Genomic DNA, 57671 nt, shown 5'->3' with positions numbered 1-57671 from the left:
GAGGACACGCACACGCGGACCGGCACGAACCCGACGGTCGGGGTACGCGCGCCGGGCACTGGTCGCGTCGTTGCGCCGACTGGATCGACGTGTGCCAACTGCACCTGGCCGACGTGCCGTTGGACTTAGTGACAGAACTGCGCACCGTGTGCGGCGAGTTCGTACGGGAGGGGCTCATCGGCGCGTACGCCTGGAGCACCGACGACCCCGAGCGCGCGGCGCTCCTCGCCGAGGGCGAGCACTGCGCGGGCCTCCAGCACGCGGGCAACGTACTGACGGACGCGCCCGAGATGCCGGCGCTGTGCGAGCGGCGCGGGCTCGCTTCCATCGTGCGCAGCCCGCTGGCCATAGGGCTGCTCACCAGCAGGCAGGGGGTCGCCGGCCGTGGCGCGGCGGGTGACATCCGGCTTCCGGAGCGTCGCCCAAGCCGAGGAGAACGCGACGGCCCTCCGCCAAGCCAGAGCACTACGTATTCCAGTTGTAATCGTGATCTTCGTGGGGTGGCCGTTGTCTGGCGTCACCAGCGGGCGACCAACGTCTCGTCTCTGCCTCGGTTGCGGTACAGCCAGGTGGTCCCGGGCGCGACATCCCCGGTCAGATAACCGACGATGGGCTCCCGCTGTGTTGCGCTGTCCAGCTCGCCGAGCAGCTTCAGGGCATCGGGCAGGGGGAAGAAAGCGGCCTGTTTGATGTCGTCGTCCTGTGGCGCGATGTCCCCCGACCACTCGTCGATCTCGAAAGCAGCGGCCAGTGCTGAAGGGTAGGGCTCGGAGTCGATGTGCATGATGAATGCGGTCCGCACCGGGTCGCCCACCAGCAGGCCGGTCTCCTCCCGTAGCTCGCGCCGGAGGGTTTCGTGCATGAGCTCGCCGTCCTTGACCCCGCCGCCGGGCAGCGACCAGAGGATCTCCCCGGCGGCGCCGAGACTCTCTCGCACGAGCAGGATCTCGTCACCTTGGCGGATGATGCCAATGACCAACTGCACCCTGGGTTTTGGGGCCTTCGAATCCTCTGCCGTCATGCCGCAGACCGTACGTGATGGCCAGCGCGCGGATAGCCCAGCCACCAACGCGATCCCCGCTGACGTCAGCGAGGCTCAGCTCCGTTCCTTTGAAGAGGTGTGAATGGAGTCAGGCAGACGAAGGACCGCCGCGGGGGCGGCGTTCGTGGGGACGCTGGGACTTTTGGTGTTGCCTGCTCCGGTAGCCCATGCGGCGGACACCGGCATCACTGTGTCGGACATCGTCATCAACAACGGCAAGCCGATCGTGGTCGGCACGTCGAAGGCGGTGGAGCCACCCCGCTCCTCCAACATCGCTCTGCCGTCCGGATACAGCACAGCCGACCCCTACCGCTACGACGCGGCGCGGGAGTACGAGACGAGGTCCCAGACCGTCCGTCTCAAGCGTGCCGCCAAGGTCACCACCGCCGACGCCACGCCGGAGCCGGTCACCAAGGGCAAGAAGACCACCGTCACGGGCAAGCTGACCCGGGCGAACTGGAGCACGAAGAAGCACAACGCCTACAGCGACCGTACGGTCAGTCTCCAGTTCCGCGCCACGGGCACCGACTCGTACAAGACGGTCAAGAAGGCCACTACCAGCAGCACCGGTGCGCTCAAAGCCCCCCGCGCTGGACGGTCATATCGGTCTGCGTCATCGCAGCCGTCCTGATCTTCGTCGGCGCTTCCGCGCACGTCACCGACCTCCTCAGCCACGGTCTGCACCCCTACGCCTGGGCACCGGGCTGGCTCAACCTCTACTGGTCGTCGCTGGCGCTCTTCGACCCGCTTGCCGCCGTGCTCCTGATCCGGGGCAACCGCCGGGGAACCGACCTCGCCTGCGTCATCATCTCGCCGCCAACTGGTACGCGGTCCACGGCATCCAGCACAGCACCCTCGCCGCCCAGCCCGGCCTTCAACGACTAGCCGTCTTCGCCGCACTCGTCCTCGGAACGGCACCGTTCACCCGGCGGCACCTCACCAATGGAGACGACGTCTCAGGTGGGTGGGGGGTGGCAATGTGGGAAGATTTTTTGGGGGAAAGGGGCTGGCCAGGGGGGTGGGGGGTTTTGATCGTTTATTTCGTTGCGGGGAGTGGTTGCGTAGCTACGGAGAACAACTTACTCTTTCGTGAAGTATTTCAAGGTCATCGATCTTGTGGGGTTGTTCCGGGCGCGCCGCGGTTGTTTTCCGGCAAGGGGAAGGGGATGCTGTGCGTTTCGCAGTCGTGGGGACGGGTTTCGGTGAGCAGCATGTCGGTTGGCTGGCGAGTGTGCCGGGTGTATCGGTGGATGTTCTGTGTTACCGGAATGATCTGTCCCGTGCGGCTCGTCTGGCGAAGCGTTTCAATATTCCGGTTGTTGATTCTGATCCGTTGTCCGTGATGCGTGGCGGGAAAATTGATGCGGTGTCGGTGGTGACGCCTCCGGAAACGCATGAGGAATTGCTGTCGGCGGGGCTGGATGCCGGGTTGACGGTGGTGTCGGACAAGCCGCTCGCGGTGGACGGGGATGCGGCGGGCCGGCTGGCGCGTGCTGCCCGTGTGGGTGGGGTGCCGGGTTTCGTGACGTTTCAGTGGCGGGCGAACCGGATGCTGCGGGAGGTGGCCAGGATGCGCCGGCAGGGGTTGTTCGGGCGTCTCCTGCAGAGTGAGCTGGTGTTCCACCATGATTTTCTGGGCCGGCCTGAAACGCCGTGGCCCTGGCGGCACAGTCGCGTGGCCGCGGGTGCCGGTACCCTCGCTGACCAGGGTGTTCATCTGTTTGATCTGTTGCGGTGGCTGGTGGGGGAGGAGTGGGGTGTGGACAGTGCCCGTTCCTCGGTGGCGTTCACGCGGCGTTCCCACCACAGCGGGAGTATCGCGGGGGAGACCGAGGACCTCGCTGATGTCCAGCTGTCCTCGGTGTCCGGGGTCCCGGCTCGTGTGTTCGTGTCGCGGGTGTCGGCGCACCGGCAGCTGCGGGTGGAACTGCACGGGACGCGGGGCAGTGTGGTGGCGGTCGCCGATCCGGGTGACGGGTCGGGCCGGCTGCAGGTCAATACGCGTGGCGCCGCGGGTCATGTCCGGGATTTCCCCGCTGATGCGATGAATGTCTACCGGCTGATTCTTTCTCCTGAGGGGCCGCCCGCGGACGCTCCGACGTTCGCCGACGGTGCCCGGGCGCAGAGCCTCCTCGACGAGGCTGTGCGGCAATTGCACAGGACCGCGCGAACGTAACGGGAAACAGCAGGACGGAGGAATGTTTTCCTCCGTTTCCCGCTCGCCGGTATGCCATCAGTACACCGTCAGTACGTCATCAGTACGCCGTCAGTGCGTCATCAGTATGTCGTCGGTATGTCATCGGGCACGTGCGTCGTCGTGGCGTGCCCCAGGGTCCTACGTGATCGGTGGTGAAGTAATGGCTGAAGACATCCGTATTGCCGTTGCCGGGGTCGGCAACAACATATCGGCGTTATTCCAGGGCGCGGAGATGTACCGGAAGCTGGGCGCCGAGGGCGTCAGCGAAAAAGATTTCCCGGGAATCAAACGTGCCCGTATCGGCGGTATCGCGGTCTGTGACCTTGCGTTTGTCGCCGCTTTTGATATCCACCCGAACAAGACAGGCCGGCCGTTCAACGAAGCGGTCCTCGCCGAACCCAACAACTACCCCCGGCTGGACGTCGACCTGCCGCAGGTCCCGGTCACCGTCCAGCCCGGGCTGCCGACCCAGGAGGACGCCGGGCCGACATCCCGAGCGTTCCGCGCCGTGGTGGACCAACTCCGTGAGAGCCGCGCCGAGGTACTCCTGTACTCCCTGCCGACCGGCCTGCAGTGGGCCGCGGACGCCTACGCCCGTGCCGCTCTGGAAGCCGGTGTCGCTTTCGTCAACTGCACACCGGAAATCGTCGCGCGTTCCCCTGAGATGATGGCCGCCTACGAGGACGCCAAGGTCCCTCTCGTCGGTGACGACCTCGCCAGCCACCTCGGTACCTCGGTCGTCCACCGCGCGCTGCTCGGTCTGCTCAGCGAACGCGGTCTGACGCTGTCCAGTTCCTACCAGCTGAACTTCGGAGGCAACGAGGACTTCCGTAACCTGCGGGAGAAGGGCGCCAGCAAGCGGCAGTCGAAGCTGAACGCGCTGGCCCAGGAAGGTGTGGACACCTCCAAGGTCGAGGTCATTCCCTCGGCCGGTTTCGTGCCGCACCTGCGTGACAACAAGGTCGCCATGCTCAACATCGAGGGTCTGGGCTGGGCCGGGACCCCGGTCTCCCTCGATCTGAAGCTGAAGGTCCAGGACTCCAGCAACGCGGCCGGAGTGATCATCGATCTGATCCGGATCGCGGCCGCCAGCTCCCGCCTGAACACCGCCGGCTTCCCGCCGGCCGCGGTCCGTGTCCTCAAGTCACCCGCCGGCGGACACACCAAATACACCGACCAGGACGTCGAGGAAGGCTTCCGCCAGCTGGACCGCCTCGCCGCGGACACTCCCGACGCGGCGCCGGAGGCATCGTCACGATGACCCGCACACCTCCTGACCCGCACACCGGCACACTGATCGCGGTGCTGGCCTACCCCGGAGTGGACGAACTCGACCTCTTCGGCGGATACGCCATCCTGGCCAAGGCCGGATCCGTCGCACACGCGGAAGGGCTCACCCCCCTCACCGCGGTGATCGCCGCCCAGGCCCCCGAGATCCGCGGCTCCGCCGGTGTGACGTTCCGGGCACAGGAGGACCTGACGGCCGTCGAACACGCCCAGGCGGTCGTCGTCCCCGGCGGCCGCGGTGCCACCGCGGCCGCCGGCGAACCACAACTGCACCAGGCCCTGCACCGGGCCGGCCAGGGCAACGCCCGCCTGTACTCGGTGTGTTCCGGCGCCCTCGTCCTCGCGGGCGCCGGACTGGCGCAGGGCCGTACCCTCGCCATCCACGCGGCGAAACACACGCAACTGACCGGACAGAGCACGGTACGGGCCGCCGGCGGACTCGTCCGCGACGGCCGCTACTGCTCGGTGGGCGGTGACCTGCGCGACTCCGTGAAATCCGTCGACCTGGCCTTCGCGCTGCTGGCGGACCTGCGGCCCGAACTCGTCGAACCGGTCTCCCGGCGCACCGAGATCACCGCCGGCCGCCGCCCCCGCCACGCCGCGGAGGCCCGCGGTGCCTGACCCCGAAGAGGACCGCCGGGTTTCTGAAGAGGACCGTCGGGTCTCTGAAGACGACGGCCGGGTTTCTGAAGGGGACCGTCGGGTTCCTGAAGACGACGGCCGGGTTTCTGAAGAGGACCGTCGGGCTCCCGAAGACGACGGCCGGGTTTCTGAAGGGGGCGGCCTGGTCTCTGAAGGGGACCGTCGGGTTCCTGAAGACGACGGCCGGGTCTCTGAAGGGGACCGCCGGGTTTCTGAAGGGGACCGCCTGGTCTCCGAAGACGACCGTCGGGTTCCTGGAGAGGACGGCCGGGTTTCTGAAGAGGACCGCCGGGTCTCCGAAGACGACCGCCGGGTTCTTGGAGAGGCGCGCCGGGTTTCTGAAGACGACGGCCGGGTTCCTGGAGAGGCGCGTCGGGTCTCAGAGGAGGACGGGCGGGTCTCTGAGGAGGGCCGCTGGGTCCTGGTCACCGGCGCCAGCCGGGGTATCGGCCGTTCCACCGCCCTGGCCCTGGCCGCGGACGGCTACCGGCCGGTGCTCTGGGCCCGCTCCGGCGACGACCTGGCCGATGCCGCACGCGAGGTACGCGCCCATGGCGTACCGGTACGCACCGCCGTCGTCGATGTCGCCGACCCGGCGGCGGTGGCACGGGCCGCCGCTGTCTCGCTGGCCGGGCTGGGCACACTGGCCGGACTCGTACTCAACGCGGGCCAGGGCGTGTGGAGCGCGCTGAGCGACCTCGAACCCGCCGTATGGGACCGTACCGTGCGCACCAACCTCGACGGCGGGTTCCACGTACTGACCGCGGTACTGCCCCGGCTCATCGCCGCTCCCGGCGCGCTCGTGGTCGGCCTGCTCTCCGACTCGGCGCTCTACCCCTTCCCGCAACGGGCGGCCTACGCGTCCTCCAAAGCCGGCCTGCGCGCTCTGCTGGAGGTCACCCGCCGTGAAGTACGGGACAAGGGGGTCCGTGTCTGCCAGGTCCTGCCCAGCCGGGTGGACACCTACTTCCACGGCGCGCACACCGACGCCGCTCCCGGCAGCCGCGAGGGCGCACTCGCGGCCGCGGACGTGGCCGCCGTCATCGCCGGGCTCTTCCGGCTTCCACCGCATGTGGAGGTCCGGGAGATCCAGATGTCCTCGCTGACCTCGACCTTCGGTCCCTTCCCGGAAAAGGCCCCCGCGTGAGCACACCGAAAACAGTCCTCGTCCCACCGTCCCACTCCAAGCCGATCGGCCGTTACTCTCCCGGCCTGTGCCTGACCCTCACCCCCGGCACACAGCTCGTCTTCTTCAGCGGCCAGGTCGCCACCGACGACCGGGGCACCGTAATGTCCCCCGGTGACGCGGGCCCCCAGGCACGGGCGGTCTTCCAGCGCATCGCACACGTACTGGCGGAGGCCGGCGGCACCCTGGCCGACCTGGTCGCCGTGACCATCCACCTCACCGACATCGCACGGGACTTCCCCGCCGTCTCGGCCGTACGCGACGAGGTCCTGGCCGTCCCCCCGCCCGCGAGCGTCCTGGTGGAGGTCTCCGCCCTGGCCGAGAAGGGCTGCGTCGTGGAGATCAGCGGCATCGCCGCGATCGGCGGCAGCACATGACCGACGCCCCACCCCCACCCGACCAGAACCATCCGGACCGCCCGGACATGGACCGCCCGAACCCGGACCGCCCGGCCAGCGGCCCGCGCCCGGCCAGCGGCCCGCGCCCGGACTGCACGGACCGCCCGCGCCCGGGCTGCTCGGACTCCCCGGACTCCCCGGACCAGGCAGGCCAGGACTTCGCGGACCGTCCGCAGTACGCGGACCCGGACTACGCGGACCCGGACCGCCCGCAGTACACGGAGCCCTCCGAGCACTCGGAGCACTGGCGTACGGCGCTGCGCCACGCCGCCGGCCGCAGCAGAGTCCTCGTCATCGGCTCACTCAACATCGACGTCATCGTGCACAGCGACCATGAACCCGAGGACGACGGTGCGGTCGTCGCACAGTCTCTGACCACCGCGCCCGGCGGTCACGCCGGGAACTGCGCGTCCGCGCTCGCCGCGCTCGGTGTACGGGTGGGGGTGGTGGCCGCGGTCGGGCGGGACGCCCAGGGCGACAGTGTCCTGGCGGACCTGCGTGCACGCCGTGTCGATGTCTCCGCCGTGCACCGTCATCCCGACGCCCCCACCGGCCAGGTGGTCATCCCGGTCTTCCGTGACAAGCACTACATGCTCATGCACCGGGGTGCCAACGATCTGCTGACCGCCGCGGCGGTACGGGAGGCGCTCGCCGCGCCCCTCGACGCGGTGGTCCTGTTCGACCCGAGCCGTGAGGCACTGCGCGAAACGGCGGCCACGCTCGCGCGCCGGCCGGTGAGGCCGCTGCTGTGCTGGTGTCCGGGCGGTGTGTACAGCGCGGACGAGATCACGGCCGAGATCGCGCCTCTGTGTGACATCCTCCTGCTCAACCGCGACGAGCACCGTCATCTCAGCCGCTCGGCCGGGGCTGGGGTTCTGCGCCGGTCCTCCTGCCAGGTGGTGACGACCCTCGGTGCTCAGGGGGCGTTGCTGCGCAGTGGCGACCGTCAGTGGCATGTGCCCGCTCAGCCGGTCCAGGTCCGGGATCCGACCGGCGCGGGTGACGCGTTCGCCGCGGCTTATCTGCTGGCGGCCCTGGCCGGTCTGCCGCCGGGCCGGCGGCTGCGCAGCGGCAATCTGGCCGGCGCGCTGGCCGTCGGTGCCGTCGGTGCCCGGGCCCGGCAGGCCACCCTGCCCGACCTGCTCGCCGCCCCGCCCCCGCCCGACAATGCTGCCGCCCCCGCGACAGCGGCCGCACCGGACGCGGCGGCGGGCGGCCCGGACGCGGCAGTTGCCGGCCCGGACGTGACCGCGGCGACGGCCACTCCCGCCACGGCGGCCACTCCCGGCACGGCGGCCACTCCCGGCACGGCGGCTACCTCTGACACGACGGCGGTCACCTCCGACACGGCGGCCATTTCCGGCACCGCGGCTACCTCTGACACGGAGGTCACTTCCGGCACGGCGGCTGCTTCCGGCACGGCGGCCGGGCCCGCGACAGCCGCACCGGATCAACGCACAAACAGGATGGAGTTCACATGAGTATGGTTCGTGACCTTTCCCTCGCCGACGCGGGAAAACTGAAGGTCGAGTTCGCCGGACGCCGTATGCCGGTACTCTCCGCGCTGACCGAACGCTTCGGCGAGTCCAAGCCTTTCGTCGGCCAGCGGATCGCGGCATGCCTCCACGTCACCACGGAGACGGCGAACATGTGCCGCGCTCTCGTCGCCGGCGGCGCCGAACTGGCCCTGTGCGCCTCCAACCCGCTCTCCACCAAGGACGACGTCGCCGCGACCATCCAACGCGACATCGGCGCCGAGGTCTTCGCCGTCTACGGATGCGACCGCGACACCTTCTACCAGCAGGTACAAGGCGTACTCGACCTGCGGCCCACCCTCGTGATCGACGACGGAGCGGACCTGACCACCACCATCCACAACGACCACCCCCACCTCCTCGACGACATCATCGGAGGCACCGAGGTCACCTCGACCGGCGTCCTGCGCATCCGCAACATGGCCGCCGACGGAGCACTGCGCTACCCGGTCCTGCCCACCAACGACGCCGCCACCAAGCACCTGTTCGACAACCGTTACGGTACGGGCCAGAACACCATCGACGGCATCCTGCGCGCGACGAACATGCTGCTCGCCGGGTCGGTGGTCGTGGTCGCCGGCTACGGCTGGTGCGGACGCGGGGTTGCGATGCGGGCACGCGGCATGGGCGCGAACGTCGTGGTGACCGAGGTCGACCCGATCCGGGCCCTGGAGGCCAAACTCGACGGCCTGAGCGTCATGGCCATGGACCGCGCGGCCCGGATCGGTGACATCTTCGTCACCGTCACCGGCAACCGGGACGCCGTCACGCTGGCCCACATGGACCAGATGAAGGACGGCGCGGTGGTATGCAACTCCGGCCACTTCGACGTGGAGATCGACGTCGCCGGCCTGCGCACACACGCCACCGCACGACGCGAACTGCGCCCCAACTGCGTCGAATACACGCTGCCCTCGGGCCGCGGTGTGATCCTGCTCGCCGAAGGCCGCCTCATCGGCCAGTCCGCCGCCGAGGCACACCCCGCCGAGGTGATGGACATGACCTTCGCCACCCAGGCCCTCGCCGTCCAGTACCTGATCGAACACAACGCACAGCTGGAGCCCGGAATCGTAGAGATCCCGCGTTCCATCGAGAACGACGTCGCAACCGCCAAACTCCGCGCCTACGGCGTCGAGATCGACCAGCTGAGCACGGGCCAGCAGCAGTACCTCACGGACTGGCGCGTGGGGACATGACAGGAACGCCGCCGGACCCGGCCGGCCCGGACAGCGCGCACCCGCCGCAGGAGACGGCCGGACACGGCACGAACCGGTGACCACCACCGCACCGGCACCGGACGCAGCCGGCCGCGTCCGGCATGAACGGCGGCCGGCCGGCACCGGACGCAAGCGGCCCCGGCCCGGCCCGCATGAACGAACAGCGGACGGCCAGTGACGGACGCCGCCCGCATGAACGAACAGCGGGCGGCCAGTGACAGGCGCCGCCGGCCTGAACGAACGACGGGCGGCCAGTGACGGACACAGGCGGCGGCTGCGGCTGACAGGAACGGCGGGCGACCAGTGACGGACACGACAGGAACGGCGGGCGACCAGTGACGGATGCGACCTCCACCAAGTCCAGTGCAGACGGCTGGCGCGGCGTCATCGGCGACACCTTCACCCCCGCCTACGCCGCGCTCGTGACCCACTGCGTCATGCGGGCCCTCGCACCCGCCCAGGCGACAGGAACCGTACTGGTGACCCACGACGGCCGCCGCGACGGCCGGCGCTGCGCCGCCGCGGTCGTGGCCGCCGCCACCGACGCCGGAGCACACCGCGTACGCCTCGTACCGCACCTGCCCACCCCGATCGCCTCGGCGGCACTGCGCCGGGGCCGGGCCGACGTGGCGTTCCTCGTCACGGCCAGCCACAACTCCGGCCGCCACAACGGCATCAAAGTGAAAGTGCCACCGGGCCGCTCCCTGCCCGCCGCACTCGAACACCACGCAGAGCAACTCCTCGCGCGCACCGGCCCCGTGCCGGTGGGACCATGCGCCGAGCCGCCCGACCACGACGCCGCGACCCGGTGGACGGGCGACCACATCACCGCCGTCCTGGACCGCCTGCCCGCTGCCGCCGGCTCCCGCCGCACCGTCGTGGTGGACGGCGTGGGCGGCATCGCGGGCCGGCCCATGGCCCGGCTGTGCGAACACCTCGGCTGGCGCGTCCACCTGCTCGGCGCCACCCCCGACCCCGACTTCGGCGGCCTGACACCCGACCCGACCCTCGCCCTCACCCGCCGGCGCGCCCAGGACGCCGTCCGCGAGACCACCGCCGACCTCGGCATCGTGCTCGACGGCGACGGCGACCGGATCTTCGTCATCGACGAACGCGGACGCACCGTCCAGCCGCACGAACTGCTCGCGCTGCTCCTGCGGGCCCGCGGCGCACTGCGGCGCGGGAACCCCGAGGGCGGCATCGCCGTGACCGTCGCCACCGGCACGGCCGTCCGCACGGTCGCCCGCCGCCAGGGGCGCGCCGTGCGCGAGACGCCGATCGGTTTCAAGTTCCTCTCCCCGCTGCTGGCCGACGGCCACGCCGACATGGCCGGCGGCAGCGTGGGCGACCTGGCCTTCGCCGACCACGGCATCGACCGTGACCCGTTCACCGCGGTGGCACTGCTGGCCGAACTCCTGCACACCACCGCCCGCCCCCTCGGCGTCCTCCTCGACGAACTCGGCGAGGAGATCGGCCGCCACCAGTGGTTCGAATCCCGTGTCCCGGCCGCCGTGCTCGCGCAGGACACGGACTTCCTGCGCACCGCCGGCACCACAGCCCTCGCCCACGCCGGCCTGGCCGGGGCACGCCCCGCGACGACCGACATCGACGGCGTGAAGTTCTGGCTCGACGACGACCAGTGGATGCTCCTGCGCCGCTCCACCACCGAAGCCGGTGTCCGGATCTACGGCGAAGTGCGCTCCACCCCGCACAGCGCACACCGGATCGACCAGCTCCTCACCCGCGTCCGAGACCTGCTCGCCCCCTGACCACCCACCCGCACCACACCGCACCCGCCCGCACCACACCGCACCCACCCGCACCACACCGCACCCGCCCGTACACACCCGGACCGCAAGCCCGCACCAGGACCGCACGGCCCGCACCACACGGCACCGCCCCGCACCGCGCCCGTCCGTACCGCACAGCGCAAGCCCGTACGTCCGTAGAGCCGTACCGCACAGCGCAAGCCCGTACGTCCGTAAAGCCGCACCGCACCCGTACGACCGCACCGCGCACACCCGCACCGCGCAAGCCGTACACCCGCACCGCACCGCGCAATCCGTACGACCGCACCCGTACCACCCGCACCCACCCGCACCCACCCGCACCCACCCGCACCAGCCCGTACCAGCCCGTACCCGTACGCCGGCCCGCCCCCCCGGGCCGGTACCTCACACCCGGAGGCACCATGTCCGCACCCGGAACGCAAGCCCCGATCGCCCTCATCGGAGGCACCGGCTTCTACCGCTTCCTCGACAGCGGAAACGAAATAATCCTCGACACCCCCTACGGCAAACCCAGCGGGCCGATCACCATCGCCACCGTCGAAGGCCGCGACATCGCCTTCCTGCCCCGCCACGGCCGTAACCACGACTACCTCCCCTCCGACCTGCCCTACCAGGCCAACCTGTGGGCCCTGCGCCAGCTCGGCGTCCGCCAGGTCATCGCCTTCAACACCGTCGGCAGCCTCCAACGCACCTACCGCAAAGGCGACTTCGTACTCGCCGACCAGTTCGTCGACCGGACCCGGCGACGCAAGGACACCTTCTTCGCCGGCGACCAGGCCGCCCACATCAGCTCCGCCACACCGTACTGCGACCGCATGCGGCACCTGTCCGCCCAAGCCCTCAAGGACACCGACGCGACCGTCCACCCCAACGGCACCGTCGTCGTGATCGAAGGCCCCAGGTTCTCCACCACCGCGGAAAGCCGCTGGTTCAGCAACCAGGGCTGGCACCTGGTCAACATGACCCAGTACCCCGAGGTCGTCCTCGCCCGCGAACTCGAACTCTGCTACATGAACCTGTCCTACATCACCGACTACGACGTCGCCGCCGCCGAGGTCGCCGGCGACACCGAGGCCGAAAAAGTGTCACACGCCGGGGTCCTGGCCGCCTTCAGCGCGGACTCCGAACGCGTCAACGACATGGTCCGCCGCATCGTCGGCGCCCTGCCCACCGACTTCGACTGCCCCTGCCGCCACGCCCTGACGGACGCCCGCACATGAGCTGGCTCGTGAGCACACCCGACGACGAACTCGTCCGGCGCGGCCGGGCCGCGCTGGCCCTGGCCCGCGACCAGATGCCCGTCCTGGAAGGCATCCGGCAGGAAGCCGCCGCCGACCGGCCCCTGGCCGGCCACCGCCTGGCCGGATCCGTCCACCTGACCAAGGAAACCGGCGTCCTGGTGCAACTGCTCACAGCAGCGGGCGCCCAGGTCGCCTGGACCGGCGGCGACGAAGTCTCCACCCAGGACGACATCGCCGCCGCACTGAGCGCCGAAGGCGTCCAGATCTACGGCCGGCGCCACATGAGCACCCCCCAGGTACACGAAGCGGCCACCGAAACCTTCCACGCCTTCCCCGACGGCCCCACCCTCATCCTCGACAACGGCGCCCGCCTCATCGACATGGCCGCCGCCTCACTGGACCGGCTCCCGCACCTGCGCGGCGCCACCGAGAAAACCTCCGAAGGCTCCCGCCACATCCGCGAACTGGCCACCACCACCGCCTTCCCCTTCCCCGTCGTCTCGGTCAACGACGTCGTCACCAAATGGGAAGTCGACAACACCTACGGCACCGGACAGTCCACCCTCGACGGCATCCTGCGCGCCACCGGCGCCTTCCTCGCCGGGAAACGCTTCGTGGTCTGCGGATACGGCCACGTCGGCCGCGGCGTCGCCCTGCGCGCCCGCGGCATGGGCGCACGAGTCGTCGTCGTATGCCGCTCCGCGCAAACCGCCGTACGGGCCCACGTGGCCGGCTTCCAGGTCCAGCCCCTGCACCAGGCCGCCCGCCACGCCGACATCATCTGCACCGCCACCGGCCACCCCGACATCCTCACCGCACCCCACCTGGACCTCCTGCCCAGCGGCGCCATGCTCTGCAACACCGGACACTCCACCACCGAGATCAACCTGGCACACCTGGCCGCCCGCACCCGCTCGGTGACACAGATACGCCCCCACGTCCAGCGCCACCACCTGCACGACGGCCGCCACCTCGACCTGCTGTCCGGCGGCGGCCTGGTCAACCTCGACGCCGCCGAGGGCAACCCGAGCGAAGTCATGGACGTCACCTTCGCCAACCAGGCCCTGGTCACCCTCGACCTCGCCCGCCACCCCGACCGCTACCCGCCCGGCGTCCAGGACGTCCACGCCGCCCAGGACGAAGAGGTCGCCCGCCGCAAACTGGCCGCCATGGGCGTGCGGTTCGACGCCCTCCCGGCACCCGCCACCGGCGGCGGCACGCGAGAGGAACAGCCCGCATGACACCCGACCCGACCACCACCCACCTCGCCCAGGCCACCGAACAGATGGCCGTCCTCGCCCGCATCCGCGAAGACCACCACGTCACCCAGCCCCTCGCCGGCCAGCGACTCGCCCTGTGCGGACACATCACCGCGGAAACCGCCGTACAGGTCGAAACCCTCACCGCACTGGGCGCCGACACCGCCTGGTGCGCCTCCAGCACCAGCACCACCGACGACCGGATCGCCGCCCTCATGCGCGGCAGAGGCATACCGGTCACCGGCACCCGCGGCATGAGCGAGGCGGACCTGCACGCCGGCGTCGAGGAAACACTGCGGACCTGGCCCCAGGGCCCCACCATGGTCCTCGACGAGGGCGCCCTGCTCATCACCGCACTCCACACCACCCAGGCACACCTGCCGGCCCCCGTCCTCGCCACCGAGAAAACCCCCGACGGCCTCGCCGAGCTGCACCGCCTCACCCGCCACACCCCGCTGCGCTTCCCCGTCATCAAGAGCGACGAATCATTCGGCAAGGACGTCATCGACAACCCGCACGGCACAGCCCAGTCCCTGATCGAGACCATCATGGCCGCCGCCGGGCGCATGCTGGCCGGGAAGGTCTTCGTCGTGGCCGGCTACGGACGGGTCGGCTCCGGCGTCGCGGCCAAAGCACGCGGTCTGGGCGCCCGCGTCATCGTCACCGAAGTACGGCCCACCCGCGCGCTGATCGCCACCCTCGACGGATTCGAGGTACTGCCGATGAACGAGGCCGCCCGGATCGGCGACCTCTTCTGCACCGTCACCGGCACCCCCGGCGTACTGCGCGAACACCACTTCGCGCTCCTGAAGAACGGCGCCGTCCTCGCCAACGGAGGCCACCTGCCGCACGAGATCGACCTCGCCGCCCTCGACCGGACCGCCCGGGAACGCACCCCGGCCGCCCACCCCGGATCAGAGGTCCTCACCTTCGCCGACGGCCGCCGCGTCTACCTGATCGGCGGGGGAAACATCGCCAACCTGGCCGCCGGACGCGGCAACGTCAGCGAAGTCATGGACGTCACCTTCGCCAGCCAGGTCCTCGCCCTGTGCCTGTCCGTCAAGGAAGCCCCCTCCTGGCCGGCCGGGCTGCGCGAACTGCCCGAGGAATGCGACCAGTACGTGGCGGCCGCACTGGCCCGGACCATGGGCATCCACCTCGACCTCGACCCCGCCGGCGCCCCCGCTCCCGCGCCCTCCGCCGGCGCCCAGCCGAACCGGGACCACCATGCCCACTGACCACCCCACCCCCGACCCGGCCTCCGGCCCCGGCCCAGCCTCCGTCACCGGCCCAGCCTCCGGCCCCGGCCCCGGCTCAGCCTCGGGCTCAGCCCCCGCCCCCGGTTCAGCCCCCGGTCTCCCCGGCCTCGTCCCCGGCCTCGTCCCCGCCCCCACCTCAGCCTCGGGCCCCGGCTCCGGTGTGTGCCGGCTGGTACTCATCCGCCACGGCCAGACACCCTGCACCGCGACCGGCCGGTTCTGCGGCACCCACGAAGCACAACTGACCCCCGTCGGCGAGGAGATGGCCCGGGCAGCCGGCACCCACCACGCCCTCCACGGCATCGAAACCGTCATCACCAGCCCCGCCGCCCGCGCCCGCCGCACCGCCCAGGCCGTGGCCACGGCACACCGCACCCCCACCGTCGTCGACGACCGCCTGCGAGAACTCCGCTTCGGCACCTGGGAAAACCTCCTGCCCCGCGAAGTCCCCGTCCCCGCCGAACACCAACGCTGGGAACACAACCCCGCCTACCACTCACCCCCCGGCGGCGAAACCGGCCTCGAAGTAATGGCCCGCGCCGTAGCAGCCGTCCGCGACGCCACCCACCAGCACACCGCCGTCGCCGTCGTCACCCACAAAGCCCCCATCCGCCTGATACTCGCCTTCTTCCTCGGCATCCCGCCCGCCCGCTACCGCGACATCGCCGGCATCACCGTCGCATCGGTCTCCTGGCTGACCATCACCCCGCACACCACCACCCTCCACGGACTGGGCGACGTATCACACCTGCCCGCCCCCTGGCGCCGCGACCCGGACCGCACCCCCGCCCACACACCCCACACCCCCCACACCCACTGGCAAGCACTGCCCCACTGACACCCCCTCGGAAGGACAACCCCGGACATGACCCCCCGCACCACACCCCAGCCCGGCACCGCCCTCAAGACGAACCCGCCCGACATCGAAGGACGCAGCAAACGCCTGTGGCTCCTCGACGACGGAACATGCGTCGTCGAACTGATCCCCAGCCTCCGCAGCTTCACCCACCAACGCGACGAAATCTTCCACGAAACCGGCCGCCAACGCCTCGACTTCTACGAACTGGCCGCCGAACGCCTCAAACAGGCCGGAGTGCGCACCGCCTACCGCGAACGCATCGACGACATCACCTACCGGGCGGACTACATCCCCGCCCCGCCCTTCGAAGTCATCGTCAAAAACATCGCCACCGGCTCAACCACCCGCAAGTACCCAGGACTGTTCCCCGAAGGACACCGCTTCCAACCACCCGTCGTCAAATACGACTTCCGCATCGACCCCGAGGACCAGCCCATCGCCGAGGACTACCTGCGCGCCCACGGCGTCCCCGTCGAACGCTTCCACGACACCGCCCTGCGCTGCAACACCGCACTGACCCAATGGCTCACCCCCCTCGACCTCTGGGACTTCTGCCTCGTCCTGGGCACCACACCCGACCAGACCCCCGTGATCATCTCGGAAATCTCCCCCGACTGCATGCGCCTGCGCGACGAAAACGGCCGGCCACTCGACAAAGACCTCTTCCGCGCCGGCGCCGACGAAAACGACCTCGTCACCCAATGGGAGGTGCTGCTGAACCATGCACGCACCCAGCGATGACCCCACCACACACCCCCAGCCACCCGTAGCCATCGTCACCGGCGGCAACCGCGGCACCGGACGCGCCATCACCACCGAACTCACCCACGCCGGCATGGAAGTCTGGCAACTCAACCGCAACGCCTCCGGCGACCCCAGAGACATCACCTGCGACCTCTCCCAACCCGCCGACCTCCACACCGCCGTCCAGCACATACTCACCCGCACCGGACGCCTCGACGCACTGATCACCAACGCCGTCGACCGCTACTACGCCCCCATCGCCGAACTCGACCTCGACCGCTGGACCACCGCACTCACCGTCAACCTCACCTCCACCATCGCCCTCATCCAGCAGACACTGCCCATGCTGCGCCGCTCCCGCGGCACGATCGTCCTGATGGGAAGCCACGCCGGCAGCCGCTTCTTCGAAGGCGGCCTGCCCTACTGCGCCCCCAAGGCCGCCCTCAAAGCCCTCAGCGAGATACTCCTGCTGGAAGAACGGCCGCACGGCGTACGCACCTCCCTGGTCAGCCCCGGCGCGATCGCCAACGAAGACGGCGACACCTCACCACTGAAGATCACCACCGGCTCCGTCGCCCGGGTGGTCCGCGACCTCATCACCAACCCCTCCGACATCGCCGTCGCCGAAATAGAACTACGGCCGGCGGCACTCGGCCCACCGGCGGTCACCGGCCTGGACCGCCTGCAATCCGTCTGACCGCACCAGCCGAACAGCACACCACCCCTGCCGGCGGCCCCCGCACAACAACAGAAGAAGCAACAGCAGCAGAAGAAGCGACAGCAGAAGAAGCGACAGCAGAAGAAGCAACAGCAGAAGAAGCAGCAACAGCAGAAGAGACGACAACGGAAGAAGCGACAGCAGAAGAAGGAACAGCAGAAGAAGGAAGAAGGAGGAGGAGCAGATGACCGGCCACACCCACACCGAGCAAACCGCCGAGCCCGCACACCCGCCCACCCCACCGCACGACACCCACGTCCACACCCACTGGGACCCCCGCTCCGCCGCCGCCCGCCTCCACTGGGACCCACCACCGGCCGGACACCGCCGCCGCGTCGAATTCACCGGCCGGGCCATGCTCTCCTTCACCGGCGACCAACTCTGCGCCGTCGACCTCTTCGACTCACCCGACACCCTCGCCCGCACCCACGCCGACCACCCCGCCGCCCGCGGCATCCCCCTCTTCGACTGCGGCTGGCTGTGGCTGCCCCTGCACACCGGGCCCCCCACGAAACGACTGACCGGCCACGCCCGGATCGAAGCCGTACTGGCCGACCGGACACTGACCGAACTGCACGTGCGCGCACACCCGCTCTGGACCCGCGCACACCCCCCATGGCGCTCCGCCACCCACGACCCCGCCACCGCACTGGCCGCGGTGCAACTGGTCGCCATGGACCTGGACGGAACCCTCCTCGACTCCGCCGGCACCATACCCGCACGAGTCCGGACAGCCCTCCACACCGCACAACACCACGGAATCGCGGCCGCCTTCGTCACCGGCCGTCCCCTGGCCGACACCCTGACCCTGCTGCGCGAAGCCGGCCTGCACGGCTACGTGGCCGCCAGCAACGGCGCCGTCGTACAGGACGAGAACGGCCGCCTGCTGCACCGCCGGGCCATCGACGGCGACCGCGCCGCCACGGTCCGCCGCACCATGCGCGACCGGTTCCCCCACGCCGTGCTCGGCGCCGTCGACGAGAACCGGCTCTTCCTCGACCCCGGATTCCCCGCCGACCTCGCCCACGAATGGAACAACCGGCTGTGCGCCGGCACGGCCTGCGACGCCCTCGCCTCCGGACAGATCCTCAAAATCCTCTTGGCCCACCCCACCTCGACCGCCGAGGAACTGGCCCCGGCGGTCTCCGCCGCGCTCGGCGAGCAGTACCTCGTGACGTACTCCACCCAGCGCTTCCTGGAGATATCCGACGCCCGGGCCACAAAAGGCCGGGCCGTCACCGCCATCGCCGCCGCCGCCGGACTGCCCCTCACCGCCGTCGCCGTCGTCGGGGACATGCCCAACGACCTGCCGATGATGGCCCTGCCCACCGTGGCGGCCGCCGTCGGCAACGCACACCCGCGCGTCCTGGACGCCGCCGACATCATCGTCCCCGGCAACGACCACCACGGCGTGGCGGACCTGCTGGAAGCGGTGACCGCCACCCGCCGGAAGACCGCCTGACCAGAAAGAAAACCGCCGCACCGGCCTCGACCGCCCACCAACCCACCAACCCACCAACCCACCAACCCGCCAGCCCCCGCACATCCCGCCCGGCCCGCCCCGGACCGGCCCACACCCCGAGGGACCACCATGGAAGCCCCCTTCGTACGCCACATCGTCTGGGACTGGAACGGCACCCTCTTCAACGACAGCCGCGCCCTGATCGACGCGACCATCGACGCGTTCACCCAGTGCGGAATGCCCCCCATCACCATCGCCGACTACCAGAGCAAACACACCCAGCCCATACCCGAGTTCTACAACCGGCTGGCCGGGCGCACCCTCACCGACGACGAACAGAACCGGCTCAACGAATGCTTCCAGGACGCCTACCAGCGCTACCGGGAAAAAGTCGCGCTCACCGTCGACTCCATCGCGGCCATGTCACGATGGCGCGCGGCGAACCGGCAGCAGTCACTGCTGTCCATGCACCCCCACGACCGGCTCGTCCCCCTGGTCGAGAACGCGGGCATCGCCGCCTTCTTCACCCGTGTCGACGGAGCCGTCGGCACCCTCACCCGTAAGGCACCCCACCTCGCCGAACACCTCGAACGGCAAGGCATCGACGCCGAACGAGCCGTGGTCGTCGGCGACAGCGTCGACGACGCCCGCGCCGCGCAAGTATGCGGAGCGCACTGCCTGCTCTACCACCCGGGCGCGGACGCCCTGCACGCCCGCGAACACTTCGAGGAACTCGGCGTTCCCGTCGTCGAGACCCTCGCCGCAGCGGTCTCCCAACTCCTCGACCCCGCCGCCGGCAACCTCGGCCGCCGCCTGGCCCGCTCCCAGGAAGCAGCCGTCATCGGCGTGGTACCCCCCACCAGGCCCCCCCACCAGTGACCCGCCCGGGGCCCACCCGCACCACCCCACCCACCGCACCACCCCACTCACCCGGCGGGAAACACCCCCCGCCCGCCGGCCCCCACCACCCACCCACCCCCGATCACACCCCTGCCCCCGCCCATGCCCCCGCCCATGCCCCCGCCCATGCCCCCGCCCCTGCCCCTGCTCACACTCCGGAGAAAAACGATGGACAGCCCATGGAAAGGGAAACACGCTCTGGTGACCGGCGGCCTGGGGTCCCTGGGCTCCCACTTCGTCGAAGAACTCCTCACCCACGGCGCACACGTGACCGCCACCACCCGCCACGCCGACCCACGACGCTGCGCCTGGCTGCCCGGAACCGGCAGGCTGCGCGTCCTGGAACTCGACCTTCTGGAAGGAGCCCGCCTGCGGGCCGCCCTGCGCGAGGCCGCCCCCCGCGTCGACGCGGTCTTCCACTGCGCGGGAATGGACGGCAACGCGGAATTCAAACGACGGCACTCGGCGCAGATCCTGGACGTCAACGTCCGTCTGGCGGCACACATCCTCAACGCCGCGCGGGACGCGGAGATACCGACCGTCGTGATGGCGGGCTCGGCGGAGACGGCGCTGCGCCCCGAAACACCGGCCGGCCCGTTCGTACCGGGGCGGTCCGCGGACGGATACACGCGGTCGAAACTGTTCACCGAGTTCCTGGCGGACCTGCACCGCACCCAGTACGGCACCCGGGTCTTCGTACCCCGCTTCACCAACGTCTACGGCCCCCGCGACCGCTTCGACAGCACCGCACGGGTGATCCCCGCCATGCTCACCCGGATACTCGCCGGCGACGCGGTCGAAGTATGGGGCGACGGCAGCCAGATCCGCACCTTCATCCACGCCGCCGACGCCGTCCGCGCGACCCTGCAGATCGCCGCGCAGGACCACGAACACGTCGTCACCATCGGTACGGCGGAGACCATCACCATGACGGACCTGGCCAGGCTCATCTTCGACCTGCTGGGCACCCCGGAACGGATCGACACGGTCGCCGTCGACCACCCGCAGCCCGGGGGCCGTGTCCTCGACGTCACGACCATGAACCGCCTGATCGACTTCACCCCCCGCCCCCTGCGCGACGGCATCGCCGAGACCCTACGGTGGTACCGCGCCCAGCACCGGGCCCCGCGGACGCTCGCGCCCTACGCCATCCGCGGCACGTAATGCGCGACCCCCCGCGCCCGCGCGTGACGCGCCGCGTGCATACGGGCGTTGTTCCCGGCGGTGAGCAGGGAGCCCGCCCGGTCGGGCTCGACGAAGCACCAGTCCTCGATCTCCTCGGGCGGCAGAACAACCGCCGGATCCTCGCCGAGCGTGCCGCAGTCGAAAACATAGAGCGCCATCGGCCGCGGCCGGATGCCCTCGGCCGGCGCCCAGTCCACGGCCAGCATGCGCCCCACGGCCAGCACCAGACCGAGTTCCTCCTCGGCCTCCCTGGCACAGGCGGCGTGCGGCTCCTCACCGTCCTCCACCATGCCGCCGGGCAGGCTCCAGTCCGGCCGGTAGGTCGGCTTCACCAGCAGCACCCGGCCCCGCGGATCCTCCACGAGCGCCTCGGCCGCCGCGTAATGCGTGGCGAGGGAGGCGTAGTACCCCGCGGGCGGAAGATTCGGCGTATCCGGCATCAGACCTGACCTCCGTGTGTCCCGTGCGTGTCCACCACACCCGCCACCGCACCTGCCACCGCGCCCGCCACCGGACCGGGGGCCCGGCCGGACGCCGTCCAGAGCCGGCCGCCGACGCGCCGTGCCTCCTCGGCGATACGGCCGGCCCACCGGTCGGCCAGCCCGCTCAGCCGGCTGGTCACCACGACCGCAGCCATCGATTCCGCCGGCAGCGCGACCCGCAGTCCGATCGCCGCGCGCGCCTCCAGCCCCGAGGCGTTCAGCCGGCCGACGACTTCCTCGTCGAAGTCGAACAGTACGGCTCCGGCCAGCGCCGCCGGCACGTCGTCCCCGCACCCGAAGACAGCGATCCGCCCGGGCGGCACATCCCGCAACTCCTCGGCGGCCCGCTCCAGTTCGTCCCGGACGCGCAGGCCGCGCGCCCGGGCCGTCCACTCCACCAGCTCGCGGTGGTCGGTCTCCAGCGGCCAGATCTCGTCCTGCGTGAACACCGCCCACGTCAGCTCGATCAGCGGCTCACGGTGCAGATCCAGCAGCTTGGCGAGGTTGAGACGGTTGCTCGCCGCGTTCCCCTCCGCGTCACGGGGGTGCGGCGACTCCAGGGCCCAGGCGCGGCGGCTGAAGGCGAGGGGCACACCACCGCGCACCAGACGGAAACCGAACTCCATGTCCTCCACACCCCAGCGGTCGAAGGACTCGCAGAACCCGCCCGCACGCCAGAACTCCCGCGCGGAGACAGAGCAGTTCATCGACCAGAACATGATCCAGGGAAGCCCGTGCCGGCCGAGGTCGAAACCGAGCCGGACCAGCTCGTCATGGCGCCAGTCCTGGAACGCGGCGTCCTCACCGTGACGGCGCACCACCTCGGCGGGCGAATGGGCCTCCAGCAGTCCCGCCAGCCCCGGCGGCGAACCGTAGGGGTGATAGCAGTAGGTGTAGCCGGCCACCGCCAGGCCGGCCGGGGGAGCGGCCTCGTGCGCGGCCAGATGCCCGGCGAGCAGATCCGGCCCGGCGAGTGTGCCGGTGTCCAGGAAGAGCAGGACCTCGGCCGCCGCCACACGGGCACCCCCGTTGCGCGCCGCCGCCGCACGGAAGCCCAAGTCCTCCTGGTAGCGGTAGCGCAGCCGCAGCTCGTCGCGGAACCGGAGACAGACCTCGTAGGTGTCATCGGTCGAACCGTCGTCGCAGACGATCACCTCGAACCGGTCGCGCGGCAGCGTCTGCGCCGCGAGACTGGCCAGCGTGGCGGCCAGGTGCTCACACCGGTTGAACGTCGGCACGATGACCGAGATCCCGGGTCGCTCGGCAGGCATCTTCTTCACGGGCCCCCTGACACGGCGTCCTACGGCGCAAGGCGCGCAACGTAAGGAAGATCCCGCGCCCACGGTCTCCGCCCGGGAGGCTAGCCTGCGCCCCGACCCACGTGCAACCACGCCCCGAGAGCGCCCCGTTCGGCCCCCGCACCGCCCGCCCCGACCCGCCCCACACACATCGGCTTCGCCCGCCCCGCACCCCCCACACCCGCTTCGCCCGCCCGCCGAACACACGAACACGCCCCCCACGCACCCACACGGCCACGCCCCCGCACACCCACATCCACACGGCCACGCACCCACGCACCCACGCACCCACACGGAGCCCACGCATCGGCCGTCCCCGGAACAGCCACCCCCAGGCCGGGCCCGCACAACACCCCTGCACCCCACCCCCCCCGCCGGGGCCCGACAAAACCGGACACAGGGCCACTTATCAAAGCCCCCGGACCCGAGATGACCTTGAAAGCACTGTTGAACATTGCGATTGCCGCTGCCTAGGATGGGCGTCGCCCAGACGCGGGTGGAAATAGTACAGGTACGGTCGCTGATCGCCTCGGCGAGCACAACTCCGCTGCACTGCAATCTCCACCATTCGGGAGTCCATGTGATTGACCTGGGAATCATCGGAGGAACTGGTTTCTACAAGTTCTTCGAAAACGCCGGCGAGGAGATAGTCAAAACTCCCTACGGCGACCCGAGCGCACCGGTCACCCTCGCCACCTGGGAAGGCAAGCGAATCGGTTTCATACCGCGCCACGGCCTTCACCACCAGCACTCCCCGCACCGAGTGCCCTATCCGGCCAACGTGGCAGCACTCAAGATGCTGGGCGCACGCCAGATCCTCGGGTTCAACGTCGTGGGCAGCCTCTCCGCGAAGGTGTCCAAAGGACACTTCCTGCTCATCGACCAGTTCATCGACCTCACCTGGGGCCGGCAATGGACGATCTTCGATCGCCCCAACGGCGCACACGCCGACCTCGCCGAACCCTACTGCGGCCGACTGCGATCACTGGCGAACAACGCCCTGGCCGGCACACCCGAGATCGTCCACCCCAACGCCACCGCCCTCATCATCAACGGACCACGGTTCCAGACAAAGGCCGAAAGCCGCCTCTACAACTCCTGGGGGGTCGATGTCATCAACATGACCCAATCGACCGAGGCCAGCGTCGCCCGCGAACTCGAAATGTGCTACGTCAACCTCTCCTTCTGCACCGACTACGGCGTCATCTCCGAAGAACTCGCACCGGAGAGCGGCGACCTGCCGGTCCGGCACCAGGACGTCGTCACCTATTTCAACCAGAACATCGACCGCGTACAGAGCATGGTGCGTTCGACCGTCGCCGCACTGGACGACGACACCGAATGCGGATGCCGCAGCGTCCTGGAGCGGAGCTGGGCCAATCCGAACGAGCAGGGAAACACCGGAGTGGACGTGCCATAAGGCACCCCCGACGGACCGGCCCCGCGCCTTTCAACCAAAGCCGAACCCGCCCAGGCGCCCGGCGGTCCGTCGGACCCCCCACCCGCCCACGCACCGGTCACCTGCCACGAATTCGAAAGGCATCACCATGGCCGAGGAGAAAAAGGCCATGCGAGCAGCCCTGCTGCTCGCGGCAGGCCTGGCCCTGCTGCACATGCCCAGCGGATTACCCGCCCCGCTCTACCCGCTCTACCAGTCGACCATGGGCATCGACTCCACCACCGTCAGCCTGCTGTTCGCCGCATACGTCGCCGGCGTCATGATCGGCCTGACACTGATGCCCCTCATCGCCGGATACCGAACAGTACTGGTCTGGGCATGCGGCCTGTCCATAGCCGCCGACATCCTCTTCCTGATCGCACAACACCCCTGGCAACTCTACGGCGGACACCTCCTCCAGGGCATCGTGCTCGGCGTGTTCACCGGCGTCGTACCGGTCGTCCTCGCCCAGCTCGACCTCTCCCAATCCGGCAAACTGGTCGGCCGCGCCACCACATCCGCCAACGCCATCGGTCTCGCCGCGGGCCCCGTCTGGAGCGGCCTGCTCCTGCAGACAGCACCCTGGGGCGGCCGACTCGTCTGGGTCATCCAGATCATCGTCACACTGGCCATCATGCCGTTCATGCGCACCCGGGGCGCCGGACGCACCCAAGACACCGAACGCCAACGCATCAAACCACGCACCGTACTCACCAGCATGTTCACCGGCCTGGCATCACCCGGCGCCATCCTCGCCGGCTTCGGAGCCTTCGTCGCCGGCGGCCTGCTCGCCTCCCTCGGCACCGTCGTCATCCACCGCGTCATCATGGTCGAAAACGGCCTGATCGAAGGCGCCGTCGTCTCCATATGCTTCGTACTCTCCGCCGTCTTCGGCGCCCTGCGCATCAACCGCAGCGACACCACCGTCACCGCCCAGGGCCTCGTCTGGCTGCTCGTCGGCTCCCTGGCCCTGGGCGTCACCGCGGCCTTCGCCAACCTCGGCGTCATCCTCATCGCCACCGTCTTCATCGGCATCGGCCAAGGACTCGCCCTGCAAGGCGCCACCCAGATCATCGCCGTCCACCAACCCGCCGCGACCCGAGGCGCAGCCATATCGGTCTTCTTCATCCTGTGCTACTTCGGCACAACCGCCGCCAGCCTCGGCATCGGCGCCGTCATCCCCCACACCGGCCTCGCACCGGCCTTCAGCTACTTCTCCATCGCCAACGCCGCCGTCTGCCTCGCCGGCCTCGCCTACTGCATCCTCGCCGCCCGCCGCGAACGCACCACCACACCCGACAACCGGACCGAAACATCACTCACCCCCTAACACCCCCACACCGTCCTACCCGGCCACGCCGCCCTACCCGGCCACGCCGCAGCCACCGAAGCAGGAAACCGGAATACGCATCCAGCGCTGCCCGTTGCCACCGAGCACGAAGGCCAACACACCGCAGCAGTACGGAGGCCCGGAAGACCCGCATCTCACAGAGCTGCCGCCCCAGTAGGGAACTGGCTGGGTCATCAGGCTGAAGGCTCCACTGGAGTGGTCTCCCTCCTTGATCGTTTTCGGTGGGCTACGGGTGCCCGTTGCGGTGGGGGAGCGTGTTGGTGAGGGCTGCGGCGGGTGCTGAGGCGTTGCGGCCGGTCGCGGTGCGTCTGGTTGTCGGCGCTTGAACCGCGGGGAGAACTGACGGCCGGTCATCGGGGGATGGCCGCTGAGACGCTGGCGGTGTCCAGCGCTCGGTGCGCCGGTGGCTGGCGGTGACGCGTGAGGACGGCCGCTGGCAGAGGGCTGAGCGCTGCCGGTTCACCTGCACGCCGAAGTTGGCCCCGTCGGCTTGCGTTCCACCGGGGGAGCGTGCCGGCGGTGCACCGGGAGCTGACGGCCGAGGCGGCCGCGGCCGGCGGTGAGGCGGTGCCGTCGCCGGCAACGCTGTACCGGGGCAGGGGAGCGGGATGTGCCGCGGGGGCTGCGGGCGGGGATACGCGGTGGTGAGGCCGCCCGCCGGGATCATGACATGTTTCTTGAGCGGCCTGCCGGCCACCGTGATGACATACGGGGGACCGACCACGTCCAGGTGAAGGTCGAGGCGGACAACGACGGCCGTGCGGGGCGTCCGTGGGTAACCTGGTCCATCGACCGCCGACGCGGGTGATCTGCGGGTTCGCGGTGACCGCTCAGGTCCCTTCCCGGGAGCCGGCGCTGGTGGCGTTGCGGGATCCGGTCTCGCGTGAGGGTGAGCACGGCCCGCCCGGCGGTCTGCCAGGGCCCGTGCGAGTGGACCGTGGGCGGGACTTCCTGTCGCGCACGGTGGGGGAGGCGTCGGGTGCGTTCGCCGTACCGGTGGTGGACCCGCCCCGGCAACAGCCCGCACCTGAAGGACACCGTGGAGGCGTTGAACGAACAAGGCCGCGAAGCAGAAGTTCTTCGCCCAGCTGCCCGGTTACACCGCCACGCCGCGGCTGAAGGGCGGCAGGAACCCGGCCGCCCGGCAGCAGCAGCAGCCGCTGCCGCTGCTGCCGGGCGCTGGCAACAGCATCTCGCGTTCGGCCTGGCTGCCAGAGACCGAGCGCCGTCAGGGGCGACACCGGGGGCTTGTGAAATCCCGCACAAGCGTTCAACGCGTGCACGGATGGATCTTTCCCGAGAGGTTCCATTCCGGTGCCGGGCGCCGTCCACTGGAAACGACGCCTCCGGTAGACGGCGCTGTCACCCGCCGTCGGCTGCCTAGCGGCATTCAGGGCCGCGCTCCGGAACGGCACACGACACGACCGGCCCGTCGGCCGTGTCGAGCATGGCCCTCCCTCTCCTTGTTCGAGGATGTGTTTTCTCTCATGACGACGCGGACCAGTACCAGTTCGTTATTGGACACGGTCACAGACCCGGAAGTCCTGCGCGTTCTGCCACCTGAGCAACTGCCCCTGCTGGCAGCGGAGATCAGAGAGTTCCTGGTGGAGAAGGTGTGTGCCTCGGGCGGACACCTGGGCCCGAACCTGGGAATGGTGGAACTCACCCTGGCACTGCACCGGGTGTTCAACTCACCCCGAGACACGATCGTGTTCGACATTGGCCACCAGGCGTATGTGCACAAGCTGCTGACCGGACGTCAGAAAGATTTCGATTCCCTGCGCCGGGCCGGAGGCATGACCGGGTATCCGTCCCATTCGGAGTCGCCGCATGATGTGGTGGAGAACTCGCACGCTTCCACCGCCCTGTCATACGCAGACGGTCTCGCCAAGGCCCGCGCCCTGAGCGGCGCAAACGACCGGGCGGTGATCGCGGTGATCGGGGACGGGGCACTGACCGGAGGTATGGGATGGGAAGCGCTGAACAACATCGGCGGCAGCACCCGGCCGGTGACGGTGGTCCTCAATGACAATGGCCGCTCCTACGCCCCCACCAGCGGTGCACTCGCCGACCACCTGACCACGCTCAAACAGACCGGCACCACCGCAGCGCGGAACCTGTTCACCGATTTGGGTTTCACCTACGTCGGTCCGGTGGACGGCCACGACACCACGGCGATCGAGACCGCGCTGCGTACGGCACGTGCCACATGCCGCCCGGTGGTGGTGCACGTGGTGACGGTGAAAGGCCGGGGCTATCGGCCTGCCGAGGCGGATGAGGCGGACCGTCTCCACGCGGTAGGCATCGTCGCTCCGGCAACCGGCCGCCCCGCCGGATCCTCCGGACGGTCATGGACGAGCGTGTTCGGGCAGCACCTGGCCGAGATCGCGGCCGAACACGATGAGGTCGTGGCGATCACGGCATCGATGTTACGGCCGACCGGCCTGCACCCGATGCGGGAGAAATTCCCCGAGCGGGTGTTCGATGTCGGGATCGCCGAACAGCACGCCGTCACCTCCGCCGCAGGACTGGCCATGGGCGGCTACCAACCCGTCGTGGCGATCTACGCGACGTTCCTGAACCGGGCGTTCGATCAAGTGCTGATGGATGTGGCACTCCACGGGCTGGGGGTGACGTTCGTGTTGGACCGGGCCGGCATCACCGGGCCTGACGGCCCCAGCCATCACGGCATGTGGGACCTGAGCCTGCTCTCCGCGGTGCCAGGGCTACGGATCGCCGCACCACGCGACACAGAACAACTGGCCGAGCTGCTGCGCGAAGCGATCGCTCACCGGAACGGGCCGACGATGCTGCGCCTCCCCAAAGCCACAGCCGGCCCCGCAGTCCCCGCCCTGGCACGGATGGACGGCATGGACATCATGCACCGGACCCGCTCCGGCCCCCTCGATGTCCTCCTCGTTCCCGCAGGCCCGCTCACCGACCCCGCCCTGGAAGCGGCGACCGCCCTGGAGGAACAAGGTCTGGGAGTCACGGTCGTCGACCCCCGCTGGATCCTGCCGATCACCCCCGCACTGCCCACGCTGGCTGCCCGTCACCAGACAGTGGTGACCGTGGAGGACGGCCTGCGCACCGGCGGCATGGGCACCGCACTCGCCCAAGCATGCCAAGACGCAGCCGTCACCACCCCCGTGGTCACCCTCGGCCTGCCCACCGCATTCATACCCCACGGCACGCGCGATGCCCTGCTCGCCCAGGCCGGCCTCGACGGACCCGGCATCGCCACCGCCGCCCTCGCCGCACACCGCGCCCGGCACCAGCCACGGCCACACCTACCCGCCCACCCCATCACCACGGCCGATTCGCAGGAGGCGTGATGGCCACCACGGAACCGGGCCTGCCTACGGTCCCGAAGACCCCGGTGCGCCGCCGCACCCGCCCCATCCAAGTGGGGAGCGTGACCGTCGGCGGCGGCGCACCGGTCTCCGTCCAGACCATGACCACCACCCTCACCGCCGACGTCGACGCCACCCTCCAGCAGATCGCCGAAGTCACCGCCGCCGGCTGCGACATCATCCGCGTCGCCGTCCCCTCCCAAGACGACGCCGACGCCCTCCCGCGTATCGTCGCCAAGTCCAAACTGCCGGTGATCGCCGACATCCACTTCCAGCCCCGCTACGTCTTCGCCGCCATCGACGCCGGCTGCGCCGCCGTCCGCGTCAACCCCGGCAACATCAAGAAGTTCGACGACAAAGTGGGCGAGATCGCCGAAGCGGCTTCCGCGGCCGGGGTGCCGATCCGGATCGGCGTCAACGCGGGCTCCCTCGACCCGCGCCTGCTCGCCAAGCACGGCGCCGCCACTCCTGACGCGCTGGTGGAATCCGCCCTGCGGGAGTGCTCCCTCTTCGAAGAACACGGCTTCACCGACCTCAAGATCGCGGTCAAGCACCACGACCCGCTCACGATGATCGCCGCGAACCGGCTCCTGGCCGCACAATGCGACTACCCCCTCCACCTCGGAGTCACCGAAGCCGGCCCCGCCTTCCAAGGAGCCATCAAATCCGCCGTCGCCTTCGGCATCCTCCTCGGCGAGGGCATCGGGGACACCATCCGCGTCTCCCTCTCCGACAACCCGGTGCAGCAGGTCAAGGCCGGCTGCCACATCCTCGCCTCACTCGGCCTGCGACCGCGCAAACTCGAAATCGTCTCCTGCCCCGGCTGCGGCCGCCTCCAAGTCGACATCCACAAACTCGCCAGCCGAGTCGAAGCCGCCTTCGACGGCTTCCCCCACCCCCTGCGCATCGCCGTCATGGGCTGCGTCGTCAACGGCCCCGGCGAATCCCGCGAAGCCGACCTCGGCGTCTCCTGCGGCAACGGCAAAGGCCAGATCTACCGACAAGGCCACATCCTGCGCACCGTACCGGAATCGAAGATCGTCGAGGCATTGATGGACGAAGCCCTCGCGCTCACCGCCCCCTGCGACGACGAAACAGATGATCAGTCATGACCCCTTCCACCGGAATCCACCCCACCCCCGCCCACTCCTCCCACGACTCGGACACCTTCCAGAAAAACCAGGTGCGCCAGCACGTCTCACAGATCCTGAACGACTTCGTCGACAACAAGATCACCACAGCCAGGACCGGCGCCTTCCCTGAGGAACTCGCCCAGTACATCGGAGATTTCCTCAACGCCGGCGGCAAACACATCCGCCCGCTGCTCTGCGTGCAGGGGTGGCACGCCGCAGGAGGAACAGGCAACACGGATCAGGCGGCACGGGTCGGAGCCGCACTGGAAATGTTCCACACCTTCTGCCTGGTCCATGACGATGTGATGGACCACTCCGCCACCCGCCGCGGCCGGCCTGCCATGCACCGCGCCCTGGCCGCCCACCACAGCAAGGACCGCACCCGGCAGGCAGCCACCGACATCGGCACCGCCGCCGCCATCCTCATGGGCGACCTCGCCCTGATCTGGTCCGACGAACTCCTGCACGCCCCCGAGACAGCTCTGGACACGAGACAGCGCACCCAAGTCCTCCCCTTGATCGACACCATGCGCAACGAGGTGCTGTACGGCCAATACCTCGATCTGACCGCCACCAGCCACCCCACCTCCGACGTCAGGCGCGCCCTGCGCATCATCCGCTACAAGACCGCCAAATACACCATCGAACGCCCCCTGCACATCGGAGCCGCCCTCGCCGGCGCCCCCGACACCCTCCTCACCCAACTCAGCGCGTTCGCCGTGCCACTGGGAGAAGCCTTCCAACTGCGCGACGATCTCCTCGGGGTCTACGGCCATCCGGACGAGACCGGGAAACCCGCCCTGGACGACCTGCGCGAAGGCAAGCACACCTGCCTGATCGCCCTCACCCTGCACCACGCCCCCCGCGCCCAGGCCGACCAGCTGCGCCTGCTCGTGGGATGCCCCACCCTCACCGAAGAACAAGCACACATCGCACGGACCATCATCACCGCCTCCGGAGCCCCGGACACCGTCGAGAAGATGATCCGCGAACGGTACGCGCGCGCCTCGTCCGCCCTGGCCGCAGCCTCTGTCCCCGCCGATACCCGCACCAGCCTCCGACACATGGCCCACCAGGCCGTATGGAGGACCACATGAACACCGCAACCCCGCCCCAAGCCCACCCCGCCCCGGCCGCGAAGCGGGTACTGCTCGCATCCCCGCGAGGCTGGTGCGCCGGCGTGGACCGTGCCGTGGCCACCGTCGAAAAGGCCCTGGAGCTGTACGGAGCCCCGGTCTACGTCCGCCACGAGATCGTCCACAACAAGTACGTCGTGCAGACCCTGGAACGCAAAGGCGCCATCTTCGTCGAGCAGACGGAGGAGATCCCCGAGGGCTCCATCGTCGTGCTCTCGGCGCACGGCGTAGCCCCGACCGTGCACGCGCAGGCAGCCGAACGCCAACTCGCCACGATCGACGCGACCTGCCCACTGGTCACCAAGGTCCACAAAGAAGCGATCCGATACGCGAACCAGGACTACGACATCCTCCTGATCGGCCACGAGGGCCACGAGGAAGTCACCGGCACCTACGGTCAGGCCCCCGACCGCATCACACTGATCGACGGCCCCGCGGACGCTGCCAATGTCGAAGTCCGCGACGAGTCGAAGGTCGTCTGGCTCTCCCAGACCACCCTCTCCGTGGACGAGACGATGGAAACGGTCGACGCACTGAAGACCAGATTCCCCCACCTGCTCTCGCCGCCCAGCGACGACATCTGCTACGCCACCCAGAACCGCCAGACCGCGGTCAAGAAGCTCGCCGAAGACGCCCAGCTGGTCATCGTCGTCGGCTCCCGCAACTCCTCGAACTCCCAGCGCATGGTCGAGGCCGCCCTCGGCGCCGGCGCGGACACCGCCTACCTGGTGGACCGCGCCGACGAAATCGACGAAGCCTGGCTTAAGGACGTCACCACGGTCGGCCTGACCTCCGGCGCCTCGGCCCCGGAGATACTGGTGGACGGCGTCCTGGAATGGCTGGCGAAGCGCGGCTACTCGGACGTGGAGACGGTCAAGACCGCCGACGAACCCATCACCTTCTCACTGCCCAAAGAACTCCGCCGCAACCTGCGCACGCAACCGGGAAACGACCCGACGGCCGGTTAGCCATAACGACCCGCGACACCGCGTCCCCTTTTCCAGCACGCCGATCCGGCACCCGGCCTGCTGAGAACACAAGTCCCCATGCCCAGAGCACCGAATCATCCAGCCAATATCGAGGAAGGAACCACAGCATGCCTTCAGGACCACAATCGGTGACGATCCCCGGCCCGGAGCACGTACGCCACCTACGGGCCCAGGGAGAGCACATCACGAATATTTGGGACGCCACCGACTGCGGACTCACAACTGGTCGTGGATGTGCCGAGCGCCTCACGCAGATGGAAACAGCCCTGCACCCCGCGCCGGACGCGACGTCCCGGATACGGCACGCCCAAGAACTCCCCATCTACATGGTCCAAGAGCCGGTCTACGAACCCTACCGCTCAGCGGAGGTCCCACGCTACGAGGCAGGAGACCGTGCAGCCCGCCAGGTCCTGAGCGCGGCCTTCGCCCCCGAAGTCATCCAGAGCGTGATGGAAAGCCCGCTGCTGGCAACGGCTCAGGTCACAGCCGCACAGATCCAGGACGGACTGTGGACACCGCGGAAGGACAGCCTGGCAGCCCTGATAGAAGCAGTCCCCAGGAAAGGCGGTGAAGTGCCCAGGATCCTGGACGAATACTGCGTACGCCACGCCGAAAATCGCCTCCAGGCCGCGCCGATGGCCCTGCGCGACTTCATCCTGCTGTGGTTCGCCGCCGCCTTCATCCGCGTAGACGGCCGGACACTCGACCTGTGCGGTTCCACCTCATGCCTGATGATGGCCGTCGACTACGTCTCCGCTCGGGACGACGCCGGAGGCGGCGGCCACGCCGCCTACGCGGCGGCAGCCAGCGAGGGACTTGCCTGCCTCGCAGGGGAATCCGTCACCCAAGCCCTGCGGGACACGGTGCTCGTGGACGCCGTCATCAGGGCCCGGGACGTCACAACGACAGCGACCAGCCGCATCACGGACCTGAACGGATTCGTCGACGCCGCAGGCGGACCGGTGACACCCCAGGAATACATGCGGGCACGGTGGTGGGACGCCGCCATGGTTCCCTACCACCGCCTGCCCATGAGCGCACCTGGATACCGCCACACCACCGACGAACTGGGCACCTTCACACCGGCCGACCACTGCGGGGCCATCAAACGTGCCCTCGACTGTGCCATCCGCTACAACGAGATCGTCGACATCGTGCCTGACTGCGCCAACGGAGAATCCTTCAACGAGGTGCTCCTCGCACTGGCGTCCGAGGGAGCACACGCCGTCTACGGCTACGGAGACGCCCTCGCACGCGTTACCGATGATGTCCTCCGATGCGATTGCGGTGCGAGCGGACACGAGGAAGCAGCCGAACTCGCCATGGGCGACTGCCTGTTCTACCTGCTGACCACTCGCTACCAGATGCGCAGGCAACTGCAGAGCCTGTCGGCCGCAGGCGGCGAAATCCAGCGGGCCTATGCACAGCGGCCACCAGGCACCAGGCTGCAAGCCGTGGCCTCCACCACGCTGCAACCAGGAAACCTCCTGCACTCCGACGCCTGGAAACCCCTGTGGAAGCCGGCCGAAGCAGCACACCGCATGCCCGCGAGGTGGGCAGCCCACCTCGCCCGGCGCGCGGCACGACGCAGCCTCCCAGGCGACACGGCTGCCCGTGACCGCGACCGATGCGAAACCATCATCACGTCGCTTCTGGTCGACTGCGACAACGCTCCCAACCAGTCCCTGCCCACCCTCGCGAAGCGATGGGGCGACGTCTTCGACACAGTTCTCACAGCCGCCGTGGCAGACCACGCCCCCTCACGCCAACACCTCGGTACATTGAGGGAACTCATCGAACGAATCTGGCTGCACTGCGTAGTGAATGACGATGACGGCACGCCGCACCCGGCGGAACGGGCCGACGAGCAGCTGGCCATGGACACCACCCAGGCTCTCTTCGCCACCTACGAGCTCCCCCCGACCGAGGGCCTGGCCGTCAGGCGAGCCTTCACCGGCGTGGCGACCAGCGCTGTCGAGCTGAGCGGCCTCAACCCCTACAGCCGCATGACCGACGGCATCAGCCGAATCCTGCTGGACACAACTCACACAGAGCGTGGTCAGACAGGTAATAGCGACCGGTGAGATGATCCACGCGATTGATCGTCCTGGGCAGGCAACTCGCGGCGACGACTGCCGTCGGCGTCCCGTCGTACCGGGAATTTCCGATTCCCGCCGGGAATGAACGCGCTGACGCCGGACCGGACAGGGCACTGAAACACCGAGCGACGTCATACTCCCGCTGGACCTCACCGCCTCCTGCCCTGACCGGTCCCGCTCAGGAACGGTGCCCGTCCGACCGCTCGCCACAGGCCGCCGAGGGAGCTGGAAATGAGAACCCTGCGCCGGGAAGATGTTCAGCGGGGTGCGAACGGGACGACGGACACCGCACCCCCATCCTCGCCGAGCCGGTCGCAGCCGACGAGCTGGATCAGCAACCCGCGACTGCGAAGTGCCGGTACTCACATCCACCGCATCCCGATCGCGGACAACTGCTCCATCCGCTCCGACGTCAGCGTCGCAGCCCTGCTCCGCTGGTTGCCGACCCATGCCCCCAGACGGAACCGGAGTTCCCAGCCGTCCCCGAAGAGCACGGTCTCGACATGCTTGCGAGGCACCTGGAGATGCCCCTCGCGCAGATAGAACTGGTGGGCGGCCCGATAGTTCATCGCCCACCTGCCGGCCTGCGTACGACGCTTCGGCTTCTCGTCCTCGCTGGCCGGTGTGATGCCGAGGACATGTTCGCATAGCCATCGCTGCACTGTGGTCAGCCGGTCCCACCCGTACCGCACCGACTGCACCCACCGCCCGAGATCCTCGCCCTGGCACACGACATCGCCCGCCTCGGTGGGCAGCGCCTCACCGGTGTCCAGGTGCATCCGGACCAGGCGGAAACCGCGCTGCCAGGTCACCGGCCACGAGGGGCACCAGGACGCGTCGATCTCCTCCAACTGCTCCCGCCGCGCCTCCGACAGCGCCCCGGCCGACGTCTCCACCGGCAAACCCTCCGCGCGCCGCCGCTCGTTCTCGACAGCCTTCCTCGCGGCGGCCCGCGCGTTCTTCAACCAGATGCCCACCTTCGCGCCCTGGTAGGTGGCGTCCAGCGGAGCCAGGAGGTGGCCGTGTTCGGCGGCCCACCCGCGCGTGGCGGACAGACCCTCCTCCCACGCGACGTCGAAGTGGCTCCAGACCATGCCGAGCCTCTCCAACTGCGCGACGCGGGTGTGATTCCAGGGTGCGTAGTTGGTGTGGTGAGGGCTGCTTGAGCTGGGGAGTTGGTGGTTCCCTGAGAACGATTCCGGTGCTTACGGGAAGCTGGCGGCAGTGGTGATGGGGCGTCTGGCCTGCGGTCGTTGGGAGTTCGTTGATAACGGTGGTGGGGTGTTGCTGATGGGCTCCGGTATCTAAAGGGTAGGAGCGGGTTTGTGCTGGTCAGCGGCTTGCTGCACGGTCGGGGTCTGCTGGTGGGCTATGCCGTTGCTGTCGGGTGGGGGTTGGCGCCGGTTCAGTACGGGGCGGTGTCGATGTCGCGTGCCGTCCAGCCGTCGGCTTGAGCTCCGCCGTGCTCGAGGAGGTCGTCGAGGAGTTGGAGGTAGCGGCCGTAGCGTCCCGGTGTGGGGGTGAGGGTGAGGCCGATGGTGTCGAGGGCGTGTTGGACGCGGCGGTCGTAGACGGCCATCCGGTGCGGTGCTGCTGCGGTGAGGATGGCGGAGGCGAGGGCGTCGCCGGTGCGGAAGCCGGGCAGTTCCCAGATGATGCCGCGTCCAGTGCGGGCGGCCTCGCTGCGCGGGAGGGTGGTGTCGCGGACGGCGGTGACGGCCCGTTCGGTGACGGCTCGGACCTGGGTGTCGGGCAGGGACATCAATTCTGTCGCCCAGCGGGTTTGTGCGGAGAGCCGTTTCCAGACGACGAGGGCTGCGATGTCCGTCTTGCCGAGGCTGCCGGTGTGCTCGGTTCGCTGCGCGACGTCGTGGAGGACCTCGTCGTAGTGGGGTGAGACGCCTGCCAGGTAGCCAGCGCGGGCGGGAACCAGGACGTCCCATACCCGGCCGCAGAGATCAGCGAAGTCCTCGTCAGCGGTCGTGTCAGCACTCTTCTTCACCTCCGCATCATGCCGTTCTGGCTGGTTGGCGGGTGCGGGGGCGGCTTGCTTCTTCGGCGAGGTGGTCGAGCTGGATGGCTTCGAGTGCCTTTTTGGTGATGCGTTCGGTGCCGTCGCAGATGGCGGTGATGGCGGCTTGGCGGATGAGGCGGGCGAGGGATCCGATGCGGCCGGCGGTGCGCTGGTGGAGGTAGGCGGCGTGGCGGGGGAGTGCGCCGGGTGTGTGCTGGGTGAGGTCGAGGGCGTTCTCCATGTCGGTGATGAGGTCGGTGAAGGGGCGGGTGTTTCCGTGGCGGGCGGGGAGGGGGCCGCAGGTGATGAGGCTGGCGCGGCCGGCGAGTTGGGCGCCGCGTACTCCGGCGAACAGCGTGGTTGAGGCGACGTCGATGCCGGTGTAGACGAAGGTTGCTCTGATGCGTTCGGTGAGGTCTTTGAGCAGGTCGGCGGCTTCTGCGCCGGTGGTCGTGCGCGGGTTGAGGCGGTGGATCTCGTCGATGAGGACCAGGCGGACGCCGGCGGCGGTGTAGGTGTGGCAGACGGCCTCGGTGATCTGGGTCTGGGTCATGCGGGTGGTGACGGGGATGCCGAGGTAGCGGGCGAATTCGGTGGCCAGGGTTTTCGCGGTGGCGCCGGGCGGCACCAGCAGGTACGCGACCGGTGTCTGCTGGTGGGTGTGTCCGGGCGGGGCGGGGTGTTTGCGGGTGTGGGCGAGGTGGCAGGTGCGTCCGACTTCGAGGAGGGCGGTCGTTTTCCCGGCCGCGGCGGGGCCGGTGACGATCAGTGAGGGCCGGGCGGTGGTCTGCTGGTGGCGGCCGAGGAGCATGAGGGTGCGTACCTGGGTGGCGAGGGTGTTGATGGCGGGGGTGCGGACGGTGACGAAGGCGGAGTGGTAGGCGAGGCGTTCTTCCGTGCTGCGTGGGGTGTCGCCGGGCTGGGGTGGGGTGAGGGGTGGGGTGGTGGCGAAGTGCTGCCAGCCCTGCCAGATGGTGATCGGCCACTCCGGCTCGACTGTGTGCGTGCCGGGCAGCGGTGCCTCGGTGTCGGCGGGGGCGTGGTGGTTGCGTGCGGGGCTGGTCACCAGTTGAGGGCTTCCTGGGCGGGGTCGTAGAGGCCGAGTCCGGTGTACGGGACGGGCACGTCGCTGGTGTCGCCGGGTCCGAGTTCGTCTTCGCTGTCGGCCTGTTCTGGTTCGTCGGGCTGGTCGTCGAGGGCGTCGATGCTGTCGTCGTCCCCGTCGTCGGCCTGCGGGGCCGGATCGTGGGGAGGGCGGGTGCCGGCTGCGGGCGGGGGTGTCTTCAGTGGTGCGGCGCGGGTGATCAGGCGCTGTTCGCCGGGGGTGGCGGTGCCGGTGTGGGCGCGGCGCATGAGCTGGTCGAGGGCGTCGGCGAGGTCGGCTTCGTGGGTGTCGCGGTCGCTGTGGCGGGTGGTGATCGTTTTGATGTGCTGCCAGGTGGCGCTGTTGAACGGCTGGTGGATGTGGTCGCGGTGGATCCACGGGATCTCTGTCAGGTGTCCGTCGGGCAGGCGGATCCAGACCTGGCGGGCGTCGTGGGGGTTGGTGTGGACTTCCCATTTGCCGCCGCGCGCGGTGACGGGGGAGGGCTGGCCGCGGTAGGGGGCGAGGACAGCGTGGTCGTAGGTACGGTGGTCGACGCGGATGCCGCGTTCGGTGATGGCCTGCCAGCGCACCGGCAGCAGTTCGAGGTAGTCGCTGCCGCTCAAGGGGAGGGGCACGTAGCCGGTCACGGCGATGAGCGCGGCCCACATCTGGTTCGGGGTGAGAGCCTTCTTCGGCAGGGTGGGGTGGCGCAGGCCTTCGTGGGGGCGGTGGTGGTAGTGGATCAGCCATTCGTCCAGCAGGTCCTGCAGCTGGGCGACGCTGAAGCAGGCCTCGTGTTCGGCGTCCGGGCCGCGGCGGGTGACGTCGGAGCCGGTGTAGCCGGGCAGGTGCTGGCACAGCAGGGCGTTGATGGTGCCGAAGGTGCGTTCGACGATGCCTTTGGCGGCGGGGGCGTGGGGCGGGGTGGGCTGGACGCTGATGCCGAGGGTTTCGCAGGCGGCGCTGAACGCCGTGGACAGGTAGACCTTGCCCCGGTCCACGACGATCGTCTCGGGCACCACGACCGGCCGGGCGGCTGCGCCCTGAAGGCGTTCGTCCAGGTCCATCAGCCGCTGTAGCTGGGGGAGTTGGGTGTGGGCGAGGCGCAGTGCGTCGGGCCAGGAGGGACGGGCCGGGTGCGGGACGGCTATCTCGGCGAGCAGCAGGGCCGCGTCGACGGCCTTGGTGCCGGCCGGGCGCAGGACCGCGGCGAGGATGGCGCGGGTGGCGACGTCGACGGCGATCGTGAGTTCGGGCCGGCCGGTGGTGCCGTCGTCGAAGACGGCCAGGACGTCCAGCCGTGTGGTGTCGACCTGCACCTGCTCGCCCGGCCGCAGCGCCACGGTCGGGGTGAACGCCCGTCCGCCGGTGGGGGAGGGGAGAGTACGGGCGGGGCGGTGGGGGTGTTCGGCAGGGTCGGCGAGCTGGTGGACGAGCCGGTAGAAGGTGGCCTGGGAGGGGGCGGGCACTGTGCCGCGGCCGTGCCGGTCGGTAAGGGTCTGTGTGACCAGGGGCATCAGGCCCTTGACGGTGCCCTTGGAACGGCCGCGCTGGCGGCGCAGCGCTTCCTCGATGGCGGCGATGACGCGTTCGTCGGTGCGCCCGGTAGGCACGGGCCGACGGGTGGTGCGGTGGTCGACCAGCCCCCACAGTCCCTGCTTGCGGTAGGCCAGGCGCATGCGCTGCACCGTGGTCCGGGAGACAGGGCCGAAGCCGATCGCGGTCAGCTCCGCGGCCTTGGCCTCCTCGCGCTGTGCGAGGGTGAACCGGTCGGGGTCGTACTCGGCCCGGGGCATCTCGTCGCTGTCCGTCCCGCCGGGCAGGCCGGTCTCCACCTCGCGGATGTGCCGCTGCCAGGCCAGTGCCTTGCGCCGCGCGTCCTCGGGCGCGGTTTCGAACAGACCCCACTGCGTTGCGGCCTGGGGCATCTCGGCGCCCACGATGGTGAAGGACGGGTCGGCGAACAGGTGTCCGGCCACGACCGTCTCGTCTTCGCCTGTTTCACCGGCGAGGTGGACCTGCTGCCCCGCCACCGCGATGACCTGCCAGGTGCGGTCACGGAAGCGGACGTGCGCTCCGACCTGCAGCACCGTCCGGCCGCCACGCCGCACGCTCACTGCCCCTCCCCGCTGCCCGGGCCGCCGTGGCCGTGCGCACCGCCGGCGCCGGTGCTGACGAGGACCCGCTCGTTAAGCGGTACGTCCAGGGGCGCGGTGAGGTGTCCGTGCCACAGGGCGTGGAAGACGGCGGGCAGGACTTCGATCGGGTCGCCCACCGCTTCGACGCCCTCGATCAGCGGCTGCGGCTGTGCGAACACCTCACGCAGGGCGGCCGCGAGACGGGGATGGCCGGCGTTGCGGGGGTGGCGGTACCCGGCCAGCCATTTCAGGTTCGCCGAAAGCGTCTTCTCCAGCGGCTCAAGGCGCCGGTAGCTCCAGCCGGCCTGCGCGCACGCCGCCTCAAGGACCGTCGCAGCACGCTGCGCCCGCTCGCCGCCGGCCTCCAGGTGGTTGGGGCAGTCGGCCAGCAGGGCGGTGCCGTCGCGGTGGCGGGCGAAGAGCTGCGGCACCCACGAGCGGACCTGGCCGCGCGCGTCCCGCCACAGCAGACGCACCGGCCGCCCGGCCAGGCCGACCACCTCGGGGTCGCGGTCCAGCACCGTCAGCTGCGCCCGCATCGCGGCCGACCCGCAGGCCACATGCCGGCCGGTCGTGGCCGACCACCACTGCCCAGGACCCCACCGCCGCCCCGGCACCACCGGGAACGCCGACACCGGCTCCAACTCCTCGAAGGCCACCGCGAGAACCGCGTCCGCCCACCGCTGCTGCACCACCTGCCCGAGAGGATCGACGAAGACCGCCTCCCACTCGGATCCGGTATCCGTCTGCATGCGCTGTGAGCGGCCACCTGCTGCGGCCGCTGCGTCCTTGCTGCCCACGCGCCCCAGTCAAGCCCGTCCTGCCTGTGCGGCGGGCCGCTTCACGGATTTTGATCACGAGTGCCGGGCCATGAGGTAGTGCCCTGCGGATCGCGGTCCGTGCAGAGCCTGCCTGCCTCCTGACACTAGCTCACCGCTCCTTTCCCGGCCGCTCGTTGCGCTGGTCCGCGAGTGCCTCGGCCAGGACATCGGCCGGCAGACGGGCCCAGCGCGCCAGATCCTCCAGCGCCATCCCCGCCGCGAGGGCTGCTGCTGCGCTCTTCCGTACGGCCTGCTCGATCAGTGTGGCGGCATGGCCGAGGTTGCCCAGCAACTGCTGCGCGGCGTCGGCGGTCTTGCCGTACTGGGCGCCGCGCAGCTGGGTCAGCTGTTCTTCGGCGTCGTTGACCAGGCTGCTGATCAGCGCCCGCTGCTCGGCCGGCACCGCGGAGCGCCACGTGGTGCCCGAGCCGGGCGCGCTGCGTTCCTTGGACAGGACGCGCAACTGTCCGGCCATGGTCGCGGGCTGGTGTTCCTGGCGCAGCCACCACGGATCGTTGTCGTAGCCGGGCGGGCCGCCGGCGCCACGACGGATGCGGATGACGGCGCCCATCCACGAGGTCAGCGGGCCGCCGTAGTCGGTTGCCGCCAGCGGCCCCAGCCACGGCCGGCCGACGCGCTCACCGAGTCGGCGGCAGAACATCCCGTCGGAGGGCAGCGCCCGCGGCCGCCCGGCACCGCTGTCCCTCCACACCAGCTCGGCCATCGCCGGGTCCAGCAGCGCGTCGGCCACGGCCACCACCTCGGGGAAGACGACCGCGTCCCGGCCCACGATCCGCCACCGCTCCAGCTCTGTACCGGCGTTGCCGCCCGCGACCTGGTGCAGCCGCTGAGGCCACAGCGTCTCCCGCTCCCAGTGCAGAGCCTGCTCCCACCACCGGGCCACCACCGCATAAGCCAGAGCGAACACCCTCTCCGGCTCCGCTCCGGCCCGTACCGCCCGCCGCGCCACACCAGTCCACCGCCGCTGCGCCGCGGCCACTTCCGGCACACCCCGTACGTCCAGATACTCAAGAGGCTGGTCGGCGTCGGCGTCCAGGAGCCACCGCCCGTGCCGGACGCACACCCGCTCCCATCGTGGCGCGTACCGCACCACCTGCACGGCCGTCCCCGTGCGCCGGGCCGCGCACAGACGGCAGCCGAAGGCGACCGGCCCGGCGACCGCGCCCCCGGTCCGCCACGCGGCGGCCGGCACGCCGTTCTTTCTGGCCGACAGCTTGGCGTCCTGCTGTCCCCAGGACGGCAACGCCCGCGCCAGCACGTCTTCCTCGACGCCGCACATGCCTGCCAGTAGCCGCCGTCCGGGCGTGTTCAGCAGCACCTCGGCGTCGGCCCGCGTGCCCCCGCCGTCGTGCCCCGGCGGGTAGTTGCGCCATTGCCAGCACGACCGCAACACCTTCGCTTCCATCCCGTAACGGCCCGCGATGCGGTAGATCAGCGACGAGGTCGTCTCCCCCTGAAGGGGAACTGTCCGCAGCAGGCCGGGGTGATGGGTCACTTCACCACGGTCTCGTGTCCGCCGTCCCGGCGGGCGCTTTTGCAGCGGATGCCCAGGCGCCCCGTCCTCCTGGGGCCGTCACTTCTACTCGACGGGGCCACCTTCAGACCGTTTTTCCTGTCACCTCCTGCTACCCCTGTGACCTGCGAAGACGATGCGACAGGCCGGGAGGCAGGGGGAGTTGGGAAAAGATCTTGGCCATCGGCATCCGGATCTGGCCTCCGGCGGCGTGTAAGGGAGTGAAGGCCCTTGGGCCTTCATCAACGAGTTCGTTTCTACTGGGAGGCCTGGTCGATGACTTGGTCGTACTGGGCAGGAGCGGGCGGGGTTCCCCTGCTGCTCCTGCTGTTCTTCGCGATGCGCCGCGCCAAGGGCGTCGTGGAGATGCTTGTGAAGGCGTACATCGAGACTCGGACGGAGCGCGAGCAGCGCGCCACCATGGTCGCGATGGCGCAGTCCCTGCCCGACGGCGGCGCCGCGGCCCGCTTCGAGGAGGGGCGGCCGGCTTGGCTGTTCCGCAAGGACGCAGCTGATCCGGCAGGCCATCGGGCCATCGCCACGCGGGAGGCTGCGTGAGCGAGGCCGCTCCGGGAGCGGACTTCGAGTCCTTCGTCCTCGAGACCATTGAGGCGTTCTCCCGACTGGCCCGGGTCGAGGCGGGCGACCTGCACAGCGCAGAAGACGCTGTGCAGGACGTCTACCTGAACATGTACCGGCGGTGGGCGACGATCTCTGCGCAAGAGGGGTCGCTCACCGCCTACGGCCGCACCGCGGTGAAACGGGCGGTCATCGACCAGTTTCGTCGGAACAAGCGGATGGTCGCGGTACCGGTTCATGAACTGCCCGAAACGGAATCAGGCATCGGCATCCCCGAGGCCGCCTACGAAATGATTAAGGAAGGAATCGACGAACTCGTCGCCAGCCTTCCTGAACGGCAGCGCGAGGTCACCATCCTGTGTGTTCTGCAGGATCTCAGCCCTGCCGTGGTTGCACAGCGCCTCCAGATAAAGGAGGAGTCGGTGAAGCGCTACATTAAAGCCGCCGCCAACAACCTGAAGAAGTCCATCAACGAACACAGTGAGGAGGCCACCGCATGACATACCTGTCCGCTTGGACGCACCAGCCTGAGGAGCGGGGAGCCATCCGGCTCCTCGCCCTGTGGCTCCTGCTTGAAGGCTCCGAGCAGGCGGTTTCCAGGAGTTCTCGGATCGGTGAGGACTCTGTCCAGGCGGAGGGGGGCCAGCCTTCGGGCTGGCCCCCGGCCCCCGCCCCCTGCCTGGAAATCGTGGACGGAAACCATCGAATCGGCGTATTCCCTGAACTACGCACTCTCCTGAAAAAGGAAATCGATGATTCCGCGACACCACAGGAAACACGACGCGTAGCAGAAATCCTTGAGTTCCTAGACAGGGATGATGTGGCGCGAAGTTGGTGGGAAAAAGCAGCACTCAAGGGCGATGAGGACGCGCGGGACTATCTTCATATCCTTGATGCCGAGAGGGAAGAAAACCTATCGGCATGCTGCGGACACGGGAAAGAACACACTGAGGAGTCTTTCAGATCATTCGTGAGTGGCTTTGTGTGCCGGTCAGCCGGTACTCGCGTTGCTGCAGACAGGGTCGACTGGGCATTGGGGGAAGCCGGAGTCGACCTGTCTGAAGCAACACAAGCTCTCGTGCGTGAGATTGAGGACTTCCTGGCGCACCTGGACCACACCACCGGCGGCCCACGGTGCTGACACGACAGCGCGTCACGCGCCCACAGACGGGAGAGTCTTTGTAGGCCAGCCTCCATGAGGCCTTCACGCGAGAAGGCCGGACGACTCGTTGAAGTGGCGGCCCATCCCCGCGCCCGCGGGGATGGGCCGCCACTGCATTACCCATGGCTCCGTAAGCCGACTCACGGAGCCCTCCGCCAGTCGCGGCTGGATCGAGCACTTGTCACTGAATATGGGACCGCCGACTCAGTCCCCGGTTGGTGCGACGTCAGCTGGGGAGGCGCTGCTGCGGGCGCGGTACGACTTACACCCACCAGCATCGAAGCGTCCTGGCCAACTGTGCGAGCCTCGCCCAACTCTGGTTTCTACGCTGTTGCCAAGCCAGGGGCTCACCAAACAACAACCACCGCCGGGTTCTTGGCGAGCTCTTGCTAGTCCTAGCCGCTGCCCCGCTACACGGGATCAAGACGCGAACGCTATCCGTACGCGTTTCGTACGCGCTATGTGCGCTTCACGCTAGGGTCAGGGGCAGGAGGTTCTGTATGTCCGAGCTGTTCGACGCGGTTGACGCGCTCATTGCGTCCCGTTCCCCACTCCCGCCCCCGGCAGAGCGCAGGCGGCTGCGCCAGGCACATGGCCTGACGCTGGACGAGGTGGCCACTGCACTGCAGGTGCGGCGGGCGACGGCCAGCGGCTGGGAATCCGGCAAGACCGAGCCGCGGCCGCCGGAGCGTGACGCCTACGCCCGCATGCTCAAGCAACTTGCCCAGCTCTACCCCGCCGACCCCAACGTCGCGGCGGACACGGCGGTACCCGAGTCGCTTGCCGTCCCAGCCGTTCCAGCGTCAACGCGAGCGGAACCGGCCAAAGCCCGCACCGAACCCACAGGCCCGATCCTGGAGCCTGCTTCCGAGAACATCGCACTGCGCCCTGCCGCGGTACCGCGTTCGCCGGCCACGACCGGGCCGACATCGCGCCGCCCGCCCGCGCGGACGGCTGCCCCCGCCGGTAGCACCGACCCGCGGTTCGAGAACGGACCGCTCGCCGTCATTGACGTTGACGCCGACGGCCAGGCATACGCGTACTGCGTCGGCGGGCTGGTCCTGGACGTGCCCGCCAAGTCGGTCCCGGCCCTGGTGGACTGGACGCTGCGCGAGGCGAAGCTGGGGCAGCCGAAGCTGTCTGGGCCGGGCAAGGATGCCGACCCGTTGCTCGTGCTCACCGAATCGGCGCTGGAGCGCTACGGCCTGCCCGTCGCCCTCACCGACGAAGAGCGGCTCGCCGGACGGATTTCGGAGGGCCACAAGGTAATCAGGCAACTGGTGCGAGCGGAATGGAAGCTGACCAAGCGGGGGTTCGGTCCGTGGGCGAGGGTCTACCGTCCCGCGACCGGTTCGGAGCGGGCCTGCGTGCAGCTGTGCATCCCGTCGTGGAACGCGCTGGACATCCGGCACTGGGGCAAGGCAGCTCAGCTCCCTCCCGCGGAACTTGCCCGTGTGCTGGGTGTGTACGCGTCCCGCGTGATGACGCCGCGCGGGTCGACCGCAGTGACCGGTCTGGAGCTGATGACCGCGCTGCATCCGCCCACCCGCGCCTCCGAGCCGGACATTGAGGGCAAGCGGCACTCTGAGCACAACCCCGGCTCGCTGGGCAAGGATCCGGTGGACTGTGCGCCGTGCGAGGCCCCCGACGGGCACCCGCTGCTGAAGGACCTGCCGCGCTTCCACGTCCGCGGCCCCGGGGAGAAGCTGTTCGAGGAGGCGTACGACTGGGCGCGGCCGATGACGGATGCCGAGTGCACGCTGCGGCACCTGGTCGGCATCGACGTGAACATGGCCTTCGCCGCCGGAGCGAACGGCCTGGTCGTCGGCCTCGGTGCGCCGACGCACGTCACGGCGCCGGTGTTCGATGCGAAGCTGCCCGGCTCCTGGCTGGTGGACCTCTCGCACGTGGACCTGTCCCGGGTGAAGGTCGGCAAGGACACGTGGGCGGAGTTGGACGCGAGTCTGCTGCCCAGCCCGTTCACGCCGAAGGGGGAGCGCCCCGAGGGGCCGGCCTGGTACGCGACGCCGACCGTGGCGTACGCGGTGGAGCTCGGCTACGACGTGGCGCCGATCGAGGCGTACGTCCGCTACGAGAGCGGCCGTTACCTGGACGGCTGGTACCAGCGGCTGCGCGACGCGTACCTCGCCACGATGGCCGACCTCGGTGTCGACGCCGACCTGGCGCCGACTGACTTCCTCGCTGCGATGGACGGTTACCGCGGCCGTGATCCGGAGCTGGCGATCGTCGTCTCGGCGGTCAAGGCGACGGTGAAGGGCGGCCTGGGCAAGCTGCGCGAGCGCCCGCGCGGGGAGGGCTGGCGGCCCGGCGAGCCGTGGCGCGCGCTATCCCGCCCGACGTGGCGGCCCGACATCCGTGCGGCGGTCATCTCCCGCACCCGGATCAACCTGCACCGCAAGATCGTCAAGCACGCCGCCTTCACGGGCCAATACCCGATCGCGGTCCTGTCCGACTGCGTCGTCTACGCGGCGGACGGCACCAGCCCGCTGGACTTCCTGCCCTGCCGCGACGGCAAGCCGCTACCCGGCGGCTTCAAGCTCGGCATCAACCCCGGCCTGGTCAAGCACGAGGGCACCCAGAGCGTCCTGTGGGGCGAAGAGGTCCGCGAGCGGTTCAACGCCCCCGCACTCAACCTCGCCCGGTACATCAAGGACGGCACCGTCACCGACGTCGACAACGGAGAGTAGGAGAAGGCGACGATGAGCCTGTTCGGGGACGGCCTGGACGCCGCGGTGCAGAAGGCGTTCACCCGCCCGGCGCCCAAGAACGCGGGCCCGCAGATGCGGTACCTGGTCAAGCAGCTGGGCGGCACGAAGGCGGTCGCCCAGATGCTGCGGATCTCGCAGCGCACCGTCGAGCGGTACGTGAAGGACCAGATCAAAAAGCCCCGCCCGGACCTCGCCGCGCGCCTGGAGCGCGAGGTGAAGAAGCGCTGGCAGCCGCAGATCAGGGCCAAGGCCCGGCAGAAGGCGGCTACCACCGGCGGCATCGTCATCGACACCCGCGCCCGCATGGGCTACACCGCGCCGATCGGGTCGACGGACCAAGACCGCATCCGGCACCTGACCGTCGCCCTGCCACCGCGGTACGCGGCCCGACTCTTCGACGCCCAGGAGGCCGGCGCCAGCGACCAGCAGCTCCAGGAAATCGCCGCCGAAGCGCTCAAGGAAGTGTACTTCCAGGACAACGGCCGCCGCGCCGGCCAGCTGGAGGAGGTCCGCTTCACCGGCATCGAGCACTTGGAGTTCGACCTGTAGACCCCGAACAGCGAGTCCCGTCAGCACAAGACTCCGCCGGGACCGGGCAACGGCGGTCTATCTCTTGCCCGCGGTTTTGAAGCGGAATCCGAAGAGACCGCCGGTTTCGTGTTCGTCGGTGAGGCGGGGGTTGCGGATGTAGGGCTCGGGATCGAAGCCGCGCTGTGCGGCCATGCTCAGGCTGTCGGTGTTGATTGTGACGATGTACTGCAGGTTCTCCTCCACGGTGACTTCGGCGGCGAGCTTCAGGGCAGCGGCGACTTGCCGGTCGTCGACGCCGTCGTAGAGGTGGCTGTCGTGGATGAGGAAGTCGGGGCCACGGCCGTGACGGTGTGCCAGGACCGCGAGGGTCAGGTCGAAGCAGAAGATGACCATGTTGCTGATGCCGCGGCTGCCGTCGCTGTCGATGCGCGGGGTGATGGTCAGGCTGTTGCGGCCGGCCTCGATGGCGAGGTAGGCCTCGCGCCCTTCCCCATAGAGGCGCTGGGCGTAGTGAGAGAACAGCAGGATGGCTTCGTCGGTCTGCCGACGGCGCTCCTGGAGATCGGTGTCGACCGCCTGCTGCAGTTCCACGCTCTTCGCGGTGATCTGCCGGGCGCTCGCTTCGAGGGTCTGAGCTGCTTCGAAGCGGTGACGCAGAGCCTGGAGTGCGGCCTCTTCACGGCCGAGGGCCGTCTGTAGGGTCGTCAGAGCCTCCAACGCTCCTCCCTCGGCAAGGTCTCGAAGGAGGCGGGCCTGGTCCTCGCCCAACCGCGCCCGCTCCGAGCGGCGTGACTGAAGCCGCTCGGTGAGCTCGGCGATTTCTTCTTCCAGGAAGCGTCGGCGGTTGCGGACCACTGAGTGGTGGAACGTCTTCACGTCCTCGAACCGCCGGCGGACCTGATCGTTGAGGACGACGCCGAGTTCTCGGTAGACGGGCTCGAGGTAGTCGACTTCGACGTCGGTGGTCTCGGTGACGGCTGCCTGGAGCTCTTCGAGGTTGTGCTGGTCGATCACATCGTCCTGTGCCAGCTGCTTGATACGTCGGCTGACCTGGTCCGCTCTGTCCTTGAGGCGTTCGTATTCGGGGACGACCTGAAAGGCCGCAACCTGTGCACGGAGCCGATCCACCTGCGCCTTGGCCAGCGTGATCTGGCCTCTGAGGTCTGCGGTGGAACCCACGATGCGCCCCCACACGGGGTCATCGACCGCTTTCTTCAGCTGGGCACGTGTTGCCTTGCGGGCGGCCAGCTGTCTGTACTCGTCGACGAGCTGCCAGTCCAGGCCCAGCAGGTAGGCGAGGTTGGAGGCGGCTTCCGGGGCGGACTGCCGGGAGAACGTACGGGTCGGCTCGTTGAAGCCGTGCGACGAAATACGCCGGGCGAGGAAGGAAAGCAGCACTCTTCCGCTTACGCCCGGATGGTCACCGCGCAGACCGAAGAGGTCCCGCTCGATCAATTGTGTCCACCGCTCCACGGGCAGCTCTACGGCGCCAGTGCGGGGAAACATGGCGCCGTCGTCCGTTCTGGTCACGTCCTCGTCGAGCGTCACGAAGCCGGCACGCTGTCCGCTGCGGCGGACCTTGAGCGGACCACTCAGGCCCGGCCAGTCCAATTCAAGGGTGAACGTGATGTGCCGCAGCGCCTTGTTCATGGCGAGTGTGGTGTTTGTGGCCCGGGCCCCGAGCAGGAAGTGGATCAGCTCGATCAGGCTGGACTTGCCGGCGCTGTTGCGGCTGTCAGTGTCTGCGGAGGAGGCGGTGGTGGAGGCGACGATCAGGTTCAGGCCCTCGACGAAGGACACCTCTTTGAAGCGCTCGTCGTCAGCGCTCAAGCGGCGCAGCATGCATGCTCCTTGCAACGAGGATGTCCTGGTCCAGCTCTATGGCTCCCATGCTGTAGAGCATGTCCAGTGCCAGGACGAACCAGCCGAACGATACGGGCGAGGCGTGGCCGTGACCGGCCCGCCAGGTCTTCAACCGGGCCCATGTCTGACTGACAGACCGCGGTTCGTCCAGCTGCAGCAGGACCTGGGCGCCGACGGCGAGCAGGCACCGGTCAGGCGCGATGCCCTTCGTAGGAGTGATCACGCGGATATCCCGATCCCGGGCTGCCAGCCAGTTGGAGGCGCTTCGAAAATGTCGCACCGCCCGAAGAAATGCGCGAGTACAACGAGGGCGGCACGCAGCACCTTCGGCTGCGGCTGCGCGTTGCCCAGTACGTACATCTGGAGCTGCCACAGCACGTCTTCTGGATCGGCCCAGTGTCTGCGAACCTGCTCGTAGTACACGCGGAAGCCCCGCGCGACCTCGTCGTGTTCCAGCTCCCGCATACTGCCCGCGTAGAAGGCGTCCACGAGGTGGGCCTGCCGCATCCCGCGGAGCAGGTCCTCGCGTGCTTCGCCTTCGAGCCGGTTGAAGTCCAGTTTCTCGATGCGCACGTCTGGCAGAGGCATGAGCGGGTCAGAGGAAGTCCGGAGTTCCTGAAGCTGTTTCAGGAGAGGCTCAAGATCATCCATCCCGATCCCGAACGTCATCTCCTTGATCGGGATCTCGCACCGGAGGACGTCTTCCGCTATCACTTGGTCCAGTTGCATGCACTCGTGCCACAAGCGCCGGCTACCCATTTGCTCAAACAGCAGGGCCGGCGTGCTGGTGGCTGCCTCGGACAGCATCGCCGTCACTTCAGGGTGAACACCGCGTCGATCGTTGTGCACGAAAACGAACGTGTCGAACTGCCCGCTGCGCTTGGCGAGCGCACCGGCCAGGTCGCCGTTGAACTTCTTGCGGATTTTGCTCGGCTTCACCGTCTGCGGGGCGTAGCAGGCATACAACTTGCGGGAATGCAGCGTGAGACCGTCTGCCGACATATCGCCCAGACTGCCCGCGGTGCGGACGTCCAGGAAGTCTGGGTACCTCGAGCACATGAGCCGGTGGAAGAAGTCTTCGAACTCGTTCTCGTACAACTCCGCCATGAGCTCAAGGAACTTAACCCGTGCATAGGCACGCTGCTCGTACCGCATATACCCCCCTCACCTACAAGGAGGAAAGAGTAGCCCTACGTGATCACTCTCGGAAGTCTTACCGTCACGCTCCAGGCAAGGTGCCTTGCCAACTCAGTGCTTCCGGACGGATCTCGATCGTGCACAACAACGCCTGCTGATGTGGATGGAGTTGGTGCCAGAGGATGCTCTGCTTGCGGGCCCAGCGCTGAAGTTCGGGCGGGAGAGGCTGGCCTGCGGCGTAAAGGGTGCGGTGCTGGTGGTATTTGCGTTGCCAGGCGAAGGGCCAGGGCGGGTTCCACCAGGGATCGAGGAGGGTGAGTTCTTGCAGGGTGTGGGCGGACAGGAGGCCTGCGCGGGCTTTGCGCCGCTGCTGGATGAGCCAGTCCCCCAGGGCGAAGCCGTGGTGGTGGGTGTGCTTGAACACGGCGAGGTGCCCGTGGGCGGCGGCGTAGCCGCGGGCGTGAGGGAGGCCCTCGCCCGGCGGGTAGCGTCGTGTCGTGGTGGGAGTCGGCACGGGTTCGATGGCGGGCGCGGCACCGATGCTGGTGAGGAGTTCTTGCTGGATGGGATGGAGGCTGTCCCACAGCCTTGTCTGTGTGGTGATCCAGCGGCGCTGCGTCGTGGCCAGGTTGCCGCTGGTCGTGGCGGTGCGCGCTCGGCCGTAGGCGCGCTGCCAGGCCAGCGGCCAGGGCGGGTTCCAGTGTGGGTCGAGGGCGTTCAGCGCGGCGATCCGGGTCGGATCGGTGCGCCCGTCAGCGACGCGGTGTCGTTGGCGTAGGAGCCAGCTGCCCAGGGGGTAGCCGTTGTGGCGGGTCTGTTCGGCCACGGCGAGGTGCCCGTGTTCGGCGGCATAGCTACGTGCGTGGGCGAGCCCTGTGTCTACGCGGGCGGGGCTTCGGTCGGCTTCGGTCACGGCGCGGGCGACGACAGAGGTGATGCCGATGTCCGCGAGGAGGTTCTGCTGCTCGAGTTGCAGGACGTCGTGCCGGGCGCACTGACGGCGCAGCCACACTGTCACCTCGTCCTCGTCCCTGCCGCGTTGCGGGCCGGGCACCTTGAGCCGGTCTTTCTGCCATCGCTTACGGGCCTGCTGGTAGCGCCGCTGCCAGGGATAGGGCCAGGGCGGGTTCCACCAGGGATCGAGTTCGGCCAGCAGCCCGCCGCGCGGCCACCCGCCTCCGGTGGCTTGAACGTGCCGGCGGTCCTGGCGGCGCTGCTCCACCAGCCAGCGGCCCAGGGCAAACCCGTCGTGCACGTACTCCGAGGGCACTGCCAGGTGCCCGTGTGCCGCGGCGAAGGAACGAGCGCTGGCCATGCCGTCCAAGGCCCACAGACCGGCAGCAGCAACCTGCTCGGTCACAGCCTGGGACGCCCCGGTCCCGCCCTGCACTTTCGCGGCCTCCTCGGCCGTGATGCCGATGTCGGCCAGCAGGCGCTGCTGGCCGGGGTTCAGACGCCGATATGCGGCACATTGCCGCGACAGCCACAGGACGAGATCCGCTTCCGCTCCGGGAAATCCGTCCCCCGCATCGAGCCCGCCCCCGCTCTCCCCCAGCCGCCGGGCCTGCACGTAGGTGCGCTGCCAGGCTGGCCCCCAGGGTGGGTTCCACCAGGGATCGATGGCGTCAAGTGCGCGGGAGCGCTCCGTGGGCTCCGGGCTCCGGAGCGCCCTGCGGCGCTGGCGTGCGAGCCACGATCCCAGCGGATACCCCTGGTACATCGTGTCCTTGTCCGCGGCGGTCAGGCAACCGTGCTCGGCGGCATAGGACCTGGCGTGCGTCAGCCCCCTCTCGAAGCTGGCCTGGATGGGGACCCGCCGCGGCAGCGCGGCGCGCGCCGCCTCGGCCGTGATGCCGATGTCCGCGAGCAGACGCCGCTGTTCAGGATGGAGAGTGCTGTAGTGGGTGCACTGCAGATACAGCCACTCGCCGTTGAGTATCTGCGTGCCGGGAAATCCCGCGGCTGCATCGGGCGGACCGGCAACCGCGGCGTGATCGCGCGCCCGGTAGTACGAGCGCTGCCACTGCACCGACCAGGGGACATTCCACCACGGGTCCAAGGCCGCCAGCGCCTGCGCACGGTCCGGCACCATCGCCCAGGCCCTGGCCTGGACGTTGCCCAGCCATTCCCCAAGCCGATAGGAATCGACCACGGTGTCCTTCGGGACCGCAAGATTGCCGCGTTCGCGCACGTAGCGGCTGGCATGCGCCAGGCCGGCCGCGAAGGCTTCGTCCGCCTGCCGACTGTGTCCGCGCCGCCGCTTACCCTCCGCGCGCTGGCCGCCGGTCCCCACACGCGCCCGTACCGCGAGCTCGTCCGCCAGGGGGCGCTGACGGTGAGCCGGAGCCACCGCCCACATCTCCTGGCCCTCAGCATTTGTCCCGCCCTGCGCCCGCACGCACTGATACGCCCACGCGAAGAGAGGACCCGACGTCTCCTGCGCCAACTGCTCCACGTACCAGGGCCGCCGCATACAGCCTGCAACAGCCGTCAAGAGCGTCGGCAGATCAGCCAGGCGAAAGGGAACATGGTCCTGCGCCTCGGCCACCACACGGCGCCGGAAGTCGTCACCGGCCAGCAGCGTGGCCAGGGCAACGGTCTCCGGATAGGTCACCAGCTCCCGCGCCACGACCTGCCACGCGTCCTGGCCCAAGCCGTCGCTGTCCAGGCTCCGTAGCCGCGCCGGCCACACATGCTCCCGCGGCCACGTCTGCCACCACCACGACGCGGTCACTGCCTGCGCCACCTCAAAAGCGTCCGCTGCCCGCGCGGAACGGCGCAGCAGCCTCACGTGATGGTGCCGGGCCTCCAGCATCTGCCCGCTCCCGGCCAGGTCCACCACTCGGCCGACCGTGCCCGGGATCTGCATAAGCCACCGGCGATGAGGCAGGCACACCCGCTGCGCAGGTCCCAGATACATGCGAGCAGCCTCCGGCCTTCCGGCACGCCGCGCCGTGCACGCAGGGCAGGCTGGTCCCCAGCGTCGTACCTTCTCCGCGGTGTGGTGGAACTGCGCTGCTGGCCCCGTGGCGAACCGGCGACGAGGCTCCTCCTGCGCCCAGGCGGACAGCGCCCGCAGCAGGTCGTCCTGCGGGACGCGGCACAGTTGCGCCACCCGGTCCCGTGCTTCCTGGTTCAGATAGATCTCGCTGTCCGGCCGCGCCCTGCCCATCACGTTCGGCAGTCCGCCCACGTCGACGATCGCCGCCAGCAGGTCCCTGAACGCCATGCCGTAGCGTGCCGCCAGCCGGATCAGGAACGACTGCGTCATTTCCCCCTGCAGCGGCCCCACGCGTAGCACACCGCTCGACGGCGCGATCGGTCCAGCCGCTGCCAGCTTCCGCTCCTCGCCGCTCATTCCACCCGCTCGTCAGCCCTGGCCCCGTAACCACCTGCAGGCCCCACCCGGTTACGGCTCCGACCTGACCGGCCTGGGCACCCCGCAAACACAGGCAGTCATGCCCACTCGATCCCCAGTTCCCGCAGTGCGTCGAGCTGGTCCTGGGCGAGTTTGTCCCGCCTCGTTTTGGTGTTGGAGACCCACACACCCAATTTCACGGCCACCGGTTCCGTCTCGCCGTCGACCGTGATCTCTTCGCTGTGGCTGCGCGGTACAGGCCGGTGAGCACCTTCCCGTTCCACCCACTGCGCGAGGGCCGTCAGGCCGCGCTGGAACGCCTGCTGCGCCTTGCTCGGGCCCTTTGCCACACGCGTAGCCGCAGGGGCCGGAGACGGCGCCTGGGCGGGCTTGATGCCCAGCTGGGACAGCCGCTCCTGCTGCTCGGTCGACAGCTGCGCCCAAGTACCCGGCTGGGACTGCCGTTGGAGCCAGCGCCCGATATCGTCGCCGTCGAAGAGGACGCCCGGAGCGATGTCGGGCAGGTGGCCGTCGGCGTCGACGAGGTCGGCGAGCACCCGGTAGTGCCTCTGCCAGTCGAGTGGCCAGGGGCAGTTCCAGTCCGGGTCGATCGTGGCCAGTTGCTGCGCGCGCTCCGCCGCCCGCTCGGGGTCCTTTCCGAGGCCGCCCTTGCGGCGGAGGTTGGCCATGTGCTGCCCAATGGGTACCAGCCCCCCGGCCTCGCTCTCGCCCCAGACCTGGTCCTGGCGGGGTGCGAGGTGGCCTGTGGCCTGCCGGTAGGAGCGGAGTGCGGCGAGCTTGTTCTCCCACGCCTCTTCGCCAGGCTCCCAGACCATCCCGGCCTCGGGAGCGTCCAGGAGCTCCTTGCGCCGCGGCTCCAGTTCCCCGGCCCGCAGTGCCTTTCGCTGCTGGTGCACCCACCTCCCCAGCGGGAAAGCCTTTGTCACGCCGACCTCGGCCTCGGTGTCGTAGGGGACGGCGTAGAGGCCGGTGATGTGGTTCCCCTTCCGCCAGTGGAGCAGGGCCTGGTAGCCCTCCAGCCACACCAGCGACTCGGGCCGGTAGACCCGGGTGCGCAGGAAGGCGGCGATGGTCGCCGCGTCGCGCGGGCTGGAGAAGTGGAGCAGGGCGGATTCGGCGGCGGCCTGGGTGTCGTCGTGCTCGTGGTCCTCGCCGTCGCCCGCGCCGTCGGCGCCGATGATCTGGCCGTTCTCGTCGCGCTGGACGTGGATCTTGCGCTTTCCGCTGGTGAGGGCGCGGGAGGCGAGCTGTTCAACGAGTCGTTCATCATGACTGCGGAGGCCCTGCAAAACGGCTACAAGGGGGCGAAAACTGGCGGAGGCCACCATGTCCGTGGGGTCCTCGCCGGGCTCCAGGAAGACGGGCACGATGATCCGCGCGACTTTCGTGGAGCCGTCGCGGTTCAACCTGAGTGCCCGGCCGATGTTCTGCACGATCTCCACCTGCGAGCCGCGGGTGTCCGCGAAGCAGATGGCCTCGACTCCCCGTTCGCCGGTGATGTCGACGCCTTCCCCGAGCACGCGAACGCTGGCGAGGAAGGCGCGGTGGACCCGGCGGCCGGCCGCGTCGATGCCGTTGGCGAACTGCCGCAGCACCTCGCGCCGCTCGCTGACGAGGTGGTCGCCGCACAACCACGCCGCCCACACTCTGTCCGGGGGTACGTGGCGGCCGGCCTCAAGCTCATAGAACTCCGCGTCGATCGACGATGCGGGGAGCCGGTCCGCGGCCGCCAGGTCGTCGTCGGAGGCGTCATTCATGTACAGCTCCGCAGCCGTCTGGGGCAGCTTCTCCGCGAACGCCGCCGCTTCCTCGACCTTCTGGTGGAACGTCATAACCGTACGCAAGTTGTACGCGGCTGCGTGCTCCAGGAGCGCGGTCTGCAGCAGGGCCAGGCGCCGGCCCCGCAGCGCCTCCTCCGACACCCCGAGGACCGGCGAGGGGTCGCGGATCTCCAGCACGTCGATCTCGAACGGAGCGAGAATCTCCCGCTCGATCGCCTCGCTCAGCCCGAGTTCGGCGATCCATGACCCGTAGGTGCCGTCCGGGTCGTCGGTCATGCTCGCGATCTCCAGCTCCTGGCCGTCCGCGCCCTTCTGCGGGCGGGGCGAGGCGAGGATGCGCGGGGTCGCGGTCAGGTACAGCCGGAAGTCGGCGGGGATGCGGGCGTTGTCGTGGATCGCCGCCCACGGCCTGCCAAGATCACCCGCCGTACCGTGGGCTTCGTCGATGATGGCGAGCGAAAAACCGTCCATCTGCTGGCCGTACAGGCGCTCTCCGCCCGCCAGAGCGGCCTCCAGCGGCCCGCGAACCTTCCCCTGGCCCATCGGGTCGTCGAAGTCGTCGCGGTCCACGAGAGAGGCGTAGGTGGCGAACACGATGGCGGGCCCGTGCCCGGCCCACAGGGCGAGCTGGATCGGGTTGGTGGTGGTGCGCACCCCCAGCTCGTTCAGCACGGGATCGTTCTCCAGCGAGCACACCGCGACCATGGGGGAGCGGTGACCGACCGCGCGCCACGCCTGGGCGGTCTGCACGAGCAGGTCCAGGGTCGGTACCGTGACGAGGATCCGGCCCTCGGGGAAGCACTCCAGCGCGCTCGCGGCAGCCATGATCGTTTTGCCGGACCCGGTCGCTGACACGACCGTGCCACGGGCACCTTGAGGGGGAACAGATGATCTTGCAGGGAATCCGACCCACTTACGGAAACTCGACTTCTGGTCGATCTGGTGTTTCTTAAGTGGAATCCTGCTCATCGTCCGTCCTCCTCTCCGGTGTCGTACAGCCAGGCGTTCTCAAGCCTTTCCAGCGCGGTTTCCTCCTGGCCCTCCCGCGTCCAGACCCCTTCGAGCGAGATCGGGGTGTTGTCGATCCTTTCGCACAGCACGAAGCAGGCGGGCAGGTCGATCAGCACGAGCTCGCCCGCGAACATGCCGCCGGGCCCGTAGCGGCGCCACAGCCGTTCCAGCCGCGCTCGGTGCGTTTGCAGGTAGGTCTCCAGCGCCCGTGGGTAGTAGATGTCCCGCTCCATCAACTGCACGGTGCACAGGGCGATGCGCACGACTTCCCGGGCCGACTCCTGGTCCCACTGCTCGGAGCTGGTGCCGGTCACGGCCGCGTAGTGCTGTCCGCAGATGTCCAGGACACGCTCGACAAGTTCCGGCGACGCCTCGTTCTCTTCCGAGGCACGAGCCGGAGGCCGGCTGACGTCCGTGCGCTCTTCGGGCAGGGCACCGGTGCGGACGGCCGCCTCCAGGTCCAGGCCGTGGTGGTCCAGGTAGGCCAGGAGGAACAGGGCCAGGGCCCGGCCGGGGTCGCTGGCGTGCTCAATCCCGGGCGGCTCGCTGGTCCAGCCGAAGGTGGCTTGGTGGGGCCGGGGGTGTACGCCGCTGGTGTGTGGGTCAGGGAAGGTGACGGCGCGGGTGAAGAAGTCGTCCAGGCGGCTGAGGAGTTCCGCATCCGGGTTGTCCGGCTCGCGGCCGCGCACGGTGGTGGTGGCGTTCTCCAGGATGGTGGTGAGGTACCGTCGGCGGGCCTCCTGCTGCCTGAGCTCGCTGGACGGGCTCTCCTCGACCACCTCCACCACGCGGTACATGCCCTGGTCCCCGTACAGACCGTCCGGCTTCTCCAGCGCATTGCGGGCCTTGGCGACGGCCTCCTCGACCGACCGCCCGTAGGCGTAGTTCGTCACCACCGACGCGCCCGGGTGCTCCGGATCGGTGCGCTGCGCCACGATCCGATAGCGGGTCAGCTCCGGGTCCAGCCCCGAATTAACATCACGATCATTTTCCTTCCGCAGTTCAAAGCGCTTCTCGAAGCCCGACGGATTCAAAGGATTCTCACTTCCCGCGCCCCGCCCGGGTGGTTGGGGGGTGTCCCATGTTTCCGCCAACGATACATAATGCATCAATCTGATGCACGCGGTACACTAGAACCCCACCCCAACGAGCGACCCACCCCCTCGTAGCCAGCCCGGCCCGCGCCAGCGGGCCCCAACGGTCCTGGAGGCGCAGCCGGAAGGACCGTCAGGCGGGGGAGCGCAGCGGACCCGCCGGGAGCGCCCCGCACTCCCCAACCCCCCTACAGAAAGCCCCACTAGCCGCACCACCACACCCCAGCGGCACGGCCGCGCGATGCGCGGCCAGCCGGACGCGCAGCGGCCGGCCCCACCGCCTCCAGGAGCGCAGCGGAAGGAGGCGCCCGGGGGCCGCCCCGGCCCCCGGGGGGGCGGCCGGGGGGGGGGGGGGGGGGTGTGGGGGGGGGGGGGGTGGGGGGGGGGTGTGGGGGGGGGGGGGGGGGGGTTTTGTTTTTGGGGGGGGGGGGGGGGGTTTTTTTTGTGTTTTTTTTTTTGGGGTTTAGGGGGGGGGCGTGGGGGGGGGGGGGCCCCCCACCGGCGCCCGCCCGGCGGGCGCCCCGGGGCGCCCCCGGGGGGGGGGGGGTTTTGATCGTTTATTTCGTTGCGGGGAGTGGTTGCGTAGCTACGGAGAACAACTTACTCTTTCG

45 protein-coding genes and 1 pseudogene (1 of these 46 running past the window's edge) are annotated in these 57671 nt (G+C 69.4%); 31 read left to right on the top strand and 15 right to left on the bottom strand.

From position 1 onward, the window contains the following. Window positions 1–407, top strand: a pseudogene (locus ACFY6S_RS27525) (aldo/keto reductase) (its annotated part extends 138 nt beyond the left edge of the window); the annotation flags it as partial. A gap of 110 nt (window positions 408–517) precedes the next feature. On the opposite strand, the gene ACFY6S_RS27520 reads toward ACFY6S_RS27525, so the two are convergent. Next, the gene (locus ACFY6S_RS27520; RefSeq protein ID WP_388818236.1) at window positions 518–1021 is read right to left on the bottom strand and encodes an NUDIX hydrolase; all 504 of its coding nucleotides are present in this window, start codon (window positions 1019–1021) and stop codon (window positions 518–520) included. A 103-nt stretch (window positions 1022–1124) separates the two neighbouring features. On the opposite strand from ACFY6S_RS27520, the gene ACFY6S_RS27515 reads away from it, so the two are divergent. The 18 genes from ACFY6S_RS27515 to ACFY6S_RS27430 all read left to right on the top strand — a co-directional run bounded on the left by ACFY6S_RS27515 (window position 1125) and on the right by ACFY6S_RS27430 (window position 20900). Continuing rightward, window positions 1125–1673, top strand: a complete 549-nt coding sequence (locus tag ACFY6S_RS27515; protein WP_389462657.1) for a hypothetical protein — start codon at window positions 1125–1127, stop codon at window positions 1671–1673. A gap of 540 nt (window positions 1674–2213) precedes the next feature. Beyond that, window positions 2214–3218, top strand: coding sequence for a Gfo/Idh/MocA family protein (locus tag ACFY6S_RS27510; protein ID WP_388818233.1), 1005 nt, complete (start codon window positions 2214–2216; stop codon window positions 3216–3218). Between the two features lie 181 nt (window positions 3219–3399). Further along, window positions 3400–4500, top strand: a complete 1101-nt coding sequence (locus tag ACFY6S_RS27505) for an inositol-3-phosphate synthase (RefSeq protein WP_388818230.1) — start codon at window positions 3400–3402, stop codon at window positions 4498–4500. Continuing rightward, window positions 4497–5147 carry a DJ-1/PfpI family protein gene (locus ACFY6S_RS27500; RefSeq protein ID WP_388818227.1) on the top strand — a complete coding sequence of 217 codons (651 nt, stop codon included), beginning with the start codon at window positions 4497–4499 and terminating at the stop codon, window positions 5145–5147. The genes ACFY6S_RS27505 and ACFY6S_RS27500 overlap by 4 nt, the downstream gene beginning before the upstream one ends. After that, the gene (locus tag ACFY6S_RS27495) at window positions 5140–6315 is read left to right on the top strand and encodes an SDR family NAD(P)-dependent oxidoreductase (protein WP_388818224.1); all 1176 of its coding nucleotides are present in this window, start codon (window positions 5140–5142) and stop codon (window positions 6313–6315) included. Before ACFY6S_RS27500 ends, ACFY6S_RS27495 begins: the two co-directional genes overlap by 8 nt. Further along, the gene (locus tag ACFY6S_RS27490) at window positions 6312–6731 is read left to right on the top strand and encodes a RidA family protein (RefSeq protein ID WP_388818221.1); all 420 of its coding nucleotides are present in this window, start codon (window positions 6312–6314) and stop codon (window positions 6729–6731) included. The genes ACFY6S_RS27495 and ACFY6S_RS27490 overlap by 4 nt, the downstream gene beginning before the upstream one ends. A 47-nt stretch (window positions 6732–6778) precedes the next feature. Then, on the top strand, window positions 6779–8233 hold the full coding sequence (locus ACFY6S_RS27485) for a carbohydrate kinase family protein (protein WP_388818216.1): 1455 nt from the start codon (window positions 6779–6781) through the stop codon (window positions 8231–8233). Beyond that, window positions 8230–9483, top strand: coding sequence for an adenosylhomocysteinase (gene ahcY, locus ACFY6S_RS27480; protein WP_388818213.1), 1254 nt, complete (start codon window positions 8230–8232; stop codon window positions 9481–9483). The genes ACFY6S_RS27485 and ahcY overlap by 4 nt, the downstream gene beginning before the upstream one ends. A 356-nt stretch (window positions 9484–9839) precedes the next feature. After that, entirely contained in the window at window positions 9840–11273 is a 1434-nt protein-coding gene (locus ACFY6S_RS27475; RefSeq protein ID WP_388818210.1) for a hypothetical protein, read from the top strand. 422 nt (window positions 11274–11695) lie between these two features. After that, window positions 11696–12514 (top strand): S-methyl-5'-thioadenosine phosphorylase, encoded by an 819-nt coding sequence (locus ACFY6S_RS27470; protein WP_388818207.1) that lies wholly within the window; start codon window positions 11696–11698, stop codon window positions 12512–12514. Further along, entirely contained in the window at window positions 12511–13776 is a 1266-nt protein-coding gene (locus tag ACFY6S_RS27465; RefSeq protein WP_388818204.1) for an adenosylhomocysteinase, read from the top strand. Before ACFY6S_RS27470 ends, ACFY6S_RS27465 begins: the two co-directional genes overlap by 4 nt. Next, the gene (locus ACFY6S_RS27460) at window positions 13773–15032 is read left to right on the top strand and encodes an adenosylhomocysteinase (protein ID WP_388818201.1); all 1260 of its coding nucleotides are present in this window, start codon (window positions 13773–13775) and stop codon (window positions 15030–15032) included. The genes ACFY6S_RS27465 and ACFY6S_RS27460 overlap by 4 nt, the downstream gene beginning before the upstream one ends. Continuing rightward, a complete protein-coding gene (locus tag ACFY6S_RS27455) occupies window positions 15022–15891 on the top strand; it encodes a histidine phosphatase family protein (protein ID WP_388818198.1) in 870 nt (289 codons plus the stop codon). Before ACFY6S_RS27460 ends, ACFY6S_RS27455 begins: the two co-directional genes overlap by 11 nt. A 27-nt stretch (window positions 15892–15918) precedes the next feature. Further along, complete coding sequence (locus ACFY6S_RS27450; protein WP_388818195.1) at window positions 15919–16653, top strand: phosphoribosylaminoimidazolesuccinocarboxamide synthase; 735 nt, start codon at window positions 15919–15921, stop codon at window positions 16651–16653. Then, window positions 16634–17353, top strand: a complete 720-nt coding sequence (locus tag ACFY6S_RS27445) for an SDR family NAD(P)-dependent oxidoreductase (protein WP_388818192.1) — start codon at window positions 16634–16636, stop codon at window positions 17351–17353. The genes ACFY6S_RS27450 and ACFY6S_RS27445 overlap by 20 nt, the downstream gene beginning before the upstream one ends. Before the next feature lie 205 nt (window positions 17354–17558). Continuing rightward, complete coding sequence (locus tag ACFY6S_RS27440) at window positions 17559–18836, top strand: HAD family hydrolase (protein ID WP_388818189.1); 1278 nt, start codon at window positions 17559–17561, stop codon at window positions 18834–18836. 129 nt (window positions 18837–18965) lie between these two features. After that, window positions 18966–19715: an HAD family hydrolase gene (locus tag ACFY6S_RS27435; RefSeq protein ID WP_388818186.1), complete on the top strand. Its 750-nt coding sequence runs from the start codon at window positions 18966–18968 to the stop codon at window positions 19713–19715. Window positions 19716–19937: 222 nt separating this feature from the next. Continuing rightward, entirely contained in the window at window positions 19938–20900 is a 963-nt protein-coding gene (locus ACFY6S_RS27430; protein ID WP_388818183.1) for an NAD-dependent epimerase/dehydratase family protein, read from the top strand. Here ACFY6S_RS27430 and ACFY6S_RS27425 read toward each other — a convergent pair. Together ACFY6S_RS27425 and ACFY6S_RS27420 are read right to left on the bottom strand one after the other, a co-directional pair. Continuing rightward, window positions 20879–21361, bottom strand: coding sequence for an NUDIX domain-containing protein (locus ACFY6S_RS27425; RefSeq protein ID WP_388818180.1), 483 nt, complete (start codon window positions 21359–21361; stop codon window positions 20879–20881). The two genes, ACFY6S_RS27430 and ACFY6S_RS27425, sit on opposite strands and share 22 nt — an antisense overlap. Then, window positions 21361–22674 (bottom strand): glycosyltransferase, encoded by a 1314-nt coding sequence (locus tag ACFY6S_RS27420; protein ID WP_388818177.1) that lies wholly within the window; start codon window positions 22672–22674, stop codon window positions 21361–21363. Before ACFY6S_RS27420 ends, ACFY6S_RS27425 begins: the two co-directional genes overlap by 1 nt. 607 nt (window positions 22675–23281) lie before the next feature. On the opposite strand from ACFY6S_RS27420, the gene ACFY6S_RS27415 reads away from it, so the two are divergent. The 7 genes from ACFY6S_RS27415 (at window position 23282) to ACFY6S_RS27385 (ending at window position 34185) form a co-directional block, all read left to right on the top strand. Then, window positions 23282–24121 carry an MTAP family purine nucleoside phosphorylase gene (locus ACFY6S_RS27415; protein ID WP_388818174.1) on the top strand — a complete coding sequence of 280 codons (840 nt, stop codon included), beginning with the start codon at window positions 23282–23284 and terminating at the stop codon, window positions 24119–24121. Between the two features lie 127 nt (window positions 24122–24248). Beyond that, window positions 24249–25469 (top strand): MFS transporter, encoded by a 1221-nt coding sequence (locus ACFY6S_RS27410; RefSeq protein ID WP_388818171.1) that lies wholly within the window; start codon window positions 24249–24251, stop codon window positions 25467–25469. A 1508-nt stretch (window positions 25470–26977) separates the two neighbouring features. Continuing rightward, on the top strand, window positions 26978–28825 hold the full coding sequence (locus ACFY6S_RS27405; RefSeq protein WP_388818168.1) for a 1-deoxy-D-xylulose-5-phosphate synthase: 1848 nt from the start codon (window positions 26978–26980) through the stop codon (window positions 28823–28825). Beyond that, entirely contained in the window at window positions 28825–29955 is a 1131-nt protein-coding gene (gene ispG / locus ACFY6S_RS27400) for a flavodoxin-dependent (E)-4-hydroxy-3-methylbut-2-enyl-diphosphate synthase (protein WP_388818165.1), read from the top strand. The genes ACFY6S_RS27405 and ispG overlap by 1 nt, the downstream gene beginning before the upstream one ends. After that, entirely contained in the window at window positions 29952–31073 is a 1122-nt protein-coding gene (locus tag ACFY6S_RS27395; RefSeq protein ID WP_388818162.1) for a polyprenyl synthetase family protein, read from the top strand. Before ispG ends, ACFY6S_RS27395 begins: the two co-directional genes overlap by 4 nt. Next, entirely contained in the window at window positions 31070–32080 is a 1011-nt protein-coding gene (locus tag ACFY6S_RS27390; RefSeq protein ID WP_388818158.1) for a 4-hydroxy-3-methylbut-2-enyl diphosphate reductase, read from the top strand. Before ACFY6S_RS27395 ends, ACFY6S_RS27390 begins: the two co-directional genes overlap by 4 nt. Before the next feature lie 128 nt (window positions 32081–32208). Continuing rightward, window positions 32209–34185, top strand: a complete 1977-nt coding sequence (locus ACFY6S_RS27385) for a hypothetical protein (protein WP_388818155.1) — start codon at window positions 32209–32211, stop codon at window positions 34183–34185. A 377-nt stretch (window positions 34186–34562) separates the two neighbouring features. On the opposite strand, the gene ACFY6S_RS27380 is transcribed toward ACFY6S_RS27385, so the two are convergent. The 6 genes from ACFY6S_RS27380 to ACFY6S_RS27355 form a co-directional block, all read right to left on the bottom strand. Next, window positions 34563–35294: a helicase associated domain-containing protein gene (locus ACFY6S_RS27380; RefSeq protein WP_388818152.1), complete on the bottom strand. Its 732-nt coding sequence runs from the start codon at window positions 35292–35294 to the stop codon at window positions 34563–34565. 311 nt (window positions 35295–35605) lie between these two features. Next, window positions 35606–36202, bottom strand: coding sequence for a hypothetical protein (locus ACFY6S_RS27375; RefSeq protein ID WP_388818150.1), 597 nt, complete (start codon window positions 36200–36202; stop codon window positions 35606–35608). 7 nt (window positions 36203–36209) lie between these two features. After that, window positions 36210–37193, bottom strand: coding sequence for a TniB family NTP-binding protein (locus tag ACFY6S_RS27370; RefSeq protein WP_388819758.1), 984 nt, complete (start codon window positions 37191–37193; stop codon window positions 36210–36212). Window positions 37194–37276: 83 nt separating this feature from the next. Continuing rightward, a complete protein-coding gene (locus tag ACFY6S_RS27365; RefSeq protein ID WP_388818147.1) occupies window positions 37277–39418 on the bottom strand; it encodes a Mu transposase C-terminal domain-containing protein in 2142 nt (713 codons plus the stop codon). After that, window positions 39415–40191, bottom strand: coding sequence for a TnsA-like heteromeric transposase endonuclease subunit (locus ACFY6S_RS27360; RefSeq protein ID WP_388818144.1), 777 nt, complete (start codon window positions 40189–40191; stop codon window positions 39415–39417). Before ACFY6S_RS27360 ends, ACFY6S_RS27365 begins: the two co-directional genes overlap by 4 nt. A 178-nt stretch (window positions 40192–40369) precedes the next feature. After that, complete coding sequence (locus ACFY6S_RS27355; protein ID WP_388818142.1) at window positions 40370–41776, bottom strand: DNA-binding protein; 1407 nt, start codon at window positions 41774–41776, stop codon at window positions 40370–40372. A gap of 294 nt (window positions 41777–42070) precedes the next feature. Between ACFY6S_RS27355 and ACFY6S_RS27350 the strand changes: the two genes are divergently transcribed. From ACFY6S_RS27350 to tpg, 5 genes are all read left to right on the top strand, one after another. After that, entirely contained in the window at window positions 42071–42352 is a 282-nt protein-coding gene (locus tag ACFY6S_RS27350) for a hypothetical protein (RefSeq protein ID WP_031178603.1), read from the top strand. Then, window positions 42349–42873 carry an RNA polymerase sigma factor gene (locus ACFY6S_RS27345; RefSeq protein ID WP_388818138.1) on the top strand — a complete coding sequence of 175 codons (525 nt, stop codon included), beginning with the start codon at window positions 42349–42351 and terminating at the stop codon, window positions 42871–42873. The genes ACFY6S_RS27350 and ACFY6S_RS27345 overlap by 4 nt, the downstream gene beginning before the upstream one ends. Beyond that, window positions 42870–43514, top strand: coding sequence for a hypothetical protein (locus ACFY6S_RS27340; protein WP_388818136.1), 645 nt, complete (start codon window positions 42870–42872; stop codon window positions 43512–43514). Before ACFY6S_RS27345 ends, ACFY6S_RS27340 begins: the two co-directional genes overlap by 4 nt. A 521-nt stretch (window positions 43515–44035) precedes the next feature. Beyond that, a complete protein-coding gene (tap, locus tag ACFY6S_RS27335; RefSeq protein WP_388818133.1) occupies window positions 44036–46243 on the top strand; it encodes a telomere-associated protein Tap in 2208 nt (735 codons plus the stop codon). Between the two features lie 12 nt (window positions 46244–46255). Beyond that, on the top strand, window positions 46256–46813 hold the full coding sequence (tpg, locus tag ACFY6S_RS27330) for a telomere-protecting terminal protein Tpg (RefSeq protein ID WP_388818130.1): 558 nt from the start codon (window positions 46256–46258) through the stop codon (window positions 46811–46813). 57 nt (window positions 46814–46870) lie between these two features. On the opposite strand, the gene ACFY6S_RS27325 is transcribed toward tpg, so the two are convergent. The 6 genes from ACFY6S_RS27325 to ACFY6S_RS27300 all read right to left on the bottom strand — a co-directional run bounded on the left by ACFY6S_RS27325 (window position 46871) and on the right by ACFY6S_RS27300 (window position 57000). Beyond that, window positions 46871–48637: an ABC-three component system protein gene (locus ACFY6S_RS27325; protein ID WP_388818127.1), complete on the bottom strand. Its 1767-nt coding sequence runs from the start codon at window positions 48635–48637 to the stop codon at window positions 46871–46873. Further along, window positions 48615–48881 carry an ABC-three component system middle component 6 gene (locus tag ACFY6S_RS27320; RefSeq protein ID WP_388818123.1) on the bottom strand — a complete coding sequence of 89 codons (267 nt, stop codon included), beginning with the start codon at window positions 48879–48881 and terminating at the stop codon, window positions 48615–48617. Before ACFY6S_RS27320 ends, ACFY6S_RS27325 begins: the two co-directional genes overlap by 23 nt. Continuing rightward, the gene (locus ACFY6S_RS27315; RefSeq protein ID WP_381466686.1) at window positions 48878–49813 is read right to left on the bottom strand and encodes an ABC-three component system protein; all 936 of its coding nucleotides are present in this window, start codon (window positions 49811–49813) and stop codon (window positions 48878–48880) included. The genes ACFY6S_RS27320 and ACFY6S_RS27315 overlap by 4 nt, the downstream gene beginning before the upstream one ends. A 64-nt stretch (window positions 49814–49877) precedes the next feature. After that, window positions 49878–53153, bottom strand: coding sequence for a Helicase associated domain protein (locus ACFY6S_RS27310; protein ID WP_388818119.1), 3276 nt, complete (start codon window positions 53151–53153; stop codon window positions 49878–49880). A 98-nt stretch (window positions 53154–53251) separates the two neighbouring features. Next, the gene (locus tag ACFY6S_RS27305) at window positions 53252–55924 is read right to left on the bottom strand and encodes a Helicase associated domain protein (RefSeq protein ID WP_388818116.1); all 2673 of its coding nucleotides are present in this window, start codon (window positions 55922–55924) and stop codon (window positions 53252–53254) included. Further along, entirely contained in the window at window positions 55921–57000 is a 1080-nt protein-coding gene (locus ACFY6S_RS27300) for a hypothetical protein (protein ID WP_388818113.1), read from the bottom strand. The genes ACFY6S_RS27305 and ACFY6S_RS27300 overlap by 4 nt, the downstream gene beginning before the upstream one ends. Window positions 57001–57671 lie beyond the last annotated feature (671 nt).

This window comes from Streptomyces sp. NPDC012835 (assembly GCF_042900885.1).
Taxonomy (GTDB): Bacteria; Actinomycetota; Actinomycetes; order Streptomycetales; family Streptomycetaceae; genus Streptomyces.
This window is presented reverse-complemented; position numbering and strand designations above follow the sequence as displayed.

Excerpts from the sequence above, each read along its gene's own strand:
- ACFY6S_RS27520 (WP_388818236.1), bottom strand. The coding sequence starts at position 1,021 with ATGACGGCAGAGGATTCGAAGGCCCCAAAACCCAGGGTGCAGTTGGTC.
- ACFY6S_RS27515 (WP_389462657.1), top strand. The coding sequence starts at position 1,125 with ATGGAGTCAGGCAGACGAAGGACCGCCGCGGGGGCGGCGTTCGTGGGG.
- ACFY6S_RS27505 (WP_388818230.1), top strand. The coding sequence starts at position 3,400 with ATGGCTGAAGACATCCGTATTGCCGTTGCCGGGGTCGGCAACAACATA.
- ACFY6S_RS27500 (WP_388818227.1), top strand. The coding sequence starts at position 4,497 with ATGACCCGCACACCTCCTGACCCGCACACCGGCACACTGATCGCGGTG.
- ACFY6S_RS27485 (WP_388818216.1), top strand. The coding sequence starts at position 6,779 with ATGGACCGCCCGAACCCGGACCGCCCGGCCAGCGGCCCGCGCCCGGCC.
- ahcY (WP_388818213.1), top strand. The coding sequence starts at position 8,230 with ATGAGTATGGTTCGTGACCTTTCCCTCGCCGACGCGGGAAAACTGAAG.
- ACFY6S_RS27470 (WP_388818207.1), top strand. The coding sequence starts at position 11,696 with ATGTCCGCACCCGGAACGCAAGCCCCGATCGCCCTCATCGGAGGCACC.
- ACFY6S_RS27465 (WP_388818204.1), top strand. The coding sequence starts at position 12,511 with ATGAGCTGGCTCGTGAGCACACCCGACGACGAACTCGTCCGGCGCGGC.
- ACFY6S_RS27460 (WP_388818201.1), top strand. The coding sequence starts at position 13,773 with ATGACACCCGACCCGACCACCACCCACCTCGCCCAGGCCACCGAACAG.
- ACFY6S_RS27455 (WP_388818198.1), top strand. The coding sequence starts at position 15,022 with ATGCCCACTGACCACCCCACCCCCGACCCGGCCTCCGGCCCCGGCCCA.
- ACFY6S_RS27450 (WP_388818195.1), top strand. The coding sequence starts at position 15,919 with ATGACCCCCCGCACCACACCCCAGCCCGGCACCGCCCTCAAGACGAAC.
- ACFY6S_RS27445 (WP_388818192.1), top strand. The coding sequence starts at position 16,634 with ATGCACGCACCCAGCGATGACCCCACCACACACCCCCAGCCACCCGTA.
- ACFY6S_RS27440 (WP_388818189.1), top strand. The coding sequence starts at position 17,559 with ATGACCGGCCACACCCACACCGAGCAAACCGCCGAGCCCGCACACCCG.
- ACFY6S_RS27435 (WP_388818186.1), top strand. The coding sequence starts at position 18,966 with ATGGAAGCCCCCTTCGTACGCCACATCGTCTGGGACTGGAACGGCACC.
- ACFY6S_RS27425 (WP_388818180.1), bottom strand. The coding sequence starts at position 21,361 with ATGCCGGATACGCCGAATCTTCCGCCCGCGGGGTACTACGCCTCCCTC.
- ACFY6S_RS27420 (WP_388818177.1), bottom strand. The coding sequence starts at position 22,674 with ATGCCTGCCGAGCGACCCGGGATCTCGGTCATCGTGCCGACGTTCAAC.
- ACFY6S_RS27410 (WP_388818171.1), top strand. The coding sequence starts at position 24,249 with ATGGCCGAGGAGAAAAAGGCCATGCGAGCAGCCCTGCTGCTCGCGGCA.
- ACFY6S_RS27405 (WP_388818168.1), top strand. The coding sequence starts at position 26,978 with ATGACGACGCGGACCAGTACCAGTTCGTTATTGGACACGGTCACAGAC.
- ispG (WP_388818165.1), top strand. The coding sequence starts at position 28,825 with ATGGCCACCACGGAACCGGGCCTGCCTACGGTCCCGAAGACCCCGGTG.
- ACFY6S_RS27395 (WP_388818162.1), top strand. The coding sequence starts at position 29,952 with ATGACCCCTTCCACCGGAATCCACCCCACCCCCGCCCACTCCTCCCAC.
- ACFY6S_RS27390 (WP_388818158.1), top strand. The coding sequence starts at position 31,070 with ATGAACACCGCAACCCCGCCCCAAGCCCACCCCGCCCCGGCCGCGAAG.
- ACFY6S_RS27385 (WP_388818155.1), top strand. The coding sequence starts at position 32,209 with ATGCCTTCAGGACCACAATCGGTGACGATCCCCGGCCCGGAGCACGTA.
- ACFY6S_RS27380 (WP_388818152.1), bottom strand. The coding sequence starts at position 35,294 with ATGGTCTGGAGCCACTTCGACGTCGCGTGGGAGGAGGGTCTGTCCGCC.
- ACFY6S_RS27360 (WP_388818144.1), bottom strand. The coding sequence starts at position 40,191 with ATGCAGACGGATACCGGATCCGAGTGGGAGGCGGTCTTCGTCGATCCT.
- ACFY6S_RS27350 (WP_031178603.1), top strand. The coding sequence starts at position 42,071 with ATGACTTGGTCGTACTGGGCAGGAGCGGGCGGGGTTCCCCTGCTGCTC.
- ACFY6S_RS27340 (WP_388818136.1), top strand. The coding sequence starts at position 42,870 with ATGACATACCTGTCCGCTTGGACGCACCAGCCTGAGGAGCGGGGAGCC.
- tap (WP_388818133.1), top strand. The coding sequence starts at position 44,036 with ATGTCCGAGCTGTTCGACGCGGTTGACGCGCTCATTGCGTCCCGTTCC.
- tpg (WP_388818130.1), top strand. The coding sequence starts at position 46,256 with ATGAGCCTGTTCGGGGACGGCCTGGACGCCGCGGTGCAGAAGGCGTTC.
- ACFY6S_RS27325 (WP_388818127.1), bottom strand. The coding sequence starts at position 48,637 with ATGCTGCGCCGCTTGAGCGCTGACGACGAGCGCTTCAAAGAGGTGTCC.
- ACFY6S_RS27315 (WP_381466686.1), bottom strand. The coding sequence starts at position 49,813 with ATGCGGTACGAGCAGCGTGCCTATGCACGGGTTAAGTTCCTTGAGCTC.
- ACFY6S_RS27310 (WP_388818119.1), bottom strand. The coding sequence starts at position 53,153 with ATGAGCGGCGAGGAGCGGAAGCTGGCAGCGGCTGGACCGATCGCGCCG.
- ACFY6S_RS27305 (WP_388818116.1), bottom strand. The coding sequence starts at position 55,924 with ATGAGCAGGATTCCACTTAAGAAACACCAGATCGACCAGAAGTCGAGT.